The sequence below is a fragment of the Sphingobacterium sp. BIGb0165 genome (assembly GCF_024810095.1).
GTDB lineage: Bacteria > Bacteroidota > Bacteroidia > Sphingobacteriales > Sphingobacteriaceae > Sphingobacterium > Sphingobacterium detergens.
This window is the reverse complement of the sequence record NZ_JANUEB010000007.1, coordinates 115344-173014: the sequence shown is the minus strand read 5'-3', so window position 1 is coordinate 173014 and position 57671 is coordinate 115344. Positions and strand designations below refer to the sequence as shown.

The 57671-nt window shown below is 40.8% G+C and carries 50 protein-coding genes and 1 other RNA gene (1 of these 51 only partly in view); 20 read left to right on the top strand and 31 right to left on the bottom strand.

The genetic code is table 11. The features are described from left to right. On the bottom strand, positions 1-559 hold the 5' end (the start) of the coding sequence (locus tag M2408_RS17365) for an energy transducer TonB (protein ID WP_259183783.1). 710 nt of this gene lie to the left of the window's left edge; 559 of the gene's 1269 nt are visible here — the first part of the coding sequence; its start codon is at positions 557-559; the stop codon falls past the left edge of the window. Beyond that, positions 546-1136 (bottom strand): RNA polymerase sigma factor, encoded by a 591-nt coding sequence (locus tag M2408_RS17360; RefSeq protein ID WP_409049493.1) that lies wholly within the window; start codon positions 1134-1136, stop codon positions 546-548. Before M2408_RS17360 ends, M2408_RS17365 begins: the two co-directional genes overlap by 14 nt. Positions 1137-1205: 69 nt before the next feature. Between M2408_RS17360 and M2408_RS17355 the strand changes: the two genes are divergently transcribed. Further along, positions 1206-3068, top strand: a complete 1863-nt coding sequence (locus tag M2408_RS17355) for a von Willebrand factor type A domain-containing protein (RefSeq protein WP_259183781.1) — start codon at positions 1206-1208, stop codon at positions 3066-3068. 295 nt (positions 3069-3363) lie between these two features. Further along, complete coding sequence (locus M2408_RS17350; RefSeq protein WP_223580876.1) at positions 3364-3774, top strand: hypothetical protein; 411 nt, start codon at positions 3364-3366, stop codon at positions 3772-3774. A gap of 125 nt (positions 3775-3899) precedes the next feature. Here M2408_RS17350 and pstB read toward each other — a convergent pair whose 3' ends face one another. Genes pstB through M2408_RS17330 form a run of 4 tightly spaced genes read right to left on the bottom strand, consistent with a single transcriptional unit; the run spans position 3900 to position 7240 of the window. Further along, positions 3900-4646 carry a phosphate ABC transporter ATP-binding protein PstB gene (pstB, locus tag M2408_RS17345; protein WP_120262084.1) on the bottom strand — a complete coding sequence of 249 codons (747 nt, stop codon included), beginning with the start codon at positions 4644-4646 and terminating at the stop codon, positions 3900-3902. Then, a complete protein-coding gene (gene pstA, locus M2408_RS17340) occupies positions 4636-5493 on the bottom strand; it encodes a phosphate ABC transporter permease PstA (RefSeq protein ID WP_259183769.1) in 858 nt (285 codons plus the stop codon). The genes pstB and pstA overlap by 11 nt, the downstream gene beginning before the upstream one ends. Then, entirely contained in the window at positions 5483-6373 is an 891-nt protein-coding gene (gene pstC / locus M2408_RS17335) for a phosphate ABC transporter permease subunit PstC (protein WP_120262082.1), read from the bottom strand. The genes pstA and pstC overlap by 11 nt, the downstream gene beginning before the upstream one ends. 6 nt (positions 6374-6379) lie before the next feature. Next, a complete protein-coding gene (locus M2408_RS17330; protein ID WP_259183767.1) occupies positions 6380-7240 on the bottom strand; it encodes a PstS family phosphate ABC transporter substrate-binding protein in 861 nt (286 codons plus the stop codon). 258 nt (positions 7241-7498) lie between these two features. Between M2408_RS17330 and M2408_RS17325 the strand changes: the two genes are divergently transcribed. Continuing rightward, positions 7499-7717, top strand: coding sequence for a hypothetical protein (locus M2408_RS17325; protein WP_259183765.1), 219 nt, complete (start codon positions 7499-7501; stop codon positions 7715-7717). A 42-nt stretch (positions 7718-7759) separates the two neighbouring features. Here the strand turns inward: M2408_RS17325 and M2408_RS17320 are convergent, their stop codons facing one another. Both M2408_RS17320 and M2408_RS17315 read right to left on the bottom strand, forming a co-directional pair. After that, positions 7760-8422 carry a DUF6266 family protein gene (locus M2408_RS17320; RefSeq protein ID WP_259183763.1) on the bottom strand — a complete coding sequence of 221 codons (663 nt, stop codon included), beginning with the start codon at positions 8420-8422 and terminating at the stop codon, positions 7760-7762. A gap of 331 nt (positions 8423-8753) precedes the next feature. Beyond that, complete coding sequence (locus tag M2408_RS17315) at positions 8754-9248, bottom strand: hypothetical protein (protein WP_259183761.1); 495 nt, start codon at positions 9246-9248, stop codon at positions 8754-8756. Positions 9249-9420: 172 nt separating this feature from the next. On the opposite strand from M2408_RS17315, the gene M2408_RS17310 reads away from it, so the two are divergent. Next, positions 9421-10467, top strand: coding sequence for a fatty acid desaturase (locus tag M2408_RS17310; RefSeq protein WP_259183759.1), 1047 nt, complete (start codon positions 9421-9423; stop codon positions 10465-10467). Here the strand turns inward: M2408_RS17310 and M2408_RS17305 are convergent. The 4 genes from M2408_RS17305 to M2408_RS17290 all read right to left on the bottom strand — a co-directional run bounded on the left by M2408_RS17305 (position 10439) and on the right by M2408_RS17290 (position 13118). After that, the gene (locus M2408_RS17305) at positions 10439-10942 is read right to left on the bottom strand and encodes a helix-turn-helix domain-containing protein (protein WP_259183758.1); all 504 of its coding nucleotides are present in this window, start codon (positions 10940-10942) and stop codon (positions 10439-10441) included. The two genes, M2408_RS17310 and M2408_RS17305, sit on opposite strands and share 29 nt — an antisense overlap. Before the next feature lie 651 nt (positions 10943-11593). Beyond that, positions 11594-12208, bottom strand: coding sequence for a YkgB family protein (locus M2408_RS17300; RefSeq protein WP_259183756.1), 615 nt, complete (start codon positions 12206-12208; stop codon positions 11594-11596). 70 nt (positions 12209-12278) lie between these two features. Continuing rightward, entirely contained in the window at positions 12279-12662 is a 384-nt protein-coding gene (locus tag M2408_RS17295; protein WP_259183754.1) for an AraC family transcriptional regulator, read from the bottom strand. Positions 12663-12737: 75 nt separating this feature from the next. Further along, positions 12738-13118 carry a hypothetical protein gene (locus tag M2408_RS17290; protein WP_259183753.1) on the bottom strand — a complete coding sequence of 127 codons (381 nt, stop codon included), beginning with the start codon at positions 13116-13118 and terminating at the stop codon, positions 12738-12740. 302 nt (positions 13119-13420) lie between these two features. On the opposite strand from M2408_RS17290, the gene M2408_RS17285 reads away from it, so the two are divergent. The 3 genes from M2408_RS17285 (at position 13421) to M2408_RS17275 (ending at position 17800) form a co-directional block, all read left to right on the top strand. Next, entirely contained in the window at positions 13421-14161 is a 741-nt protein-coding gene (locus M2408_RS17285; protein ID WP_259183751.1) for a hypothetical protein, read from the top strand. Positions 14162-15875: 1714 nt separating this feature from the next. Next, entirely contained in the window at positions 15876-16688 is an 813-nt protein-coding gene (locus M2408_RS17280; protein ID WP_259183749.1) for an RNA polymerase sigma factor, read from the top strand. Between the two features lie 17 nt (positions 16689-16705). After that, entirely contained in the window at positions 16706-17800 is a 1095-nt protein-coding gene (locus tag M2408_RS17275) for a hypothetical protein (protein WP_259183747.1), read from the top strand. 91 nt (positions 17801-17891) lie between these two features. On the opposite strand, the gene M2408_RS17270 is transcribed toward M2408_RS17275, so the two are convergent. Continuing rightward, positions 17892-18074: a hypothetical protein gene (locus M2408_RS17270; RefSeq protein ID WP_147420488.1), complete on the bottom strand. Its 183-nt coding sequence runs from the start codon at positions 18072-18074 to the stop codon at positions 17892-17894. A 258-nt stretch (positions 18075-18332) separates the two neighbouring features. Between M2408_RS17270 and M2408_RS17265 the strand changes: the two genes are divergently transcribed. After that, complete coding sequence (locus tag M2408_RS17265; protein WP_120262071.1) at positions 18333-19220, top strand: sugar phosphate isomerase/epimerase; 888 nt, start codon at positions 18333-18335, stop codon at positions 19218-19220. 119 nt (positions 19221-19339) lie between these two features. Beyond that, a complete protein-coding gene (locus M2408_RS17260; RefSeq protein ID WP_223580857.1) occupies positions 19340-20158 on the top strand; it encodes a universal stress protein in 819 nt (272 codons plus the stop codon). 15 nt (positions 20159-20173) lie between these two features. On the opposite strand, the gene M2408_RS17255 is transcribed toward M2408_RS17260, so the two are convergent. Further along, entirely contained in the window at positions 20174-21655 is a 1482-nt protein-coding gene (locus M2408_RS17255) for an FAD-binding oxidoreductase (RefSeq protein ID WP_259183742.1), read from the bottom strand. A gap of 200 nt (positions 21656-21855) precedes the next feature. Here M2408_RS17255 and M2408_RS17250 point away from each other — a divergent pair, with 200 nt between their 5' ends. Beyond that, positions 21856-24561, top strand: coding sequence for a hypothetical protein (locus M2408_RS17250; RefSeq protein ID WP_259183740.1), 2706 nt, complete (start codon positions 21856-21858; stop codon positions 24559-24561). A 10-nt stretch (positions 24562-24571) separates the two neighbouring features. After that, positions 24572-29281: a TonB-dependent receptor plug domain-containing protein gene (locus M2408_RS17245; protein ID WP_259183738.1), complete on the top strand. Its 4710-nt coding sequence runs from the start codon at positions 24572-24574 to the stop codon at positions 29279-29281. Between the two features lie 85 nt (positions 29282-29366). On the opposite strand, the gene M2408_RS17240 is transcribed toward M2408_RS17245, so the two are convergent. Continuing rightward, on the bottom strand, positions 29367-29807 hold the full coding sequence (locus M2408_RS17240; protein ID WP_259183735.1) for a hypothetical protein: 441 nt from the start codon (positions 29805-29807) through the stop codon (positions 29367-29369). Between the two features lie 71 nt (positions 29808-29878). Further along, positions 29879-30379 (bottom strand): GNAT family N-acetyltransferase, encoded by a 501-nt coding sequence (locus M2408_RS17235; RefSeq protein WP_259183733.1) that lies wholly within the window; start codon positions 30377-30379, stop codon positions 29879-29881. 521 nt (positions 30380-30900) lie between these two features. Here M2408_RS17235 and M2408_RS17230 point away from each other — a divergent pair. Both M2408_RS17230 and M2408_RS17225 read left to right on the top strand, forming a co-directional pair. Then, positions 30901-32094 (top strand): DUF5009 domain-containing protein, encoded by a 1194-nt coding sequence (locus M2408_RS17230; protein ID WP_259183732.1) that lies wholly within the window; start codon positions 30901-30903, stop codon positions 32092-32094. A 110-nt stretch (positions 32095-32204) separates the two neighbouring features. Next, positions 32205-33251, top strand: a complete 1047-nt coding sequence (locus M2408_RS17225; RefSeq protein WP_259183729.1) for a glycoside hydrolase family 18 protein — start codon at positions 32205-32207, stop codon at positions 33249-33251. A 143-nt stretch (positions 33252-33394) separates the two neighbouring features. On the opposite strand, the gene M2408_RS17220 is transcribed toward M2408_RS17225, so the two are convergent. The 4 genes from M2408_RS17220 to M2408_RS17205 form a co-directional block, all read right to left on the bottom strand. Beyond that, entirely contained in the window at positions 33395-34546 is a 1152-nt protein-coding gene (locus M2408_RS17220; protein WP_259183727.1) for a Gfo/Idh/MocA family protein, read from the bottom strand. A gap of 20 nt (positions 34547-34566) precedes the next feature. After that, a complete protein-coding gene (locus M2408_RS17215; RefSeq protein WP_259183725.1) occupies positions 34567-35625 on the bottom strand; it encodes a sugar phosphate isomerase/epimerase in 1059 nt (352 codons plus the stop codon). A 64-nt stretch (positions 35626-35689) separates the two neighbouring features. After that, on the bottom strand, positions 35690-36262 hold the full coding sequence (locus M2408_RS17210) for a gluconate 2-dehydrogenase subunit 3 family protein (protein ID WP_259183724.1): 573 nt from the start codon (positions 36260-36262) through the stop codon (positions 35690-35692). 4 nt (positions 36263-36266) lie between these two features. Beyond that, positions 36267-37946 (bottom strand): GMC oxidoreductase, encoded by a 1680-nt coding sequence (locus M2408_RS17205; RefSeq protein WP_259183722.1) that lies wholly within the window; start codon positions 37944-37946, stop codon positions 36267-36269. 229 nt (positions 37947-38175) lie between these two features. On the opposite strand from M2408_RS17205, the gene M2408_RS17200 reads away from it, so the two are divergent. Next, the gene (locus tag M2408_RS17200) at positions 38176-39024 is read left to right on the top strand and encodes an AraC family transcriptional regulator (protein WP_259183720.1); all 849 of its coding nucleotides are present in this window, start codon (positions 38176-38178) and stop codon (positions 39022-39024) included. A gap of 45 nt (positions 39025-39069) precedes the next feature. Here the strand turns inward: M2408_RS17200 and ssrA are convergent. The 3 genes from ssrA to M2408_RS17185 form a co-directional block, all read right to left on the bottom strand. Then, positions 39070-39437: a transfer-messenger RNA gene (gene ssrA, locus M2408_RS17195) on the bottom strand. A gap of 198 nt (positions 39438-39635) precedes the next feature. Next, the gene (locus M2408_RS17190) at positions 39636-40118 is read right to left on the bottom strand and encodes a hypothetical protein (RefSeq protein WP_259183718.1); all 483 of its coding nucleotides are present in this window, start codon (positions 40116-40118) and stop codon (positions 39636-39638) included. A 434-nt stretch (positions 40119-40552) separates the two neighbouring features. Then, positions 40553-42583, bottom strand: a complete 2031-nt coding sequence (locus tag M2408_RS17185) for a M3 family metallopeptidase (protein ID WP_259183713.1) — start codon at positions 42581-42583, stop codon at positions 40553-40555. Positions 42584-42678: 95 nt separating this feature from the next. On the opposite strand from M2408_RS17185, the gene M2408_RS17180 reads away from it, so the two are divergent. Next, the gene (locus tag M2408_RS17180; RefSeq protein ID WP_259183711.1) at positions 42679-43206 is read left to right on the top strand and encodes a hypothetical protein; all 528 of its coding nucleotides are present in this window, start codon (positions 42679-42681) and stop codon (positions 43204-43206) included. 118 nt (positions 43207-43324) lie between these two features. On the opposite strand, the gene M2408_RS17175 is transcribed toward M2408_RS17180, so the two are convergent. Next, positions 43325-44530 (bottom strand): pyridoxal phosphate-dependent aminotransferase, encoded by a 1206-nt coding sequence (locus M2408_RS17175; protein WP_244211858.1) that lies wholly within the window; start codon positions 44528-44530, stop codon positions 43325-43327. Positions 44531-44742: 212 nt separating this feature from the next. Between M2408_RS17175 and M2408_RS17170 the strand changes: the two genes are divergently transcribed. The 4 genes from M2408_RS17170 to M2408_RS17155 all read left to right on the top strand — a co-directional run bounded on the left by M2408_RS17170 (position 44743) and on the right by M2408_RS17155 (position 49300). Continuing rightward, the gene (locus tag M2408_RS17170) at positions 44743-45732 is read left to right on the top strand and encodes a cation diffusion facilitator family transporter (RefSeq protein WP_259183704.1); all 990 of its coding nucleotides are present in this window, start codon (positions 44743-44745) and stop codon (positions 45730-45732) included. Between the two features lie 148 nt (positions 45733-45880). Beyond that, a complete protein-coding gene (gene lepA / locus M2408_RS17165) occupies positions 45881-47671 on the top strand; it encodes a translation elongation factor 4 (protein ID WP_259183700.1) in 1791 nt (596 codons plus the stop codon). A 69-nt stretch (positions 47672-47740) separates the two neighbouring features. Then, positions 47741-48628 (top strand): bifunctional 5,10-methylenetetrahydrofolate dehydrogenase/5,10-methenyltetrahydrofolate cyclohydrolase, encoded by an 888-nt coding sequence (locus M2408_RS17160; RefSeq protein WP_120262020.1) that lies wholly within the window; start codon positions 47741-47743, stop codon positions 48626-48628. Between the two features lie 150 nt (positions 48629-48778). Beyond that, on the top strand, positions 48779-49300 hold the full coding sequence (locus M2408_RS17155; protein WP_259183698.1) for a hypothetical protein: 522 nt from the start codon (positions 48779-48781) through the stop codon (positions 49298-49300). A 319-nt stretch (positions 49301-49619) separates the two neighbouring features. On the opposite strand, the gene M2408_RS17150 is transcribed toward M2408_RS17155, so the two are convergent. Beyond that, a complete protein-coding gene (locus M2408_RS17150; RefSeq protein ID WP_259183695.1) occupies positions 49620-50492 on the bottom strand; it encodes a serine hydrolase in 873 nt (290 codons plus the stop codon). A 155-nt stretch (positions 50493-50647) separates the two neighbouring features. Here M2408_RS17150 and M2408_RS17145 point away from each other — a divergent pair, with 155 nt between their 5' ends. Next, positions 50648-51190: a DUF1543 domain-containing protein gene (locus tag M2408_RS17145; protein ID WP_259183692.1), complete on the top strand. Its 543-nt coding sequence runs from the start codon at positions 50648-50650 to the stop codon at positions 51188-51190. Positions 51191-51311: 121 nt separating this feature from the next. Here M2408_RS17145 and M2408_RS17140 read toward each other — a convergent pair whose 3' ends face one another. The 6 genes from M2408_RS17140 to M2408_RS17115 form a co-directional block, all read right to left on the bottom strand. Next, a complete protein-coding gene (locus M2408_RS17140; protein WP_120262017.1) occupies positions 51312-52796 on the bottom strand; it encodes an amino acid permease in 1485 nt (494 codons plus the stop codon). 145 nt (positions 52797-52941) lie between these two features. Further along, complete coding sequence (locus M2408_RS17135) at positions 52942-53589, bottom strand: NAD(P)-dependent oxidoreductase (RefSeq protein ID WP_259183689.1); 648 nt, start codon at positions 53587-53589, stop codon at positions 52942-52944. 6 nt (positions 53590-53595) lie between these two features. Beyond that, entirely contained in the window at positions 53596-54009 is a 414-nt protein-coding gene (locus M2408_RS17130; protein WP_259183687.1) for an Rrf2 family transcriptional regulator, read from the bottom strand. 118 nt (positions 54010-54127) lie between these two features. Next, a complete protein-coding gene (locus M2408_RS17125) occupies positions 54128-54814 on the bottom strand; it encodes a hypothetical protein (RefSeq protein WP_259183686.1) in 687 nt (228 codons plus the stop codon). Between the two features lie 153 nt (positions 54815-54967). Next, positions 54968-56914: a M1 family metallopeptidase gene (locus tag M2408_RS17120; protein WP_259183684.1), complete on the bottom strand. Its 1947-nt coding sequence runs from the start codon at positions 56912-56914 to the stop codon at positions 54968-54970. A gap of 93 nt (positions 56915-57007) precedes the next feature. Continuing rightward, positions 57008-57355, bottom strand: coding sequence for an ArsC family reductase (locus M2408_RS17115; RefSeq protein ID WP_223580811.1), 348 nt, complete (start codon positions 57353-57355; stop codon positions 57008-57010). Between the last annotated feature and the right edge of the window lie 316 nt (positions 57356-57671).

Genomic DNA, 57671 nt, shown 5'->3' with positions numbered 1-57671 from the left:
CCCTGTGGATGCCATTATTCATTTTTTCAACCGGAGCTATGCGTGTCGATGGTTCCTGATGTGCTGGCACTGTCTCCTCCTTATATTGACCTAGATCGGAAGATCTACTGTTGTCCGCCAAGCGAGGACTGTCCTGCTCTTTTATACGAGGGTCAATGGTAGATGAGGCTGCTGTGTCATTCTGAGGAATCGATTTTGACGAGGGGACATCAGCTGGCACAGCGGCATCTGCTGTACGCTTTGCCTCAGAAGGGTTTTTCTGTTGCTGGAAATAGAGAATCCCCGCACTTAAAACCGCGACTACAGTAGCAGCGATGGCCAGTCTCTTCCAGTCGAAGACTTTTATTTTAGCTTCTTTTTTTTGCTCAATGCGTTGGGCAATACGCGCGTTGAGTTCGGAAGGAACAGCACTGTTTTGATCCATTTCTATACCCATAAGAATATCTGCCAACATGGGATCACGTTGGGCCTCACGTTCAATGGCGTACATCTCTTTGGGAGAAAGTTGGCCGTTGACGTATTTCTTTAAGTACGCTATGTCATAATTACTGTCGCTCATTCCAAGCCTCCATGCAATTTTTTAAATTCCGCTTCCCATTTTGGATGTAACTTTTAACTTCATTTAAGCTATATCCTGTCGAGTCGCTGATCTCTTTGTAACATTTTTCCTCCAGAAAAAAGAGTCTGACGGACTGTTGCTGTTTGTCCGGTAGTTTTTCCAGACAGCCTTCCATTGCAGTCAATTGTTCCTCTTTTTCATCCTGTTGTTCATACTGATGCAGATCTTCGGGATATTTCACAAATTCATCCAAAGAAATTTGTGATTTGTTCTTTTGCGACCTTAAATACATCAGGCAATGGTTTTTGCTCAATACATAGAGCCATCTTGGAAAGTCTTTGATTTCTTGCTTATTAACTTTGTAGATGAGCTCTTCAAAAATATTCATCACGGCATCTTTACTCAATTCTGGATCTTGGAGATACCGTAGGCAGACATAATAAACCATTTCGGTATGTCGCTGATAAAGGTTGCCCAATACCTTGAGATCAGATGCCTCCTGGTATTGTTGCAAGAGCTCCTGGTCTTGCGTTGAATCCTTTTTTGACGACTTGAATGCGAACATTTTATTTGCCAAAAATATTTTTTTTTTCTGGTTTATGGAAATTTAATATTAGCTGCATCCCTTGACAAAAAATTGAACGATATGAGAACGATACTTTTTTTAATGAGCATGCTGCTATCCATTGGTGGATATGCAAGCCAACAATACGAAGTGAAAGGAAAGGTGACGGATGCAACGAGCAAATTAGCGTTAAGCGGAGTGGTGGTAACAAATGTGCAGACCAACGAACGCAAATCCACTGACCGTGATGGAAATTATCAGATTCAGGTCACTACAGGTAAGACTACTTTGGAATTCAGCTACCTCGGTTATATTACACAGCGTGTCGAGGTAAAAAGAAAGGGTAAAGTCGATGTCGCAATGGTACAGGATAACCCTACACTGGATGAAGTTGTCGTTATGGGTTATGGTAGAGTTGCGAAAAAAAATACGGCAAATATGATGACTGCCTCTACGGCCTTAGCAGGTCAGACACAAGGGATCTATATTCGTGGAGGGTATACAGCAGACCAAAATCAAGAGTCGTATCAGAAAATCAAGGAAAATAAGTTTATCAATCCAATGAAGGAGCCGTTGTCAACATTTGCTGCAGATGTGGATGCAGCTTCATACAGTAATGTCCGTCGATTTATCAATGCGGGCAGTTTACCCGATAAGGATGCTGTACGTGTTGAGGAGATGATCAATTATTTTCAGTATCAGGTAGCGGGGCCAAAGAATGGCGAACCGGTGAATATTGTTACTGAATTGACCAAAGCACCTTGGAACAATGCACATCAGTTGATGCGGGTGACGTTAAAAGCCAAAGATATCCCGACGGATAAACTCAAAGCCTCCAATTTGGTTTTTTTGATCGATGTCTCAGGATCGATGATGGGACCGGGACGATTGCCTTTGGTGAAATCTTCCTTGAAAATGTTGGTGGATCAACTGCGTGATATTGACCGTGTCGCTATTGTGACCTATGCAGGTTCGGCCGGAGTGAAATTAGAGAGTACAAGCGGTAGTCAGAAAATGAAAATCAAAACAGCCATAGATGAACTTGAGGCTGGAGGAAGTACTGCCGGTGCTGCAGGGATCAAAAAAGCCTATGAGATTGCTCGCCAAAATTTGGTCAAGGGTGGAAATAATCGGATTATCTTGGCTTCTGATGGTGATTTTAATGTGGGCGAGAGCAGTGATGAGTCTATGGAGGAACTGATCAGTAAAGAGAGTAAATCTGGTGTTTTTCTGACTGTGCTTGGCTATGGTATGGGAAATTTGAAAGATAGTAAGATGGAGATCTTAGCAGATAAGGGGCATGGTAATTACGCTTATATCGACAATATTTCCGAAGCTCGGAAAGCCATGGTCACCGAATTTGGAGGAACATTATTTACGGTGGCTAAAGATGTGAAGATTCAGGTAGAGTTCAATCCGAATTATGTACAGGCCTACCGTCTGGTCGGCTATGAAAATCGTTTACTTGAAGCGGAAGATTTCAACAACGACCAAAAGATGGGGGGCGATATGGGCGTAGGTCATGTGGTTACCGCCCTGTATGAGATCGTTCCTGTCGGTGTCAACTCGACAATGGTCGGAACAGTTGATCCGTTGAAATACCAGCAGAACTCAACCAAAAATATCGCCGTCAAAGGAAATGGGGAATTGGCAACAGTCAAATTTCGTTACAAAGAGCCTGATGGTGATAAAAGCAAATTACAGCAACAGGTGGTACAGGCTAAAGTAACCGAGTTGAATAAAGTCAGTGAAGATTTGCGCTTTGCAACTGCTGTGGCCGAACTAGGGATGTTACTCCGTGATTCGGACTTTAAACAACAGGCTAATTTTGATAGTTTGATCGCACGTGCGAAGACTGCAAAGGGAGCAGATGATGAGGGTTATCGTGCCGAATTTATCCGAATGGCAGAAAATGCACGGGATTTAGCGAAAACGAAAATGTAGGGGGGTACAGAGTTAGTGTATTAACAATTAAGTGTTGGGGAAAGGTGGAGAAACAGCTTGGGGTAGTTGATAAACAAAATCGCTGTTCCAGGTTGTTTTATTTTTATGGCTTATTTCGAAATAACACTTGTCGTTTGGTTGGTATTAAATTTGGATAAATAGATTTTGGAAAATAGACAACTGAAAATCGTAAATAAATAGATATTTTTAGGGACAAATAATTGCTTATTTCGCTGTGTGCCGGAATTGATGCTGGTGCAGGCTAATAAAGAATAGACAAATAACACAATTTTGAATGAAAAATTTCCTTTTATGTTGCTTTCTCTTAATAGGGATGGGGATACAATCACAAGGTCAAAATACAGCGCTCAACAAACAGCAGACCATAGCTTACATCAATAAGCTGTACAAGATTGCCTATCGCTATAAAGAAACCAAAATTGACACGGTTACGGTGGACGGAAAAGTCCTGACCGTTTTTCTGTCCACTGGTCAGCATTATAGAAGCGATCTGTCAAAGTCCGAACCACTTGTCATTGCACGGGTAAAATCAGGTTATCAAATCCGTTATAAATCTGCTGCAAATACCGAGGAGATCTTGTGGGCCATTCAAACCGAAGATGATGCCAAACGTTTACAGAAAGCTTTACAGCATTTGATCGGGATACTAAAGACAGAAAAGAAGACTGATCCTTTTGGAAGCTAACGTCGCGTTGTCGTACTGTAGCTAAACTTTTTTTCTAGTATGTCCGGCAAGACACGAACTCGCCGAACATAAGAGAAAGTCTGGGGGCATGCACACAGAAGGTGTGTTTCGGATTGCTGAAGGGGTTAACCAAAATGCCCGCTGATATAATTACGAGTGGTTTCGTGTTGTGGATTGTTAAAAATCTGATGCGTATCTCCTTGCTCTATAATCTCCCCAAGATACATAAAGACGGTTTTGTCGGCGACACGTTGCGCTTGCTGCATATTGTGCGTGACGATGACAATGGTATATTTTTTTTTCAAATGGTGAATAAGTTCCTCGATCTTTAGGGTACTCACCGGGTCTAATGCCGAGCAAGGTTCATCCATCAAAATAATTTCGGGACGGAGGGCTACCGCACGGGCGATACAGAGTCTTTGTTGTTGCCCTCCGGAAAGCCGAGTAGCTGGCTTTTTCAGATCATCTTTTACCTCCTCCCAGATATACGCTTCTTCCAATGCCTTTTGTACGGTTGTCTTATCAGCAATCAGATTGTTGATCTTGAGACCATAGGTAATGTTTTCGTATATGCTTTTGGGAAAGGGATTGGCTTTTTGGAATACCATACCCACACGCTTGCGTAGATCCGTAACCTCTATATCTTTTTGATAGATCTCGCGACCATCCAGTTTGATATGTCCCTCTATTTTGGCTTCTGGATAGAGATCATGCATACGGTTAAAACTCCGCAAAAGGGTACTCTTACCACATCCTGAAGGTCCGATCAGAGCGGTAACTTTATTTTCCTCAAATTCGATATTGATATTTTTCAACACCTGTTTGCTCCCAAACCATAGGTTGAGATTTTCAGTGACCAATTTACTTTTCATTATTTCTAAACTTATATCGAATATAGAAAGCTGTTAAATTCATGAGGAAGACCACAATGATAAGCACCAATGCTGTTCCGTATGCAATAGGTCTGACCTCCTCAATCGACTGATGCTGCGTGGATAACATATACAGGTGATAGGGCAGTGCCATAAACTCCTGATTGAGGTTGCCAAAGGAATTGGTGATATAGAATGCGGCTCCTGTAAATAGTATGGGTGCAGTTTCACCGGCCGCGCGGGAAAGTGTCAGGACAATACCTGTGAGTATCCCCGGTAGAGAAGCTGGAAGTACCACATCTTTGATCGATTCAAATTTGGTGGCTCCTACAGCCAATGCGGCCTCCCGCATGCTTCGTGGAATACGGAGCAGGGCCTCCTCCGTTGTGGTAATGATATAGGGAAGGGACAGCAAGCCCAAGGTCAATCCGGCAGACAAAATCGAGGTGCCGAAATTCAATGCCTGAACGAAGAGTGCCAGACCAAACAGGCCATAGATGATCGATGGAACACCAGATAAATTACGGATGGAAGCCCGGATCGTTCGGGTCAGCCAGGTATTCTCTGCGTATTCGTTGAGATAAATGGCACAACAGATTCCAAAGGGAATGGAAAATAATGCGGTTATCAGGGTCAGAAATACGGTGCCTATAATCGGAGTAAGAATACCTCCCCGTGTCATACCATCGGAAGGTAGCTTGGAGACAAATTCCCAGGATAGCACATGGGAGCCTTTCGTGAAAATATCGTATAGGATCACGCACAAAAAGAAGCATACAAGTCCTGTGGACAGGAGAAGCGTACCCCATTCGACGATTGGTGCCAGTTTTTTAAATTTATGCAGCATGGTATTTTCTAAAGCGGTTGATAAAATATTCACCAATCAGATTGGCCACCAAGGTCATAAAGAATAAGACAATCGCTATGGCAAACAAAGCATAGTAATGTGTGGTCTGATAGGGGACTTCGCCCATTTCGATCGCAATAGTTGCGGTAATGGTTTTGACCGAGTCAAAAAATCCTTTAGGAAATATTGCCGCATTCCCCGTGGCCATCAATACAGTCATGGTTTCGCCGATGGCTCTTCCCAGTCCCAGCATGACGGCGGCAATGATTCCTGGTGCTGCTGCTGGGATCGTGATCTTGCGCAGTGTCTGCCAGCGAGATGCACCGAGACCATAACTCGCTTCGCGGTAAGTCTGCGGTACAGCATGGATGGCATCTTCGGAAATGGTAATGATCGTTGGAAGGGCCATAATGGCCAGTAAGATTGCTCCATTTAATGCATTCAGCCCATTGGGTAGGTTGTTTAGATCCGCTATTCCGGGACCAACCAATACGATCCCCAAAAAGCCGATCACGACCGAAGGAATTGCTGCAAGCATCTCAATGGCTGGTTTTAAGATCGTCTTGAGTTTGGGGCTTGCGTATTCGGAAATAAAAGCTGCGGTACCCACTCCCAGTGGAATGGCAATCAGCATAGCACCCAGAGAAACGATCGAGGTACTTACGATTAATGGCAGAATGCCGTAGGCAGGTTCTGCTGCCGTGGGATTCCATTGGCTTCCGGTGATAAAATCCAATGGCGAAACTTCCAGAAAGAAGGCAATTGCATTGTAAAGCAACATGAAGAAAATACCACCCAAAAGTGCAAGCACCAGATACCCGGTGGACTTGAATATGATTTTGGCGATCTTATCGATGGCGACTCGTTTTTTGTACTGCATGTTATTTTATTGAATAAGGTAATAACCTGAGTTTTCGATGATCTTGGTCCCTTCTCCTTTGGTTTCAAATTGGATAAATGACAGCACTTTGGCCCATGATTTTTCGGGAATAAACTGATAGAGGGGACGTTGAAAAAAATATAATCTATTTTTTATTGCTGTAGGATCTAAGGGTGATATAGCATTGGAATCTGCATCATTTTTGATTTTCAATACTTTGATACCTTTGTTATCCTGAATCTTTTTGGAAATATAACCGGCACCGACATAACCGATACCAGACTTGTCAATTTTGATGGCTTCCAGAATTTGTGCATTTCCGGTCATTTCTTTGGCCTTTTGGCTATAGGCTATTTTTAGCTTCTTGCGAATAAACGAATAGGTTCCCGAACTGCTCTGTCTACCGTATATATTGATCGGAACATCCTGCCCAGAAACAGATTTCCAGTTTTCGACCTGACCGCTCATGATTTTTGAAAGCGTTTTTATATCGATTTCTGTGATCGGATTGTCGCTGTGAACAACAAAAGCGGTGGCATCTTCGGCAAAGACAACGGTTTTCAGGGGCATGTTCTTCTTTTCGAAGAGTGCCTGTTCTTCTTCCGTCAAGGGACGCGATGAGTTGGCGATATCTGCCTGACCATTCAATAGGGAAGTAATACCAAGTCCCGACCCGCCACCGGAGATAGCCATACTGAATGTTGGATCTGTTTTATTGTAGGCCTCGGCTAGATTAACAGCAAGATTCACTTCGGTATCCGAACCTTTCATTTTGATGGTATGATCGGTATTACCGCAGGACCATAACAGGGTACTGAAACCAAGAAGGACAGTAGAAATAAGACGATTGAAAGCCATATCATTCATTCTTACTAAGTTAAACACAAGAGGAATGATTTTGTGTTAGGTTTGTGTTATCTTATTGTGAATTAATATTTTGTAAACACATTACCTGATGTTGGTCGTTGTCAACCGGGGTGATTTATACGGCAAACAGCTAAATAGTGTTAAAGCGTTTTTATAAACTGAAATGAACCACCTATCGCGCTACTGAATCCCTTTGGCGGGAAACCGATCACTTTTTTCTACGAACTTTTCAGCAAGAATGGAAAACGAGCTAGAGCAATGGAGAGGAATATCCAACTTGCGGTTAAGGAGAGCAAAATAGACAGTGTCTTTAATAGAAATGCTGTTAAAATGAGTATCACCATAAAAGACGAGGATATTACGACTTTTATGGAAGCCTACAGGTCAACTTTTGAACAGGTGCAATCCTGGAATACGTATGATCTGTACCTTTATATGCAGAAGAATTATGAATCATTTACTGTGAAACGAGAATAGCAATCCTGTTTATCGTCATAAGGTATTTGGCATAAAGTTCCATCATTCTTTCTCTACTGTTACTATACCCAGATAAACGCTGTTCATACTACGATTGCTGCCATCTGTTGCTGCAAAACCGAGATAGAGATGAAAAATTGAGCTTTCACTGACCTTAGGTAGATCAATCAATTGAGATCTATATTCGATAGAATTGCCCAATGATACTCCAGTGGCATGGTTTTTCGGATCCTCAGGCAATAAGAGTATTATGCTTCTAAAGTCACTAAGCTCATGGTGCAGCAATTCTTTCGTTATGTTGAGTTCCCATTTGATATCGAGCTTGTCATTTACGATCTCGGTGGATGTGGAAACGATAATATCTTCCAGTCCTCTACTGATCGCAAATTTTTCATAATTGATTGCAGGCCCCTGTGTATCCATGAGGACAGCATGTTCAAGATGATAGGACATCGCCGCATTAAATGCGGTCATATTTTCTTTATATCGCTGAAAACCTAAGCGGAAAAATTTTGTGAATTGACCCAGGAAAGCCTGTGTAAAGGCAAATTTACTTCTATTTTTATTTTCACTGTCAGATAGTTTTCTTCTTTTCTTGACTTTAGGAAGCGAACGTACATAGGTGATATCCTTCCATTTGCAAAACACGACAGCGCCAACCTTTCCGGATGGAGCGCCGTTTGCTCCATTATTTACTCGTGCCATAAATTCATTTATAATTTGTTTGACTCTTTTAACAGACAAGTAGGGGGAAAGTTTGCTTCAAGCAGTGTACTTAATGTAAATTAACTGATATAAAACAGGGGTATAACAGGGAGATTATACGCTTTTATTCGAATGAGGTCCGGGTAAAGTCCGAATGAGGTCCGTATGAAGTCCCTATTAAATGAAAGTTAGGCCCCTAGTTGGCCCCTAGTTAAAGACAAGTATTAGTATTGAATGGGAGAGGGCTGCGGCTTGTGATTAGTACAAAAAAAAACAGGCATTTCGCCTGTTTTATATAAAATGAAATCGTAATGAATATCGTTCAGATTGATTAAAATAAGAGTATTGCGAAGATGGGGATAAGTGCGACCATTGAATACATCACCGCAACTCTTTTTTGGAGATATAGGCTAATAGATAACAATAATTCACTGTTTTCAATACTCTCTATTGTTCCGCCATTCCCCATGACAGAAGGACTTACTTCAACAATTTGTCCTTGTTCGTCTTCGATTTTCCAGGCCGACATCCACATATTCCGTGTACTCCACTTGTATTTTTTGTCAATTAGACTAATGGTTGCTCCCCCTGTCCAGTTGTTGTATTCGATGTCACCGATCAGTTCACCCTGTTTATTGCGTATTTCAGTATATGGGTTGAAAAGACCTTTATTTTTAAAACTATATTGATCTGAGCGGATAGAGACATTGGCATCTAGTGTCCAGTCATTGGATTCCAATGAGCCGATCAGGGTATCATTGTTATATAACTTTGATTTATTTCCCAATAAATTGTTTTTCCAGCTGTAAATAGATCGCTTTTCCATAATTGTCTAGTTTAATATGTTTATTTTTCAAATTAGTATAGGTGTAGGGAACTATGTTACAGATTTTTTTTTAAATGTGATAAATATCTTGTAGTCATCCACATTCTAAAGGAAAGAGCTGCAGTGATGTCCGGTAAAAAAACTGTATTTTTGTCTTTAAAATCACATTACATTGACACATCAACAAAAGTCGAGTCAGATCCGAAAGGAAATAAATCTGTCCTATCAACAGCTTAAAGGGGCTTATCCCATATTAAAACTTCAGAATAGTATCGGATTGGCTATATTTTTAATTGCTATTGTCGCTATCCTTGCCGTATCGATAGGCTGGTACAAAACGCTTGTTCCGACTTGGCTTATGATTATTGCGAACGCTTTTTTTATGAGGGTTCTTCATGAAATCGAGCATGATCTTATTCATTGGCTTTATTTTAAGAAGCAGAAGACCGTACATCATTTTATGCTTTTCACCGTTTGGATCTTGCGTCCGCTGACAGTCAACCCTTGGATCCGACGGACCCTACACCATCATCATCATAAATTTTCAGGAACATTACACGATGTGGAGGAACGTAGTGTGACCAATGGCGAACGTTGGACCATAAAACGTCTGTTGACAACGCCCGATGTTGTTTTGGGTGGACTGCTGCGTTTGCATCGTATGTTTAGTGATATGGATCGAGAAGTCAAGAATGGCAACTTGAAGGTGGAGATATCATCAAAATTGAAACAGATCATGTTCTTGAGCATTGTTCCAGTGACGATTTTTGCACATGTCATCTTATATTTCTTCTTTGCGGATGCGTTATTGGATTGGTTGAATGGATATTCTGTCTTGGATTTGAGTTTTCCACACTATGTGGATAACATGTTGATAAGTCTAAATGTGATTATTTATACGATCCTGTTGCCTAATTTACTGCGGCAGTTCTGCTTGCATTTTATCACTTCCAATATGCATTATTTCGGTGACGTGGAGGAGGGGAATGTGATCGAGCAGACACAGGTTCTCAACATCTGGTGGACTTACCCCATGCAATTATTCTGTTTCTTTTTTGGCTGGACACATAGTATTCATCACTTTGTCGTCAATGAAACTTTCTATGTACGTCATATCGGTCGTAAGAAAGCACAGGAGGTGTTGAAAAAGTACGGTGTTCGATTTAATGATTTGGGCACTTTTAAAAGAGCTAACCGTTTTCGGGAGTTTTCGAAGTAAGGTCACCTTTCTTTCGGTATTCTTTATAGTTGCCTTGTTGTTCATAAGTAAGTGCACCTTCTTCACAATAAGCGGAAAGGTATACGGAGAACTTGTTGCTTTGACTTTTATCAATCTCCAATTCATTTAGAACCTCTGCAACGCGTTTGGGACGATGAAAGAAATTGGAGTGGTAAACCAGCTGATCTAGTTTCTTATTGATCGAGATTCTTTCTTGCACATCAGGGGAGAGTGAATAGGGCGGATTGAATATAATATCGTCCTGAAAGAAAACTTTGGGTTGGATTTCTAGGCTATGACACAGTAACAGGAAGTTGGTCATGGTAAGATCTCGCCCCTTTTCTATGCCATTTAAGGTTCCTGTGGAAATGCCTGTCAGGTTTGATACATCTCTCAAAGAATAATAGAGTTCATTACGCTTTGTGCGAAAGCGTAAACCAATCCATTCCAGTCTGTGTTTGTTATCGTCCGTCATGTAACGAATTGAATAACAATTTGTGCAAAATATAGTTTATTATTTTGTTTAAAAATTTGCAATTATATTTTTTTTCTCTATATTCGCTATAACATGTCATTAAAAGAATGTGTTATATTGAAATTGATTTTTATGTATATTGTTTAATTTTTTTGTTTTAATTTGTATTATTTATAAATATTTATTCTTTTATTGATATTTTGTTGAGGTTGTGTTTTCTTTTTATCAATGTGTTTAAAAAATTGCAAAATAGCCCTATATCCATGTTCTAGCGATGATCTAGCGCATACCAATGAAAAATAAATTAAGATAAAAGTCGACTTACCCAGCTTCGGTTTTCAAAAGAATCCGTCAAGTTCCGCCGAGGCTGCGGTAAGTTGCGTGAAAAAGTAAAAATTGCAATGCTTGGTTGCATACTGACTTACCTAGCTTCAGAACCCAGGTAATCCGTCAATTTCTATCGGAGCCGAGGTAAGTAGCTTGAAAAGTAAAAAAAGTAGCACTCGCAGCGGCTTACCCAGTCTCGGGTCCCATAAGAATCTATCGAAGTTCTTCCAAGGCTGAGGTAAGTTACTTTTTTCTCTTTTGATGATTCTTGTAATCACCCTATTTTTGGTATCCAAGTGTTCCTTTTACGCCAGAACCATCAAGTTAGAAGGTGGATTTATTGGCCAGTATGCGCTTTGCGCTATCGGAAGCAATGAGCATCCCTGTTGCTAGCATAATAACATCTTTTATTACCAAACGGCCTGCTGCGGATAGGTAAGGAAAGCCAACATTTGGCGAAGGGAAATCACCATCTAGTTTTGGTACAAAGGTCTCAGGTGTGGTTATGAGAAATGTTAGTGTCACGATGGACATCCCTATCGTAAAAATGGCGCCCCATAAACCTATTTTTGGAAACCAGATTCCCAATAAAGTCATCGAACCGATGACAACAATCACAAAACCCAACAGATAAGCAAAGGTATATGTCCCGTTTTGCTGATGCCAGCTCATGTTTTTCTTCACCATCAGGCCTTCTGGATTTTTGAATAGCTGATATTCGGGAACTAGTTTTCCATTTTTATCCTCGGCATATTTTCCGGTGTTGTGGTAAAAGAAATTCATAAAGGGACTATTGATGACAAATGGTACAACACCATCTGCTTCGTATTGATACACTTTTAAACCACCTATCCAGGCCATGACGATAAATATCGCGATGCGGGCAAAATTGATAAAGCTGTTTTGGCTTGTGGCGAGCATGTTTACTATTTTTTCCATCTTACTTTATTGATTTAAGGATAAAGCAAAATTAGATAGGATTAGGTAGTCAAAACATGGACAAATAAGTTTATAACATAGACTTTTTAGCAACAATAGAGAGTCCAACCTCTTCGCGAAAGACCTTAGGGGATACACCAGTCATCTTTTTGAAAAACCTACTGAAATAAAATTCATCCAGATACTGTAGTTCAGCCGCAATTTCTTTGATGCTCTTTGGGGTCAAGTGGAGAAGCCTTTTGCTTTCGAGCACAATACGTTCTTGAATAAGTGTGGAGGGGGATTTACCCCATTTCTGTTTCACTTTTTTTGTGAAAGCGGTTGAACTCAGATTGTAATATTCTGCATAAAAAGATACACTTTTATGTGTTTTGTACTCATTCTCCAAAAGTTGTTCAAAACCATCGATAGGATCTTTGCGTGATGTGATTGGCAAGGATAGTTTATTGGTCAATATTTTCTGCTTGCTTGCAATGGCAAGGATGAGCTGCAGATAGGTCTTTGTAATTGCCTGATCAAAGGAAGCGTGTTAATATTTTAAATGATCTATTTTGTCTATGATCTCAGCAATCTCCTGAAAAGCATCTTGCGTCAATGCGACATGTGGTTGCTGGTAGATGTTGTTGAATAATAAGCCATTACAAGCTACCTCATCCTTATGATACTCGATGCAATAGAAATCGCCATGAAATTTTAAAACCATCGTATGGTCAGGCAATTTTTCTTGAACTGAAAACAGTTGAAAAGGGGATAGAAATAAAATGCTTTTCGCAACAGATCGATAAGGCACCAGGTCTATCGAAAAATAAAGTTCATGTTCCATCAAAATAATGAAGTAGAATGGTTCTGTCAATTCCAACTGTGTGGACAGGATCTCCGGGATTCCAACTTGAATAAGTGAAGACGTCATAGCAGTAAAATACAAAATTTTTATTTAGGGGCTTTATGTTATATAGTCGTCATCATGTAATATTCATAAATTCGATGCCTCCATTTGTTTATAAATAGCTGAGCTGTTAAAGGTATTTCAATATATCGAATGAATATTCCTTTAAAACGAATTATAAAAAGGGGTTGTCGAATATAAAATGAAACATCATACAAGCTAGGAAAAATACTAGATTTAAGATGGATTTATGCTTTGAATACAAAAAAATAAGAAATATTGATGAGTTGATATACGATTTAATAAACTATCCAATAGAAGAAAGAATGAAAAACATACGCCTATTGCTGTTCCTGGTTTTTATCGTACAGTCCTGTGAAAACAGCGTGCAAAAAATAACCACGAACGGAGCGCAAAAAACGCTGGAAGCCGGAAAAAGACAAGTTCAAGAGGATAGCGGTTACGTAAAAATAGAAACGGATGAAGAAAGAATAAAGGGTGAGGAAATCGCAGGCAGCTTATCATCGAAGTTTGATGATGATACTATTCCTGATCATTTCAAAATCGTAAAAAATGAAGATGAAATCGTCCAATCTTTTCTTTCAGCTAACCTATCCGCGATAAAAAAAGAAGTCAATATAAATATTCTGAATAATAGTATTTTATATAATAGGGAGGGCGTCGATTATTGGACGTTTTTTAAATTCATAAACAATAAGATCCTTGAAATAAGAGTTGAATATCCGGATCAGAAATCGGTACCGAATATATCTGGAGAGAGGAAAGATTTGGTTGAAAGAATAAAATATCGATTTAATGTCGAGAACCGCAGGATTCAAATTATAGGCTATGATCTGAGTTATCGGAAAGACGCAGTCTTCATGACAAAATCTATCAATTTCATTACCGGAAAATATATCGTTATCCGGAAAGAAAAAGGGAACAAAGATGTTGTTACTGATGGCTGGTCTGCAGAATTTGAAAATGCGATCTATATCGAAGACTGGAATTTACCATTTTTGCGGGATAAGATCTTTTGGGTAGGGAACGACATGGAACCGAGTTAAAACCAATTTATTGAATACTAATAGGTCTCAATTTTATAGGTTCTGAGAACTATTCTCTTGTATTTTCAAAACTTGATTGGCGGTAATTTGGCTATTTGGGATCTGTTTTTGGATAGGATCTCGTCCTATTTGTATCCTATTATAAATATTAGTGATAATATATTTGCGCAAAAAATGTATTTAATTTAATAAATATATTTGTGTATATAATTTTAAAAAATTATATTTGTATTAACGATAGCCGATAACTAAATATGAATAACAGCGATGTTCTATTAAATAGGGATAATTGTTGTTGAGTGATTAAAATCTAATACATGAGAAAACTAAATCATAAAAATATTGTAAAGTCTCCAGAATAAAATTGAATTCGATTTTATAGACTTGTATCTAATGTCCTATGTTGATAAACTCTATTATTGGCTTGTAGCTGCCGCTTAAAGCATAGGATGAATAAAAAAAGTAAATTATTCGAAAGATTGAAATGGACTCTGTTTTTGAGTTTGTTTAGATTTTATTTTGCGCAAAATAATGTATTATTTTACGATATTGTTTTGTGTAAATGATGTGAACGTTCTTTGACTTATTGGTATTGAAATAAGGAGGATTAAAAATATAGACTGATCAGATTCTTGATGATCGGTTCGATTATGAAATGAGGCTTCTTGTTAAGCCGTAGGGTGAGCGCAAAAGGCGACTCACTAAATACCCTTTTTAATAAAGATATTATGTGTCCTAACAACTGGATTTTTTGTTGGCCATTGATGCTGTGCTTTGGTTTATAGGAAGATATGGTGCAGTAGGTTGTAAGATACTATAAAATGTAGGCTATCTGCAGCTCTTTGTAATGTCATTCATTGGGAACAGATTGTTAGACGCTATGAAATGTCGGGTATTTACAACAAATTAGTATTTAATTGTTCGAAACGCTCCTCTCTTTGTTGTAAGACTATGAAATGCAGTTCATTTACAATCACCCAGAGCCGAGTTGTTTAAGATCATAGTTGTAAAAGACAATAAAACTAGGGTATAAACGACTAAAGGCACTTTTTCGATTCTTTTGATCTGGGCTGTTACAGCCAGTAAATCTACTACGATTTGACCCGATCTATACCAACGATATTTTCCAAAATCAATAATAAAATTATATTGAGGCATCTTGTTATGCCATAGGGTGAGCGTAAATGAGACTCACTAAATACCCTTTTTAATAAAGATATTATGTATCCTAATAGCTGGATTTTTTAGAATAGAAGCTGATTTATGTTTTGGTTTGCAAGGAAATAGGGTTAGGTAGGTTGTTAGATGCTATGAAATGTAGGGTATCTGCAACATACATTACGTTGGTCAAATGGAAAGTTTTGTTGTTAGAGACTTTGAAATGTAGGGTATCTACAACCTCCGGCTCCAGAGTAATAAAATAGTTAAGGGTGTTAGGTATTATGAAATGTTGGGTATCTACAACTCGGTGTCTTCATACCAAATGAAAAATTGAGGTGTTAGGTACTATAAAACCTAAGGTATCCACAACAGTATCACCTGTAATAAAGTTTTTTGTTGTGATACAAAGACATTTCCCTAGCAATCTTCCCATTCTCAATACCAATAAGCTTTTACCATACCATGCTATAAACTTACCTCGCTCCAGTTCCCACAAAATCCGCCAGAATTACTGGGGCGCTGGTAAGTAATTTTACTAACTATATAAACAATTATGAAACTTCTTGTACGTAATGAGGACGCAAAAAATGCGCTCCAATGCCTTCATAATGGCAATGAAAATGGACTGAAATTCTTCTACCAAAGATTCTACGACTACTTCCGCTTTCGTGCCCACCGTGCAACAGATGACGAATGTACCGGAGAAAGTATTGCACAGGAAGCCTTTCTCAGACTCTGGCTATTCCGTGAAAATGTGAATTCCGAAACCGAACTGTTCGAATTCCTTAAATCTCAGGTCAAATCCGCCATCAACGCCTTCTTCCAAAAATCACGCAATAGGTTTCACCGTAGCCTCCTCCGATTGGATGGTATCGAAGATTATCAGGAGTTTCTGCTGGGATATGAACTCGAAGAAGAGCCCGAAGTGGATATCCTCTATCTCGAACAACTGGAACAGGAGAAAAAAGAGAAACTAAAACAACTCAACCAAATCCTGCCCAACCTCAACAACGATCAACAGCTCTTCATTCGACTCTGTCTTAAATATAGTTTTAACTATGAACGTATCTCTTACCACATGGGGGGAATATCGGATTATGAAGTCAGCCTCCGTGTAGAGAAAACCATCGAATTTCTCCGCTCCATCTTTAATAACCAAGAGAAAATGCAATTGATAGCCAAACCCGCTGAATTTAAATTAAACAACGAAATGACAGCCGAAGAAGCGGAGATATTCCGCATGCGCTATGAACTGCAGTATTCATTTGATCAGATTTCCGAAGCACTGCAATTGGATGGGGGACAGGTGCGGAAATTATTTATCAATGCACATGCAAAAATTAAGGCTCCAAAGAAAACAGCATAACTAAATAAACGAAAGATATGGCTACCGATACAATGGTATTAACCCGCAAAATCCAGGTATTCGTGGACTGCGATGACAAGGAAAAACGATCTGAATATTTTAAACAACTTTTTGAATGGCAGGATGTCGTTTTCCGTGGTGCCAATATGGTCATCACGCATCAATATGTGCAGGAAAATCTGAAAGATCTGATTTACCTGAAAGAGGATGTCAAAGTGAAATTGGCAGATCATGCCAAAGATGAAGCGGGGATACTCAATACTTCCCGCATGAATACCACCTATCGCCTGCTATCCGCTTACTTCAAAGGACAGATTCCAACGGATATCTTGTCGCATATAAATACTGCCTTAATAAAATATTTTCAGGCAGATCGCCTGGCCTATTGGAAAGGAGAGAAATCGCTCCGCAACTATAAAAAAGATATGCCGATCCCTTTTTCTGGTAAACAGGTTAATTTCAGCAAAGATGAGAATAATAGAGATTTTAGATTCACACTATTCAAAATACCGTTTCGAACTTACCTCGGCAAAGACCGATCGGATAAAAGGGTGCTGCTGCAACGGGCATTGGTGGGGCAGATTAAAGTCTGTAGCAGCGCAATTAAGATTGTTAAAGGCAAAATATTACTACTGCTGGCGCTCGAACTTCCAAAGAAAATCCAAGAACTGAAAGGACATGTAATCGCGGAGGCTTCACTGGCAATTGAACACCCCATCTCGGTTATCGTAGGTAAAGAGTCCTTTCAGATCGGTAACAAAGAAGAGTTCCTCTACCGACGGATGGCCATTCAGGCCGCCCGCCATAGATTGCAAAAGGCCTCAGCTTTCAATAAAGGTGGACGCGGAAGGAAGCGGAAAATGAAAAGCCTGGAACATTATAACGATAAAGAGAAAAATTATGTGGACAGTAAACTCCACTTATATAGCCGGCGATTGATTGAACTATGTGTCAAAACGCAAGCCGGAACACTTTTATTAGTCAATCAATCGAATAAAGAGGAACTGGCCAAAGATGATGAATTTTTATTGCGCAACTGGAGCTATTATGGCCTCATCGAAAAGATTAAATACAAAGCTAAAATGGTGGGAATTAACGTTATTGTTGAATAATTGTTTCAGTTTTATCAGCCCGTAGACTGATAAAACTGAAATATTCTGATTGGATAGCTGTTTATTTCATGACCAATGGACTGCTCCATATTTAATGTGAACTCATAAAATAATAGATCAAATAAAATACAATCAGCACACAAACGGCAATAATAATCGTTCGTTTGATATTGCGACCGGCAGGTGCATCATCTTTTTCTTCAACGGCTATCGGAGGTAATTTTTCCTCCTGCTTCTCATTGCTATGTTCTGGGGTGTTGAATTGATTTTCCATCTTTTTTTTGTTGTCTCTGCCAATAGAACAAGTTTGAGCTGCAAATCGTTTAAAATGTTCGATTTTCGAGTTGAAAGAAGACTGCTGCTAACCTTCAAAAACGTGAGGATGTGAATAAATAAAAAACCAAAACGTTGTGTTTTTTAACGGATTTGCATACATTGCAGCTGCACTTAACACGAATAAACCTAAACAACCCGTAAACTGATGTTTACAATAGCTTTCGTGTTGGATAGGTCTATAGAATAAATAAAACTCATGAAAAGAAGAACACTCATCGGATCTTTAATGGCTGGCTGTATGCTATTGGCCATCAATCCGACTTTTGCGCAACAAAAAGCCGCAAAAAAAGAAATTGGTCTACAGTTATACTCTGTACGTGAAGAAATCAGCAAGAACCCGAATTTCGATCAAATTCTACAAAAGATCGCTGCGCTTGGTTATACTGGAGTGGAAGCTGCTGGTTATAAAGATGGTAAACTGTACAACCTGAGCCCACAGGAATTTAAAGCCAAAGTGGAAAAAACAGGAATGAAGGTATTGTCGTCCCATGCGACAAAAACATTGTCTGCACAGGAACTTGCATCTGGAGATTTCTCCGAATCCCTAAAATGGTGGGACGAATGTATCGCTGCCCACAAAGCTGCCGGTATGAAATACATTGTAACTCCTTGGATGGATGTGCCTAAGACGCTCAAAGATCTTGAAACGCAATGCCGCTATTTGGATGCTGTAGGTGCAAAATGCCGCCAACAGGGAATATTGTATGGATACCACAACCATGCACACGAATTTAAAAAGGTAGAGGATAAAGTGATGTTCGATTACATGTTGGAGCATACCAATCCTGAAAATGTGTTTTTTGAAATGGATGTTTACTGGGCAGTAATCGGAGATGTAAGCCCTGTGGATTATTTCAACAAGTACGCAGGCAGATTTAAAGCTTTACATATCAAAGACCACCGTGAAATCGGTCAAAGTGGAATGGTTGGGTTTGATGCGATCTTTAACAATGCTAAAACAGGTGGACTGAAATATCTTTTCGTTGAATTGGAAGATACACGCAATGATATTTACACAGGCCTTGAGCAAAGTATCGACTACCTGAAAAAGGCTTCTTTTGTAAAAGATAGCTATTCAAAATAGCTGTAAAATCGGGAGAAAATTGACGATGCTGAGACAATTGTCCGGTTGACAGATTTATTATTTTTCGGTAACTTGATCGTATTAATAAGGAATTGTTTAATCGTATTAAATCGGATCATATGAAACGGATTATTGTTGCTACAGACTATGCTGAAGAGGCAGAACATGCCTTGAATTTTATACTGGAAGTTTTTGCAGGTAAAGAATATGAGATTGTCTTATTTTCTCTCCAGAACCCTTCCATCCATGCGATGAATGCACGTCTTTCTCCCGATTCTATGTTCAAAATTTTTGAACATCAAAACAAGATTTTAAAACATAAAGCGGAGGCTATTACCCAGCAGAGTGGGGTGCCCGCTGTCCCTTATCTGGCTACTGGTTTGTTCTACGATCAGATTACAAAATGTATTCAGGAAACCGGTGCCGATCTACTGGTCATGGGTATGGCCAAACGGTCGTTTGACCAGGATATGTTGGGCAATACAACGACCGCAGCCATCAGTAGGCTAAAAATTCCTATTCTCTCTGTACCATTGGGAGCACAATTCACCGGCCTAAAACATATTCTCTTTGCCTGCGACATCGTTCGTGGTGTCCAAAAAGAGATCCTAGAAAAAGTTAAAGATTTTGCAACTGACTTTAATGCTGTCTTAGAGGTGCTCAATATCCGTAAAACCGTCGAACAGCTAAACGAGGAAAAAGGTAGTGCTACCCGCGAAGCCATCAACGATGTGATGGGGATCGTCAGCTATTACTATAAAAATGTAACTTCAAATGAAGTGGTGAAAGCTATTCGTGATGAGGTCAAGGAAAGCCATACGGACCTATTGGTTATGATTCCTTATAAATATGGTTTCTGGAGCTCGTTGACACATCGCAGCAAAACACGGATGATGGCCTCTGGCCTCGATGTTCCATTGCTGACAATATCAATATAGCTCAATATCTGGCGGTTATTTATAGTGCCTATAAAATTTGTTGTTGAAGAGTTCCGACGGGTCGTATTTTGTTTTGGTCCTGAAAAAACTGTCTGCTTTTGGATAGACTTTCCTCATTTTGTCTTTTGTGATGTGTAAACGATAAGGAAGATAATAGGTTCCTTCATTTTTAATAGTTGCATCAACCAAAAGATCTGTGAGTGTCTGCATCTCGGCTTCTTGCTGTGCTGTTTTTTTCTGATTAAACAGTAGTACGAAACCGAAAACATCTTCCTGGGCATAGTTTAGGTAAGCATCATCGTCCCGATTGACCGCACGGATTGTAATATTTAGTAGATCTAGCTTTGATTTTAATAAAATAGGTTTTATATCCTGAATGAATTTCATGAAATTTCGTTCAGGAATAAAATATTCGTGGAGCAGATCTGTCGATGTGGTATCTTTATTTTCAATCAAAGAGACTTGGCTATCCATGATCTCATTTCTGGTGAAGGTAAGATGCCTTGCCGGAATAGCAGAGGATGTCTCAAGGTCCCAGCGGAGCCGCTTTCCATATTCGCTATTGACGCTACCCCGAAATATCAGTCTCTTGGTTTCTTCCGTTTTCTTGCTCTGTTGAGACAGCTGTATCGGTTGTTCTGCCGTCTGCTCAAAATAGTTGAGCGTAGCCTCCGCTAGAAAATTCTTGTTGGATACGCGTAACCGACCAAAAACTAGATCGACCTTCGGGTTGTCAAGAATATATTTTTTATAGTATTTCGTGTAATTTTCGGGCGCTAAATTGATGTAATGAAATTTTAAAGATTGATTATTGACGACTTTAAGTTTCACGTCGAGTATAATACCAAATAAGCCATATCCACCAATCACATGATGAAAAAGTTCGCTATTTTCTTTCCTACTGCAAAGGAGCACCTGACCTTTGGCATTCATTAATGTAAAGGAATGTACACTGGACGCTAAAGGTGGCGAATTTTTTTGCCATCCATGTCCATTTACACTGAGCGAGCCTCCAATAGAAAAAGAACTAAATGCTTGCATCACCGCAATTGATTTGCCATAATGATCTAAATAGTGAATAGCATCTGACCAAAGTGCTCCCGAACCGACTGTCAGTATATTTTCAACAGTATCCAGATCCATGTGGTTGTAAGGGAGCATATTGACTACAATTCCATCGGGATACATCGTATGCCCACCCATACTGTGACGCGCCCCTGCGACGGAGATTTTTAAGCCCTTGGCATTTGCATACTGCAGAATTTGCCGCAATTGATTTTCGATCGCTGACCTGTCTTTTGGAATGGCAATGATGGTGTCGACTTTGGTTGGGTTTAAGGTACTGGCATCATCCACATAATGAGGCGGAAGTGTCCTGTGAATGTCTGTTTCTCCCCATTTTGTTCTAAGAATATGGACAATTGGAAATGCAATAATGCCAAGAACAATAACTATAATAACGAATGAAAAAAGTTTGTTTTTTTTAGTTACACGCATTGGCTTTGATCAATTAGATATCGCGCTATATTGCAAAAATATTTCACCACCAAAATAATATAAATTTATTGTTTTTTAGTTCTATTTTTATGGAGAAAGTTATTTAACCGGATTTTATCAAAGTCTCTCAAAAAAAAAACAATATGTTTTATGGAATTCTGCCGCCCGCCGCATCCCTGTTCAAATTATTGCTTAAAAAGATGATAAAGTATACCTGTTTGTTCCTATTTGTTTGTACTACACAGGCGCTTTTTGGCCAGGTGAGCCACTACGAAGGCAAGATTACAGATGCCAGTGGAAAGCCTCTTAAAGATGCTGCCGTGATCAGAGTGTCCGATAAGGTGCTGCTCAGTTTTGATGAACCGATTAATAGTAGAGGTCGGACTGTAGTACACTCCGATGCCAAGGGCGTATTTGGGATTAACCTCAATGACCGGGATAAAATACAGGTGTGGAAATATCCAGTTCAGCTACCAACGACTTACCTATTATATGAGTTTCGGTCGGATCCATTTGATAAGTCTGGAGGTTATCTTGTCGAACTCGTAGCAGCGAAAGAACAGCATACTGATGTGAATTTGTTTCCAATAGATAGCTCAATCACAACAGGTTCCCCTAGACCGGTCGTCTTTAGAAATAATGGTGGTTCTTATTACAGCCTCGAGGAGAAGAAAAATCGAGTGTATATTCATCAGAACCCGACGCCGGGATATGGACTCCTAGATATTAATCTGACACTTGGTGGACTAATTAGTAAAGCGGATGATCGTGTAAAGCTGCAAACTGATTATGTACAGGGGCATGCTGTCGGAGGGAAATTGGTTGCTTCGAATGATGTGCCTTATAGTTGGGGTCCCTCGGCTACCCAAACGGGCCTACCTACAGTTTACAACAACAAAAATATCTATCGGAATGGTTACCAAACGTCCACGACCTTGGATATGACCTACAAACAGGATGGGCTGGGAAAATTTTATGGTGAAATCGAATATACCAAGAAACAGGGGGTATTTTACCCAAACAAAACTAATTCATGGGGGGCGCAGCTGAATTACTCTCCTCAATTGAGAGCTGGACATCGCCTCCAGGTATTGAATAAGTTTAATCAATCCGATGAAAAGATGCCTATGATAGGTAATAACTACGCCAATGTCCTTATGGGAGCCTATCTATCACCAATCAATTTTGATGCTAAATCACAACCGAATGTTATTATTTCAGATGTATATGCCAATCCCTGGTTTCTATTACAAAATAATCGCGATAATCAATTTAATCAGAAATACCTTGGCACATTGAAATATGATTGGGATCATAGCCGATTTTTCTTGGGCGCACAACTCAACTATCAATACCAACAAAATGCACTAGACTATGGTCTTGTTGGGAACATAGCCAGAGGGAACCAAGATATATTTGTCAACCGTAAATTAAAGACAAGACTTTTTGATACGAATGTACAGGGTAAGTATTATTTGGCTAAAGGCAAAAAGTTGTATCTACAGGGAAATTTTTGGTACAAAAACCAATGGATGTCTTTAGATCGTTCTGTGGCGGGTGTTGCGCCAGTATCCTTGTTGCACCAATCCTCAGAATTTCAGGCTGGCTTGGTAGCGAAGGAATTCGATGGAGATAATGGCAACTGGGCCTTTGATCTGCTGCCAAGTATCCTGGTAAGCAACAAAAGTAAAAATAAGACTGCCTTCAATTTTGTTGGCCAATTGGAAAGAAGATTTAATTTTGATTTGTTTGATTGGGGAAATATGATCACCAATGTATGGGGGCAATTCAATCTTTCACATCTTGAACCCAACCAAATCAATAATGATATACAATTTAGCCTGATGCGATATTCCATCAAGGATTTTCAATCCTTCCTACCCGTGGACGAATTGCTATTGCGGGATCCTGTGGATAAATTGCAGCGGAAAATCAATTATGAGTTTGGTGCCTCACTCAAACGACAGCTATTGACCCTTGAGGGAAATTTTTATCAGTTTTATGTGAAGAATGGCTATGTCCCACTTTGGCAAGGTAATCAATATCGCTTGAACAATGCTGTCGATTATCAACAAAAGGGATTCACGATTGCCATTTCTTCTCATTTTGGAGCCTTCAATAGCCCGTTGAGATGGTCTCCAAGACTAGACTTTCATCGTTATGTCAATAAGGTCGATAAAATCAATGTGGAGTCTGATCGAATCCAAATAGCTGGTATGCAGGAAATCAGTAAAAACTATGTCGTTGGTCAACCGATCGGAGTGATTATGGGAACTGCATATGAACGTACTGCTGATGGGCAGCTAAAGGTTGATAAGGATGGCTATCCCATTGTAGCTCCTGAGCAAAAGATTCTGGGAAACCCAAATCCTGATTTTGCCTTGATCTTTGGTAATGCATTACAATATAGAGGGATCCGTTTTGATTTTGATCTCGAATGGAGCAAGGGTGGCAAAGTGTGGAATGGAACACGACAAATGCTCAATTACATGGGGCGTTCAATGGAAGCCTCTACAGAACGATTGCTTAAAGATCAATTGTTTACAGGGATTGACCCGCAGGGAAATAGAAACCACAAATTGGTTGACTATTATGATCCAGCATTGGGCACCGAAAATAATAGATGGGTACGTTATGGCCTATCGGGTGTGGCTGAAGATGTCATCGAAGATGCAAGTTACTTACGTCTTTCTAGCGTAAATCTTTCACGTAGTTTTGATCTATCCTGGCGATACCTCAAAAAAATTGATTTGACCCTCTATGCCGAGAACCTGATGTATTGGAGTAAATATAAAGGGAATTACCCTGGAGCATCCCTGCTAGGACAGCGTAATGCCGTTGGCTTGGATTACTTTAACTCGCCATTGATGAAGACTTTTGGTTTTAACGTAGTACTGAATTTTTAACCTACATGCCATGAATAACGACAACCTAATTACAAAGGGAAAAAAGCTGGATAAACGATCTGTATTTGAAACTATATCGCGTCTAAGCAAAAAGGAAAAGCTCTTTAACCAAAAAAGACATGGCCGGTCTTTTCTAAATTCTTTTTTTACAATAATATATGTGTTATGTACAACTTTGGCTTTTGGTCAGGTTGAGGTAATCCGTGATAAAATAAATGAGTACGCGGATCTTCTACCGTTGGAGCGTGTATATGCACATACAAATAAGACTATTTTCGCACCAGGAGAAACAATTTATTTTACGACTTATCTATGTAATACTGCTTTCGGTGTATCCAATCAGAGCGATATTGTTCTTGTTGATTTGATTGCACCAAATGGACAGGTCATTCAGCATAGGCAATTTGCTGCAAATACAATTTATGCCAAGGGAAGTCTCCAATTAGGGGGACAGCTTGCAGGTGGGATTTATAAATTGAAAGTGCAAACTCCTTGGATGATCAATTTTCCAAATCTCGCTTATGAGAAAGATATCACCATCATGAGGACCAATCCACCACGACTCATCATGCAGTTGGAATTGGAAAAGGAATCTTACGGGAAGGGAGAAACCGTCGCAGCAGATTTTGTAGTCAAAGATATGGGAAATCATCCGCTTTCAAACCAGTCTTTTGTTTATGAGGTAAGTATTGGTGGCGAGTTGTATCTTTCGCAGGATAGCAAAACTGACCATTTGGGTAAATCCCAAGTAACATTTGCACTGCCAGCAATTTTGAAAGATCAACACGTGAGCCTGAATGTCCGCTTTGTACATCAGCAGCAGATAGAGTCGATATCTAAGAGCGTCCCTATTATTCTTGACGATATCGATGTTCAATTTATGCCTGAGGGTGGTTATCTGCTAGGAAATTTTTCAAATGTGGTGGCCTTTAAAGCGTTGAATGCGGAGGGATTTCCAGCTGATATCGAGGGAACCATCTACGACGACCGAGGGAATGAGATCAGCAAGTTTTCCTCCTTTCATCAAGGTATGGGCAAGTTTTCATTCATCCCCAAACAAGGAAGAGCCTATTATGCTCAATTGGAAAAGCCTTATCGAGCAAATAAGCAGATCACATTGCCGACAATGAAACCTGATGGTATAAAGGTACAGCTGGACGAGCAATCAAAAAATGAATTGAGCTTGCAGGTCATCAGTAGTATGGATAGCCGAGTAAGTTATCTTATCCGTAAGGAGGACAAAATCTTTCATACAGGTGAGCTTGCGGTAACTAAGGGTATAAATTCGCTAAAGGTATCAAAAGAAGCTTTACCACAGGGGGTGCTAAGCATATCGATCTTGCAGGGTAGACAAATTCTGAGCGAGCGGTTATTCTTTAATGCAATAAACGATGGATTACAGATTCATGTAACGAGCGATAAAGCGATCTATAAGACTCGGGAGGATGTGAAGCTGACGATTGAGACTCGCGATGCGCGGGGCGAGGCTCTCCCAGCAGCGATATCACTGAGTGTCGTTGATGATAAGATTTTAAGTTACCTAAACGATAAACAGCATGATATACTCTCCTGGATGTGGCTGGGAACTGCTGTCCAAGGTGACATCTATCAACCCGCATTCTATTTTGATCCAACCAAAGACAAACGTACTCAAGCCCTAGATATGCTTATGCTGACACAGGGTTGGCGAAATTATAAGTGGGATAAGGTGTTGAGCAACGACGAGCTTACAGTGGTCAAGACCCCTCCAAATAATTTGCTTAGAGGTGTAGTCTATAGACAGGGCAAAGGACGAAATACAGTATATTCTTCAAAAATGTACGTTGTTGCAGATAGCTTGTTGTATACGGTAACACCGGATAAACAAGGGCGTTTTTCGGTTCGGACAATTCCATGTGCCTTGTGGCGAATCTATATTCCGACACATCGTAAAAATGAATTTTATTATGTTACTGCATCTCGAAATGAAGACCTCGCCTCAGTAAGGGAGAAGCGACGGGCGACTGATCCTGTTTTAGTGAAGTTTGAGACAACTCCATTAATCCAACGCGTCAATGACGAAACGCCACTTCCACCAAAAATAGAAATGGAGCCACAGGCATCTAATCGAGATGGGGTCCTAGAGGAGGTGGTTGTTCTTGGCTACGACGTAGATCGCAAGCGATCATTAACTGGATCGGTGGTGACAATTAGTGGTAACGATCTCTATGCACAAGCGGATTTAATTTCGACCTTATCAGGCAAGCTCGCTGGAGTGAGTGTCAGCCCTTCTGTTGAAAGGTCAAATGCACCAGTGGTAATTCGTGGGATGAACTCCATTGGCGGTACCGGTGGCCCTCTTTTTGTTGTGGATGGAGTGCCCTATAATGAAGCCAATATGGCAAACTTTACTGGATTTCCGCCTGAATTGATCCAAAGTATTTCGATACTAAAAGATGCCTCGGCGACAGCAATTTACGGTGTCCGCGGAGCCAATGGTGTGATTCTAATCACAACGAAAGGTGGAAAAGGAATGGAGGGAGATGCAGCTAGCTTTTTAGGTAATAGCCATCTGGTAGGGCCTCAAGAATACCTGACCTTGAACACTGTATCACCAAAGGTTCGTTTTGATCAAGCGCAGGAGTTTTATGTGCCCAAGTATCAAAATAAACAGGCCTTGATCAAAGATGATTTTAGAGATAACATCTATTGGAACTACCATATTGAGACCGATGCCCAGGGCCGTGCCCAGGTAACTTTTCCCAATGCCGATGAGAATACTTCTTATCGAGTTATAGTGGAAGGAATAGGTAAAAATGGTATGATAGGACGTAGTCAACAAACAACTTATCAAGTAAGAGATGAAATTGGCCTGGACGTCAAATTGCCTTTGTATGCTTCTCAAGGCGATCTGATCAACGCACAATTACTGGTTGATAATACAAGACGGCAACCTGTATCAATCCATAGTCAGGTCGACCTGGTAGGGGACAACCTTGAATGGAAATCTGAGAGGAATATCCTGAAAATTGGCGCACAGGAGCAAAGTCAGTTGCGTGTACCACTGGAAGTAAAGCGCCCTTCAATTGATCGCGATAAAATACGTTTTTCGATCCGGACGGATTCCTCAGCCCAGGGGATTATAAAGGATATCAAATTATTCAATAAAGGCTTTCCTGTAGCGTTCGGACATTCAACATCTAAATACGTGGAACATGAATTTGAACTAAAAAATGCAGTTAAAGGCTCTCAACAGCTTTCTGTGGAGCTATACCTTAATCCATTGAAGCAAATTACGCAGGGACTGGAGCGTATTGTCCGCGAACCACACGGCTGTTTTGAACAGGTATCTTCTTCGGTTTATCCCAATATTTACGCACTTTCTCTTATGCGCCAAATTAGGGCGGATGAATCCTTGCAACGCAAGACAAAAGAGTTTTTGGAAAACGGTTATAAAAAATTGGCGGCCTACGAAATTAAAGGTGGGGGCTTTGATTGGTACGGCAAACCACCCGCGCATGAGGTCCTTTCAGCTTTTGGTTTAATTGAATTTATAGAAATGAAGCCGTTTATTGCTGTGGATCAAAAGATGATCGAACGAACCAAAAATTGGCTTTTATCGAAAAAGGATGGTCGAGGTGGATACCATCAGGCTAAAGGACGGTATGCTTTTTCCGGGAATCGTGAGTTGATAAATAATGCTTATATCACTTATGCTTTGAGCGTTGCGGGGCTGAGGGAGGAAATTGAGAACGAATTTCAAAAGGCTTATCAGGAGGTCTTGCGGTCAAAAGATCCTTATCGTATGGCCCTCGTTGCGCTTACAGCAAGTAACCTCAATAAATTGGAGCAATTGGAGAGCCTGAAATTGCAATTAAAAGAGCTGCTCCCATTGGTCGTTGAAGGCAAAAAGGAGCTAGTAGAAGGGAGTATTACAAATTCGGATGGACGGTCATTGCGCAATGAAACGCTGGCCTGGATCGCACTTGTTTTCCAATTGGATAAAAAGCCATCCAACGAGTTGTCCTTATGTATGGAGGCACTTGTTAAATTTGCGGACAAAGGTTATTATGGCTCAACGCAAGCAACAGGGCTCGCCCTGAAAGCTGCAACAGGATATTATCAACTGTTTGATCAGGATATGAAGACGAAAAAGGGGAAGAAAATTGAATTGTGGGTGGACGGTGAAATCCTGCTCCGCGATACTACACCCCAAGCGGACTCCCTGAGCAAATTGTTTTCGCTGGAGCTGCCTGCCGGAAAGCATAAAATCTCCCTGCGCCTGGAAAATTTAGATTATGCGGTGGCTTCCTACCGATTTAATTATTTGACACTGGAACCGCCAAGTGCAAAAGATAGGACACTGGATCTGTCAACATCTTTATCCAGCAATCGTGTTCGTCTGGGTGACAATACGGTACTCAAGGTGCGGTTAAACAATAAGCGGGGTGGGGCACAGGCAATGCCTTTAGCGAAGGTCGGTATCCCAGGAGGATTAACTCCCGAGCCTCAACAATTAAGGGATTTAATGGAGAAAGGCTTCGTAGACTACTACGAAATTTTTGAAAATTACCTGGTTTTTTATTGGCGTGGGATTGATGCAAATGAAACGAAAGAACTGTCTATAGATTTAAAAGCCCAAGTACCAGGGAGATACCAAGGTGCCGCATCTTCGGGCTATTTATATTATACCGAAGAGCTAAAAGATTGGCAAGAAGGATTGAAGGTCGAGATTGAATAGTCTACTAAATTATTAATACAATCGGAATAAAACAAAGCCTGTCAATATACTTTTGACAGGCTTTGTTTGTATCCTATAGCTGTTTTTATTGGATAAGGGGCAAAATTTTATCCCAGATCTGCTGATAGATTTTATCATCCTGGACAAGGCCTTTGTCATCGTAGTAATAATTTCCGGAATTACCGCTTCCGGCTTGAAGGCGTTCGAACAGAAAGATATTGAGAATGATTTTGGACCTTCGATCTGGGAGCGGAACAACTAGAAAATTGAAGATTCTTTTATCACCATCACGACCAAATATTGATTTGCTTTTAAGCGATACACTGGTTTGAATAAAACCTGAAGAACGGTCTAATTGAGCAATATAGTAACCGCTTTCTTGAAGTGCTTGTACGACTTTTGTATAGGTGGAATCTGCGGAAATTGTGATGGTCTTTATCCGTTCTGGATCTTGTGCAGTGGCAACATTGATCCAAAACAACATAGAAAGGGTGAATATTAGCATTAATTGTAGTCGTTGACTCATAGTTGTGAATTAAGAGTGTAAAATAATTACTTAAAGCTAATGATTTTTCTCTTGGAAGCCAATTGTGTGACTTAACTTACCCTTTTTCCTAATATCTTTAAACTTCGTTCTACCCCATCTAGCGTAGCGATATTGGGAAGGTTGGCCCATTCCTGGAATCCCATTTTTTCAAATAAGGTGATGCTAGGTGCATTGTGCGCAAAGATGAAACCCAATAAGGTATGTACGCCAAGGTTAGGGGCTTTGTCTATGCAGTATTGGAGAATTTGCTTGCCCAGTCCCCGGCCTCGCTGCTGTTCATCCAGGTAGATGCTTATCTCTACTGTCGCATCGTATGCTGGTCGACCGTAAAAAGACTGGAAGCTGACCCAGCCGAGGATATTATTTTCTTCCTCAACCAGCCATAATGGTCTCGTTGACGGGCTGTGTTCATCAAACCATTTTTGCCTGCTTTCTACGCTTACGGGACTGGTATCTGCAGTGACCATTCTCGATGCAATGGTGGTATTGTATATGGCTACGATACGAGGTAAATCTTCTTGTTTGGCGTCACGAAATACTAACTGGCTCATGTTATATGTTGTTTTAGAACTAAGGCCAAAAATATTAGTTTTATACTATAGTTGATGCTTTTTGATCAATTTTTTCCATTGTTTATTCGGCTGCAGCTTTTGCGATGAGGTGATAGTTTTTATATAACAGCGGATATATCACATCGGACTCCTGGCCATTTCTTATCCGCTGGCAAAAAGGGGCTAAATGGAATGTACAGCAAGCAATGTACTTTTCAATAGGTATCAGATAAAGCCATAATTCCAAGAAACCTGTATGATAAAAGCAAAAATTACACTAATTTGAACAATTATTTCTCTTGAATATGATATAATATGCTCATCTTAGGGTAAGCAAATAGTTGTTCTGTTTGCTAAAAATTATAAACCTGAATGCAAACGGAATCGTGTACGCGTATTTTAAGCGACCGAGCCCTGCATTTTACAATTCCTTAAAGTAGCTGAGTCGTGTGTGGCAGAATTGAGTAAACGGGACGTTTTGGGCTGTGACAGCTGATTTTCTTTGGATTTATCGTATCATTATGGATCAACAACAACCTAAACAATCAATTCGAATCCGCTCAATGGATGTCATGCGGGGTATGACTCTGTTTCTCATGTTATTTGTCAACGATTTATTTGCACCCGGTGTTCCGGAATGGCTGCTGCATACCAAAGCGGAAGTCGATGGCATGGGGCTGGCGGACTGGGTTTTTCCGGGATTTCTTTTTATGGTTGGTATGGCTGTACCCTATGCGGTGGCTGCCAGGGAGAAACTGGGAGAATCATCTCGTCTGATTTTTGCGCATATTGTTACCCGTACCGCGAGTTTAATCCTGATTGGTGTCTTGATTCTGAACGGTGGGCGTGTGGATGCTTCATTGACGGGGATGTCTGGTTTTTGGTGGTTAGGATTGTTGTATCTCTACGTATTTCTGATCTGGAATAGGTATCCTACTACATCCGGGAATCAGACCCTATTTAAAGGGATGCGTCTGCTTGGGGGCCTGGGGATCTGTTATTTGGTTTACTGTTTTAAAGCTGCAGAGGGTAAAGGCTTGGAGATCGGTTGGTGGGGAATCTTGGGCTTGATCGGTTGGGGTTATTTTGCTGCTGCTACTACTTTTGTGTTAAGTCGGGGAAGGCTCCCCATTGTAGTATGCTTTTGGCTGCTGTTTCTTGTCCTAAATATTCTGTCTCAAACAGCATTCAAATTGCATATTCCGATCATCGGGAACTACCTGAATGTGCTGTTATCGGGTAATGTACCTTGCATTGTATTGGCCGGGACAATCATTGGTATATTGATCAAACGGTATGCTGCTACACCGAAGCTACTTTTACGTTGGATGCTGATTATTGGCATACTTTGGTTAGTGGGCGGGTTTGCGCTGCGCCCCTGGTTTATATTATCCAAAATTCACGGCACGCCAAGTTGGGCATTGCTCTGTTGTGGTATCAGCCTGCTCTTACTGCTTGTTATCTACTATGTAATAGATATTCGGAAATACCATAAAGGAATATTCGTCTTCGAGGAAGCCGGAAAGAATTCTTTGACAACCTATCTCGCACCGGATTTAATTTATTTCATCTGTTGGGGATTGCAGATTCCTTTGTTTTTCTATAAGCAATCGGGTAACATGCTCCTTGCTGTTGGTGGTTCACTGCTATGGGCTTTCGCCATGCTGTGGTATGCTATTTTACTGAAAAAGATAAATATCTATTTAAAACTTTAATAGAAGACGGATCGTTGTACGCTTATTATATGGCTAAATAGAGAACGAAATTTAGTCAAGCGACTCAGGATCGGTTCAGTTTAATTTGAATCTTTAATATTATGATGTGTATGAAATCTAAAAATAGTATAAATCCCCTCAAGCTAATAACCCTTGGCTTTACAGCAATAGTCTTATTGTTAATGACGCTTAGTCCACAATGGAGTTGTGCACATGGGAAAAATAAAAAAGTGGTGATTGCTTATGTTACATCCTGGTCAACAGTTGTGCCGGATCCGACTTATCTGACCCATATCAATTATGCATTTGGGCATGTAAATGACAGTTTTGACGGAGTGCGTATCGACAATGAAGCCAGATTAAAAAGTATTATAGCGCTGAAGAAAAAGCATCCACACTTGAAAGTATTGTTATCCATTGGTGGCTGGGGAAGTGGTCGCTTTAGTGAGATGGCTGCTGATGTCGTTAATCGGGGGAAATTTGCCAAGGATTGTGAACGGCTTGTAAAAGAGTTTAAACTCGACGGTATCGATATTGATTGGGAATACCCAACCAATTCTTCCGCCGGTATTTCTGCGACGAAATCAGATACCGAGAATTTTACCTTATTGATGCGGGATATCCGGAAGGCTATTGGTAAGAAAAAACTATTGACACTCGCTTCGGTATCAAGTGGTCAATATATTGCTTTTGATCAGATTAAAAACGATGTAGATTTTGTGAACATCATGACTTACGACTCGGGTAATCCACCATATCATCATGCGAGCTTGCATCGTTCTCCCTTATCGGGGCGCACAACCTGTGCTGAAGCCGTTAAGGCGCATATTGCCGCTGGAATGCCTGCCGAAAAATTGGTGCTCGGTATTCCGTTTTACGGACGGGGAAATAAAACAGACATTAAGGGGTTTATAGATTATAAGGATCTTCTGAATTTACAGGGCTTTGAACAGAAATGGGATGATGAAGCGAAGGCCCACTATCTGGTCAATGCACAGGGAGAATTGGTGCTGACTTTTGAAACTCCAGAATCCATTGCATTGAAATGCGATTATGTGCATGGACAGGGCTTACTGGGAGCAATGTATTGGGAATATGCCGGTGATACCGAAGGTGGGGTATTACGGGATGCGGTGTATAAGGGAATTATACGTTGATATAGGGCACTCCAATATTAAAGCCTTCCAAAATAGAACCTAAAATACCGAAATTACTGAGCTGTCGCAAGACTCCATACTTGCTGATGCAGTAATTTCGGTTATGGAATTGACTTCTAGCGTCTACGTTATTGTGATGACGATTAGAAGGCTGTCCATTTTTGACTGGACTGTCCAGAAGCTATTACCGTTTCGATAAATTTCATGCCCCTAGTTCCATCTGCAACGGTAGGGAAATCCAGCATGGCCTCCGAGGGACTGGTGCCGTTTATTTTTGCAAGAATTGTAGCTGAAAAATTTCGATAGATATTGGCAAATGCTTCGATGTAACCTTCCGGATGCCCTGCTGGTAAACGACTGTTGTGCTGAGCTAGAGGACTGAGATATTGTTGTCCTGCACGGAATAGTTGTGCCGGTTCGTTAAGCGGTTTCAGTAGGAGGCTATTGGGCTCTTGCTGGTTCCATTCCAAACCCGCTTTTTCTCCATATATCCTTATTTTTAAAGCATTCTCTTCGCCTGCCGCTACCTGTGAAGCAGAGAGTACGCCAGTTGCATCATTTTCAAATCCCAGTAGGACATTACCGTCATCTTCCAGTCGCCTTCCTGCTACGACTGTACGAAGATCAGCACAGACCTTGGTTATTTTTAAACCGGAAATATATTCAGCCAGATGAGCGGCATGTGTTCCGATATCTCCCATACAGCTGCTTAGTCCTCCTCTTTCAGGGTCTGTTCGCCAGGAGGCAAGCGGGGATTCGTTTTCAATCAATGTGCTGAGCCAGCCCTGTGGATATTCGACCATGATTTTACGGATATTGCCAAGCTTACCTTCGCGGACCAGCTGACGTGCCTGTTTGACCATCGGATAGGCCGAATAGGTATAGGTGACGCAGAGTAACAATCCCGATTCATTGACTTTCTGCTGTAATAATTGGGCTTCATGCAGGGAGAAGGTCATGGGTTTTTCCAGGAGCACATGAAATCCATGTTCAAGGGCAAGCATGGCGGGTTCAAAATGGGCAACATTGGGAGTGACAATACTCACAAAATGCATCCGTTTGTCAGGGGGCAACTGACTTTCGCGCAGGATCATTTCCCGAAAATTTGTATAGATTCGATCCGTCGGGAGCGAAAGCAGCTCCCCGGACTCCAGTGCTTTAACAGGGTCAGAACTTAATGCGCCGCAGCATAGTTCGATCTGTCCATCTATCCCTGCAGCCATACGGTGCACAGCGCCAATAAAAGCATTCTTGCCACCGCCTATCATGCCCATCCTGATTTTTCTGATTTCCATAATAACTGTATTTTAGGCTATTATTCTGATAAACCGATCAATTTTCTATTCAAGTCATTATCACTACCAGCAGCGGCAAAATTGTCGAATGCACGATCGCCTACCCGGATAATATACTCTTTGATATGCTGTGCACCCTCACGAGCGCCATCCTCGGAATTCTTAAATGCACATTCCCATTCGAGGACTGCCCAGCCCTGAAAATCATATTGTGTCAACTTGGTGAAAATTGCTTTGAAATTGACCTGTCCATCACCAATAGAGCGAAAGCGGCCAGCCCGTGCTTGCCAATCTTGATATCCACCATAAACACCTTGACGACCAGATGGGTTGAATTCAGCATCTTTTACATGGAACATTTTGATCCGTTCGTGGTAGATGTCGATGAATTGCAGGTAGTCGAGGCATTGCAGGACAAAATGTGATGGATCGTATAGAATATTTGCCCGTTTATGGTAATTTACTTTTTCTAAAAACAGGTCAAAAGTAACACCATCGTGCAGATCTTCACCCGGATGGAGTTCATAACAAAGATCGACATCGTACTGTTCACAGATATCCAATATGGGGAGCCACATTTTAGCGAGTTCAGTAAATCCTGTTTCGATCAGATTGGCGGGACGTTGCGGCCAGGGGTAAACATAGGGCCAGAGAAATGCGCCGCTAAAAGTTGCGAGGGCCTTTAAGCCGAGATTATGGGAGGCTTTAATCGCATAATGGAGCTGCTGTACCGCCCATTGTTGTCGCTCTTTGGGATTATTATGCAGCTCTTGTGGCGCAAATGCATCAAATAATGGATCAAAAGACGGATGCACAGCGATCAGTTGCCCTTGTAGATGGGTCGATAATTCGGTGATCTCCAGTCCATAGGATCGTACGGTAGACTGGAGCTGCTGTACATAGTCTTTGTCTTCAGCGGCTCTTTGAAGATCTATTAAGCGCGCGTCCCAAGTAGGTATCTGGATACCTTTGTAGCCGAGGGAAGCTGCCCATTGGCAGATACCTTCTAAGGTATTGTAGGGTGCATTGTCACCGGCAAATTGCGCCAAAAAAATAGCAGGTCCTTTAATTGTTGTCATAAATCTTTTTTTTTGGTGAAAAGGTTCTCCTCTCGGAGGACCTTATATCCGTATATTCGTTATTTTAAGCCCAGGAACGATCCCCTTTTTTATAGGGTACATCTCCTTCGTATCGACCTGGCGCCTGATTGTATCGTAGCGCCTGTTTATGGCCTATTTCCGAAGAGAAATAACCCAGGAGTGTCAATTGCTTAAATAGGGTATAGTAGTGATTGGGTAAATCTCCTTTTTTGGACATATATTCTTTTGCCTCTTTATCGATCGCTGTGAGTAGGCTAAGCCTTTGCTCAGCTGTGGCTTCCACGAATCCCAGCTTATGCATTTTATTACAGGCCGCATCCAAGCTGTCCATTCCTTCAAGAAAGACCTGTTGATCCGGAGCTTCATAACAATCGTTTACCATGACCTTCATAAATGAGCCGACTTTGGCTGCTTTGGCACCCGGGCTTTTGGGGGTAGTTGGAAGTATGGTGTCTGCTACTTCGTCTAGGAATGCGATTTGCTGGGGAGTTAAATTGAGGCGTTCCTTAAGGCCGCTTTCTTTGCTGGAACTGCAGCCAGTCAAAAAAGCATTGCCACCAATCACGGCTCCACCTGTAAGCAGGGCAATCATCTTTAAAAGTGTTCTTCTTTCCATGGGCTTAGCTATTATTTTTCTTGAGCTCATTGACGGCATGGTCTACAGCCCGTGCTGTCAATGCCATATAGGTCAATGATGGATTTTGGCAACCCGATGAAGTCATGCAGGCGCCATCGGTAACATATACGTTGGGACAATCCCAAACCTGATTCCACTTGTTGAGCACCGAGGTTTTGGGGTCCTGTCCCATTCTCGCGGTTCCCATTTCATGGATACCATGTCCCATGGCATGGCCACTGTCCCAGGTGTTTACATTTTTTACACCTGCGATAGTAAGCATCGCTTTCATCTCTTCCTGCATATCCTTTCGCATCTTCAACTCATTATCTTTCAGTTCAGCGTCCATCGCCAATACAGGCAACCCCCATTTGTCCTTGCGATCTTTATCCAGTGAGATTTTATTTTCGTGATAGGGGAGTATCTCTCCAAAGCCTGTTGCGCCGATAGTCCACTGGCCGGGTTCAGTAAGTGCGTCTTTAAAGTTGCCACCTATATTGAGTTCGGCAACCTCCTTGCCCCAACCTTCACGACTGGCACCACCTTGGTAACCGAAGCCACGTAGGTAATCTCTTTTGTCACTGCCAATATTGACAAATCGGGGAATATAAAACCCATTGGCCCTTTTACCGAATATATAGCGATCTTCATAGCCTTCTACTATTCCGGAAGCGCCGATGTTATAATGATGGTCCATTACATTATGACCCAACTCGCCACTGCTGCTCCCCAAACCTTCAGGCCAAATGTCCGTTGCGGAGTTAAATAAGACCCAAGTGCTGTTGAGGGCTGAGGCACATAGAAAAACTACTTTACTCTTGAATTCATAGGTTTGGTTGGTCTCGGTATCTAAGACCTCAACACCAGTGGCCTTTTTGGTGTTTTTGTCATAAAGTATATGCCGAACCAGCGAATAAGGCCGGACGGTCAAATTACCTGTTTTCATTGCGGCAGGTAGGGTAGAGGACTGGGTGCTGAAATAGCCTCCAAAAGGGCATCCTTCCCAGCATCGGTTCCGAAATTGACATTTTGATCTCCCAGGGATCAGGGCTGTAAGGTTTGCAACCCGTCCAATGATCAGGTGCCGCTTGTCCCCATATTCTTGTTTAATGCGTTTGGCTACATCTTTTTCTACGCAGTTCAACTCCATGGGGGGTAGGAACTGTCCATCCGGAAGGTGTGCAATATTTTCTAGGGATCCGCTGATTCCGGCAAATTTTTCGACATGGTCATACCAAGGGGCGATATCATTGTATCCTATGGGCCATGGCACGGCAATCCCATCCCGCTCATTGGCTTCGAAGTCCATTTGGCTCAGCCTGTAGGACTGTCTACCCCATAAGGTTGATCGTCCTCCCATGCGGTAGCTGCGCCACCATGTAAACGGTTTCAATTCGGTATAGGGACAGTCTTCTTCATTTACCCAACCATCCATGACCGCTTCTGAGGCTGCCCAGCCACGGTGGATAACGGGATATTTCTTTTTCTGTTCTACTGTTGTGCGCCCGCGGTGTGGGAGATCCCAGGGTTCCCGTAGGGCAGATTTATAATCTTTGACATGCTCGTAGGGGCTGCCGCGTTCGAGCATCAGAACTTTTAATCCCTTTTCACAAAGCTCTTTTGCGGCCCATCCGCCACTGATGCCGGAGCCAACGACGATGGCATCATAGGTGTTATTTTCCATACTTGGTTATCGTTGAAATTGAGTTCATAATTTTATTTCGGTTTATTCTTATGCGATAGCCGCATACGCTTACATGTGGTTCCCTTGTCGTAAGATAAATTTACAGCATCAGTCGAGCATCTTTCAACCGCTATTTGGGTGAAAAAATATGCTATCTTGCTATTTGTTGTGTTTATAATCGTATATTATGTGTTCAGATAGCAGATGTATTCGCTAGCAATAATTTATCATGAAAACACTGATCCAGAAAATACATGTCGAAGAACAGTATTCTTTCGCCTGTCGAACGTACAGGACGCCTACTTTTGAAACGGCTTGGCATAGGCATCCTGAGTGTGAGCTGATTGTGATCACAGAAGGTAATGGAACAGCGCTTATTGGTGATTATATCGGCGATTATAAGCAGGGAGATGTATTCTTCCTCGGCTCGGATCTGCCGCATTGGTTCCGGAAATCCAAGCAGGATGCGGTTGGTAGTGCTATTGTTGTTCATTTCCTCAAGGACTTTTGGGGGACGGGATTTCTGGCGCTGCCTGAGATGCATGTGATCGCTGGATTGTTGAAAAATGACAGTACGGGAATCCAGCTTATTGGAAATCTTGCAGCGGAAATTGATCTGATGATCCGCAAAATAGAAAATACGGACGGGCTTGAACGTATTCAGTTATTATTGAACTGTATGGATCGGATTGGATCGTCCGAAGAGCATAAGGTGATTACAATGGCTTTTGATACGATTGCAGGTAGAGAGGAAAACATCGTTATAGAAGCGATAATAGACTATTCTTTTAAGAATTTTTTAAATCCTATTTCACTCGAAGAGGTTGCTTCCAGCACCAATATGTCTGTTTCAGCATTTTGCCGATTTTTCAAAAAGAACATAAAAAAGAGTTATTTTGATTTTATCAAAGAACTCCGGATCGGTCATGCCTGCAAATTATTGCGCGATACAGACCGGCCTATTTTGGATATCTGCTATAATAGTGGCTATAACAGCTGGGCACATTTTAGCAAACAATTTAAGGTGGTGACAAAGGCATCCCCGCTAAAATATAGAAAACAGTTTCGTACGGGATAGTGGCTTAAAAAGAAAAGCCATACTCAACGTTGAATATGGCTTTTCTAGTGGAGCTGGAGAGATTCGAACTCTCGTCCAGTCATGGTACTGTATACGCTTTCTACATGTTTAGCTTCTCTTTGATTGTCGAGCGAGGGAAGGTGAGTCGCTTACCTATACCGTACGCCGTAGTTGCTGTTTCTCACAAGTGCTTAGCAACATCACACTTGCCAGTTCTATCGTTCGATGCCCCGAATGTTAAACCAAAGAACAGGATCTAACGGGACAAATAGCTATGTTAAGTCTAACTTAAGCAGCTAAGGCGTAGTTTTCTTCGCCAGTTGTAATTCTGAAAGTTCCGATTAAAGTGCTCTACTAACAACGCACTACATGCTTACATAACCGTCTCCATCCTGTCAATTCCGGTCAACCCCAATTATGTCTGACAAAGATACAGCTTTTTTGATGATAAATCAACACAGACGGCTTTTATTTGGGGAATACCCTGTTAAAATAGCCAAAAGGTTTCATGTAGTCAAACTGTTGTCGGAATAGCGAACTAGGCTGGGGCTCCAAACTTAATTGTTGTTTAATGATAAATTTCGATGTTATGGAGCCCGCTACTGCAAAATTTAAAATGAAATATTGATCTTATTTTCACCCTGGACTGGATCGTCTTCTTTCGTTGTGAATTTGCTTAAGGTTATTTTCTTTCCACCAATATCACAGACAAATGTATCTGTCCCATCATCAATTATCTTTCCTTTTTCCTGATAGAATGCTTTCACCTTTTCAAAAGAATCGGCTGTAAACAAAAATAGGTCTCCAGCTGGATTATCCGTTTGATCGGTGGAAAAGTTGTAATAGGTGATTTTACCATTGGGATACATGGGAATCAGTTTGCAAAGTACATCCGGAGCGGTTTCGGTAATGGCATCCCTAAAGTAATAGTCCATCCCACCTTTGTCGTTCGGAGTACCTTTGGCAGCAGAACTATCTTCCATATAATTGATCAATAATGCCAGGCCGATCAATACGGGGAGACCGATTAAAATGCATTTGAAGAAAAATTTGCGCCGGTTTTTATCGCGTAATAAAAAGTTGATTTCACTCATGGTATGGGCTGTTTGGATTGATCTAATTTCTATCTTTTTGAAGAATTAATAAATGGTGAATATAACAAATTCTTTATGATTTGTTGTAGTCAGTTACGTCTATCGCATTATGGAGGTGGAAAGGGACCTTTTAAAAACAAAGTAGGGACATTTAGAAACAAATTTCTGTAGTTTGTCATTTAGCTGAACTACAATTCGGAAATAGTATTCAATATTGTTTGATGTTTTTAAATTGTATAGTGATCAAAAAATGGCATGGGGAAAATCTTTGATGACAAATCAGAGTAAATTGGAAGGTACTCGATATTCCTTGTAATTAGAAAAGAATAAGGCCCAAAATTCGGAATCGAACTTGGACCTTATTTAATCATTATAGGGATTTTCAAAAAATATCATTGCCGTCAATCACAAAGATTGACTTTTGATACCGCCTTCTATTTTAGTAATCCCGCTCGTTTAAGCAGGGGTTCAACAGACGGTTCTTGTCCTCTAAATCGCTTATAGAGCACCATTGGGTGTTCTGTTCCCCCTTTGGATAAGATGTTGTTCTGAAATTTATGGGCAATATCGGCGTTGAAAATGCCATTTTGTTTGAAATAATCAAACGTATCTGCGTCCAGTACTTCGGCCCATTTGTAGCTGTAGTAACCTGATGAGTAGCCGCCATTAAAAATATGGGAAAAGGCTGTGCTCATCGCATTCTCTTTCACATCAGGGTATAACTTGGTGGATGCGAATTGTCCATCTTCGAATGCTTTCAGATCAGCAATGGCACTTGGGTCTTGTCCATGCCAGCCCATATCCAACAAGCCAAAGCTTAACTGGCGCATCGTGGCCATTCCTTCTAGAAAAGATGCACTCTCACGGATTTTTTCCACCAGCTCCATTGGGATCACTTCACCCGTTTCATAATGTTTGGTAAACAGTTCCAAGGCTTCTTTTTCGTAACACCAGTTTTCCATTACCTGACTTGGTAACTCAACAAAATCCCAATAGACAGACGTGCCGGATAAGGTTGGATAGATGGTATCTGCAAGCATGCCATGTAGGGCATGACCGAATTCGTGAAATAGGGTTGTTACTTCCTGAAAGGTTAATAGGGAAGGTTTAGTCGCTGTTGGACGGGTGAAATTGCATACGATAGATACATGCGGACGTTCTTGTTTGCCATCTTGCAAATACTGTGGCTTGAAGGATGTCATCCAGGCACCATTTCGTTTCCCTTTACGTGGAAAGAAATCGGCGTAGAAGATCGCTACCAATTCACCATTATCTTTGGTGACCTCAAAAGTCTGTACTTCTTCGTGATAGGTTTCAATGTCGTTGACTTCTTTGAAATTGATACCAAATAGTCGGTGGGCAACCTCAAATGCACCATCCAACACATTTTCGAGCTTAAAATAAGGTTTCAGCTTTTCGTCATCCAGATTAAAACGTTCTTGTTTTAGTTTTTCCGCATAGTAAGCGCCATCCCATTTTTCAAGCTGTTCGATACCGTGCAGTTTCTTGGCGAAAGCACCTAATTCAGCAAACTCATGTTGTGCTGCCGGTTTTGCTTTTCCAAGCAGATCGTTCAGGAACTCGGTTACTTTTGTTGGATTTTGTGCCATGCGCTCGGCTAACACAAAATCTGCATGGGTGGCATAACCTAATAACTTAGCGCGTTCAAAACGTAGTTTTACGATTTTCAACACATTTTGAACGTTGTTATATTCATTGTCTTGAAAAGCCTTGCGCCCCGCTGCCAAAGTGATCTCCCGACGCAATTCGCGGTTATCGGCATAGGTAACGAAGGGCAGATAACTTGGGAAATCCAACGTAAATAACCAGCCTTCTTTTTCATTGGCTTTAGCTAATGCCTGGGCTGCCTCAATGGCTCCCTCTGGAAGTCCCGCGAGATCTTTTTCTTCGCTAACCAGCAGCTGATAGGCATTGGTCTCAGCAAGAACATTCTCACCGAATTTTAATTTTAAAAGCGATAGTTCGGCATCAATCGCACGCAACTGCTCTTTCTGCTCATCGTTCAACAGTGCTCCATTGCGAACAAAATCTTTGTAGGATTTTTCCAATAACGTTGTTTGTTCTGTGGTAAGTGACAGTTGATCTTTCTGATCGTAAACCGCTTTTACGCGTTTGAACAGGTCAAAGTTTAGCGTAATGTCATTGCCTAAAGCGGATAATTTAGGGGCAACATCCTGTGCTATCTTTTCGAGTTCATCATTGGTCTCCGCAGAGTGTAGGTTGAAAAAGATACTAGACAACCTGTCTAAGGTCTGTCCGGAATAGGACATCGCTGCAATTGTATTGTCAAATGTAGCTGCTTCAGGATTGTTGACAATGGCGTCAACTTCATCTTTTGTCTTTTGAATTGCTGCATCAAATGCAGGGATATAATCTTCGTTTTTTATCTGTGAAAACGGAGCCGTATCGTGCTTCGTTTTGAATTTTTCTGTTAAAATACTCATAAAGGTAAATGTAATAAATATTTGGCTGAAGCGCCAAAATCATTGTGAATTATGTGCTATGGATGATATTTCCCAAAAATGGGTATCTTCGAAGCATGAAATTGAAATCTATTTATCTTCGGATGCTAGCAATCGGACTAGTCCTGACCATGACCATGGAGCTACATGCACAACAGAACTGTGATTCCCTGAAAAAGGAGGTACCAGCGTTCTGTAAACTTCTGGATGACGATGCAAGGATGGAGTTCCCAAAAGATTATGCTAAAATCGCTGCCTGTATGGAGATTGATTCGGTCACGGAGATGCTATTGGGTTATGATATAGTCAAGATGCAAGCCTTACAATTGCAAAAGGTAAAAAGTAGGCTTTTCACTTATGGTGACTGGATGGATATGGTGGTGGAACTGAAAACGAGCAAGGAATACCGCAATGCCGTCCAGATGATGCAATTGATCCATCACAAGATCAATCGTGCGGACTGGGATCAATTGTTGAAGTTGATGAAAGAGAGTGTGTTACCTATTCATCTCGAGGCTCTTGAGCTAGATAAGGTAGAAAAAATGCTTTTTGACCCGAAGAATAAGGGTAAGAAATTCATCGAGGTGATGGAGCATATCAAATAAAAGGACGTATTTGAATATACCGTTGTGGAAAATACAGGAGGGATTGGTACAACCGGGATTGAAAAAAAATGGGTTATCCAATTTTCTTGGATAACCCATTCAGTATAGGGTGTATTGATTATGCTAATTTGCCTAATGCTTCTTTGATTCGCTTTAATGCTTCGATCAGACTTTCGTCAGAAGCAGCATACGATAAACGAATGTAGTTGTCATTACCAAAAGAGTCACCGCCTACGGTTGCAACGTGACCAACATTCAATAAATATAAAGCTAGATCAGATGAATTTTTAATGATATTGCCATCTTGGTCTTTTTTGCCGAAGAAGGATGAAATTTCAGGGAAGAAATAGAAAGCACCTTCTGGAAGATTGGTGCGTACCCCCGGGATATCGCTCAATAGATCAAATACCAATTGACGACGACGTGCAAAGGCTTCTTTCATCTTGTTGACAGACTCTAATCCTTGTTCGTATGCAACAATACCTGCACGTTGTGAAATCGAGCAAGTCCCTGATGTTGTCTGGCCCTGCAATTTATCATTTGCCGCCGCGATAGTTTTGTTGGCTGCAATATAACCCAAACGCCAACCAGTCATCGCAAAGGCTTTTGAGAAACCATTGATGATAATAACACGGTCTTTGATGCTGTCAAACTGTGCAATGGATTCGTGTTTGTCCACAAAGTTGATGTGCTCATAGATCTCATCAGATAGAATGAATATCTGTGGATGCTTCTCGAAAACTTGGGCCAATGCAGCTAGTTCATCTTTACTATAAACTGTTCCAGTTGGATTGTTTGGTGAAGAGAACATAAACAGTTTGGTTTTTGGCGTAATAGCCGCTTCCAATTGTGCTGGTGTAATCTTAAAGTTATTTTCGATCTCGGTATTGATAAATACTGATTTTCCTTCTGCTAAAACAACCATCTCTGAGTAGGATACCCAATATGGTGTAGGAATAACTACTTCATCACCTGGATTGATCAATGTTAAGATCACATTAGACAGGGATTGTTTTGCTCCTGTTGAAACAACGATCTGCGAAATATCATAGTCCAGATTATTCTCTGTCTTCAATTTATTCACAATCGCCTGACGCAATTCAGGGTATCCGGGTACTGGCGAATAACGTGTCCAGTTTTCATCCAGGGCCTTCTTTGCTGCATCTTTTACATGTTCAGGCGTGTTAAAATCAGGTTCACCTACGCTAAGGCTAATTACATTAACGCCTTTTGCTGCTAATTCGCGGCCCAACTTGGTCATTTTAAGTGTAGCCGATTCGGACAAATTATTTATCCTGTCTGATAAGTATGATGATGTGCTCATGGTAAGACAAAGATATTATATACGTCGCAAATAATTGTCTTTATTTTTGAAAATTTACAAAGAAAAGGGCTGTTTTTATTGGTGCTTTGGTAACAAAAAGCGCTTGAAGCGATTTAGCCTACAAATATTGACATCTTTGTGCTGTTGATGTGTAAAACTAATCAATTTGATTTGGCGTTATATCTTTACCTTTGCCCTACAAAATACAGGTCATGTCGAGACAAACAAGATTGGTTTTATTATCGCTGTTTACGGGAATAGGCTTAATGATCATTAAGTTTGTTGCCTATTTTTTAACAGATTCCAGCGCCATCTTTACAGATGCTGCCGAGAGTATCGTCAATGTTGTGGCCTCAGGTTTCGCATTTTATAGCATCTACCTTGCTGCACAACCTAAAGATGAAAACCATCCTTATGGACATGGTAAAGTTGAGTTTTTCTCTGTTTTCCTTGAGGGCGGGCTGATCTTTATCGCTGGTGCGATTATTTTGGCAAAAGCCTGTTACAATATCTTTTTCCCGGCAGAAATTACGCATCTCGAACAAGGGATCTATTTGATCGGAATTACTTCGCTGATCAATTTTGCTGTGGGACTTTATATCATGAAAAGAGGGCGTGCCTTGGGGTCTATTACCTTGGTGGCAGATGGCAAACACCTGCAGGTGGATGCTTACAGTACAATCGGCTTGATATTGGGCTTGCTCCTGATGAAGCTGACGGGATTCCAATGGATCGACGTGGTAATCTCCATTATATTGGGACTTTTTATCTTATTCAATGGCTACAAATTGCTTCGGCAGTCAATCGGCGGCCTGATGGATGAATCGGATACCGAACTTGTGCAGGATGTGGTGGCTATTTTGGAACGTAACCGTAAAGCGGAGTGGATTGATGTGCATAATCTTCGGGTGCAGCGCTATGGAAACGAACTGCATGTGGATTGCCACCTTACTTTGCCCAGTTACCTTGATTTAGTGAAGGTACACGATGAAATTTCGGCTGTCGATAAGATTGTCAATAAGGAAATGTCTGTGCGTACCGAGTTTTTTGTGCATGCAGATCCTTGTCTCCCACAATGTTGCCGTTATTGCCAGGTGACGGACTGTCCGATACGTTCGGAACAATTTAAAGGTAAGATCGCTTGGGATATGGATAAAGTGACCCGCAACCAGAAACATTTTTCCTACGCGGTAGCGGACTAAAAATGAAAATGCTTTTTGCTTGTGGCTCATGTCTATAGCAAATCTTTTCGTCCTACCTTATCCCACAAACGAAAAATATACTTGATTCTATAAATATGTATAAAAAAAGGTATCTTTGCCTTTTAGCAAAAGAGTTTAAAAATCCTATATGAAGCACATTCGTAATTTCTGTATTATTGCGCATATTGACCATGGCAAAAGTACTTTGGCAGATCGCCTTTTAGAGTATACCAATACCATCAGTCAACGCGAAGCACAGGCACAATTACTTGATAATATGGATTTGGAACGTGAACGTGGTATTACGATCAAGAGTCACGCCATCCAAATGAATTATAAAAAAGATGGTCAGGAATATATCTTGAACCTGATTGATACTCCCGGACACGTTGACTTTTCATATGAAGTATCCCGTTCTATCGCTGCCTGTGAAGGGGCCTTGTTAATTGTGGATGCATCACAGGGGATTCAGGCACAAACAATTTCAAACTTATATTTGGCTTTAGAGCATGACTTGGAAATTATCCCGATCTTAAATAAGATGGATCTTCCGGGGGCGATGCCTGAAGAGGTAAAAGATCAAATCGTCGATTTGATCGGTGGTGAGCGTGATGCAATTATTCCTGCTTCTGGAAAGACCGGCCTCGGGGTTCCAGATATCCTGGAAGCGATCGTTGCACGGATTCCACATCCTGTAGGTGATGCTGATGGACCACTACAGGCCTTGATCTTTGACTCTGTATTCAACTCATTCCGCGGTATCATGGCCTATTTCAAAGTTGAAAATGGCGAGATCCGCAAAGGGGATAGAGTAAAATTCGTTGCGACTGGTAAAGAGTATTTTGCAGATGAGATCGGTACCTTGAAGCTCAATCAAGTGCCAAAAGAAGTCATCAAGACCGGAGATGTTGGTTATATTATTTCTGGTATCAAGGAAGCTCGTGAAGTGAAAGTAGGGGATACCATTACCCATAAAGACCGCCCTTGCGGTGCGGCAATCCAAGGATTTGAAGAGGTGAAACCAATGGTCTTTGCTGGTATCTATCCTGTGGATACAGAAGATTACGAGGAATTGCGTGAATCGATGCACCGTCTGCAATTGAATGATGCTTCTTTGGTATTCGAACCGGAGTCTTCAGCGGCCCTAGGTTTTGGTTTCCGTTGTGGTTTCTTGGGTATGCTCCACATGGAGATTATTCAGGAACGCTTGGAAAGAGAGTTTGATATGACGGTAATTACTACCGTGCCCAACGTATCTTATAAAGCCTATATGACAAAGGATAAGGAAGAAGTGATTGTACACAATCCTTCAGACTTGCCTGATCCAAGTAAATTGGATTCGATTGAAGAACCTTATATCAAAGCTAATATTATTACGAAATCGGATTTCGTGGGACCGATCATGTCTTTGTGTATTCAAAAACGCGGTACAATCATGAATCAGCATTACCTGACTTCGGATCGTGTGGAGTTGGTTTTTGAGATGCCAATGGGTGAGATTGTATTTGACTTCTATGACAAGTTGAAAACTATTTCCAAAGGTTACGCTTCATTTGACTATCATCAGATCGGTTACCGTACTTCGGATTTGGTTAAATTGGATATCCGATTGAACGATGAACCTGTGGATGCCTTGTCTTCTTTGATTCACCGAAGCAATGCCTACGATTTTGGCAAGAAAATCTGTGAGAAACTGAAAGAACTTCTACCTCGCCAGCAATTTGAGATCCGTATCCAGGCTTCTATCGGGGCGAAGATCATCGCACGTGAAACGATCTCCGCTTTGCGTAAGGATGTAACCGCAAAATGTTATGGTGGTGATATCTCGCGTAAACGTAAATTGTTAGAAAAACAGAAAAAAGGTAAAAAACGCATGCGTCAGGTTGGGAACGTAGAAATTCCGCAATCAGCATTTATGGCGGTATTGAAATTGGATTAATAACATTTTAAATTATATAAAATAAAGGAGCTCTTGGGCTCCTTTTAAATACAATCAAATCTCCTAAACATGAATCTATTAGATGGTAAACTAGTTTCCGAAAAAATCAAAGAACAAATTGCGCTGGACGCGGCTGAATTTACAACGCAAACTGGCCGTAAACCGCATTTGGTAGCTATCCTTGTTGGTAATGATGGTGGTAGTGAGACCTATGTAGCCAGCAAAATGCGCAATTGTCAATTGGTCGGCTTTGAATCTACAAATATCCGTTACGATGAAAGTATCAGCGAAGAGGAATTGATCGCTAAGGTCAAAGAAATCAACAAAGATGATACGATCGACGGTCTGATCGTTCAATTGCCTTTACCAAAACATATTGACCCGGACAAAGTTACCGAAGCAATTGATTATCGCAAAGACGTGGATGGATTTCACCCGATCAACTTGGGGCGTATGCAACGTAATCTTCCTTGTTTTATCCCAGCGACACCTTATGGTATTATGTTGATGCTTGATTATTACAAGATCGAGACAGCGGGTAAACATGCAGTGGTGGTAGGCCGAAGCAATATTGTTGGTTCGCCGATGAGCATCTTATTGGCTCGCAATGCCAATCCTGGAAACTGTACTGTTACGTTAACGCATAGTCGTACTAAAGATCTTAAAACTGAGGTCTTGCGTGGTGATATCGTCGTGGCTGCTATCGGTAGAAAGAATTTTGTTACTGCAGATATGGTCAAAGAGGGGGCTGTGGTAATTGATGTGGGTATCAATAGAGAAACATCTACTGAAACTAAATCTGGGTTTAAATTATATGGTGACGTGGACTTTGAGCATGTGGCACCTAAAGCTTCCTGGATTACTCCGGTACCGGGCGGTGTAGGGTTGATGACCATCGTTGGATTATTGAAAAATACATTGGAAGCGGCGAAGGGAACAATTTACCCAAAACAATAAGTTTTTCTATTTGGCATAGAAGTTGTAAATTGAAGACTAGTTAATCATATAATTACAAACTTACATGAAAACATCATGCAGTTGATAGGCTCCAAAAAGGATAAATATAAGCTCTTGATGACTTCTTGCCATTAAAAAACAAATATTCTAATGAAAAAAATTGCACTTTTAGCAGTAGTAGCGGGAGCATTGGTAATGTCTTCTTGCAATAATTCGGAGAAGAAAGCGTCAGACGCTACAGATACTGCACAAACAGTAGGTGAACATGTAGATGCTGCAATAGCCGATTTAAAGAACACCGAAGAAACTGCGCGTTTGAAAGCTGAGGAAGCTAAGAAAGCTTTAGATGAAGCAATCGCCAAAGGTGATAAGGCTGCAGAAGAGAAAGCTCGTGCGGCGTCGGAAGAGGCTAATACAGCTTGGGAGAAAACTAAAACTGCATTGCGTGATGCTGGTCAGGACGTAAAAGAAGGTTTGAAAGACGCGAAAGATGCTACGGTAGATGCAGCGAATAAAGCCGCCGATAAAACTAAGGATGTAGCAAAAGATGTAGCGGATGGTACTAAAAAAGTGGCTGGTGATGTTGCTGATGGTACTAAAAAGGTAGCTAAGGATGTTGCTTCCGGCACAAAAGAGGCTGCAAAAGATGTGAAAGATGCTTTTAAAAAGTAAATGACAATAGTGGCCGCAAAGCCAAAAATGTTAGTGATGCGTTGAAAAACTAATTCGCTTATTTAAAAAGATAAAAAAACGGAGACTGCTTCAGCCTCCGTTTTTTTATGTTCTTTTATTTGTAGTGGCAGTCATTAATGATCAGCTTTTGGAGCGGATATCATCTTGAAATGGTTTAGATAGTGAAAGCAATAATCTGCATGGAAATCACAGTAACTATCAGCCTACAACTATGCTGTCATTTGGATCAAATTTAGCGCTACCGAAGGACCATATATCGATGTGCTACAGGCAGGCTTAATCAATCGAAGCAAACAAATTATTTGTTGTAGTAATCCCACAGTAATTTGGAGAGATTGCGTGTCAATACTTCTGCAGCATTGGTTTTACCCCAGCTCTTATCCTGATTGTTTTTGGTGAATATACTGAATACATAGTCTCCCTTAGGTGCATTGACCAAAATCACCTCGTTACGTACATCATCCAAGGAACCAGTTTTAGAGGCTGCCTTGACTGTAGCTGGAATCTGGGAAAGTGCTCTTTCATCATAGAACATATTGCCCAGAAAACGATACATCCGATCCGAAGATTTTACTGAGACTACTTTTCCCTGACGGATCAAAGTTAGGAGATCTGCCATCTCCTTGGCTGTGGTCTGTCCCCAACCGTATTTTTCCCAATCAGCTTTTCTTCCTTCGGTTTGTGAATTGACACGGGTATGCTGTAATTGAAGGTCGCTCATCAACTTGTTGATTGCTATTCCACCACCAGCAAGCTTTTGATTCCAGATGCTTGTTACATTGTCACTATAGGACAGCATGAGAGCGACAAGTGTTTTGAGATCAACTTTGCTGCTGTCCTTAAAAAATTGCATCAGACCCGAGCCTCCATACTTTTGACTTTCACGATAGACATACTCTTGGTCCAATTGCAGCTGTCCTTTTTCAATTTTATCAAAGACGCCCACTAAAATTGGGATCTTGACAACGCTTGCTGTAGGAAAGATACTATCGGCTCCGATGTTGACTTCCTTGTGTTTCTTGAGATCATGCACATAGATACCTACTTCTCCCTGAAAACCCTGAATAAGCTGTTTTATCTCTTTTTCCAGTTTTTTATCTGTACTTCGTTTTTGCGCGAAAGAATACAAAGACAGGAATAGTAACGTAAATGATAGGAAAATTTTACTCATAGTCAGGTCTTTATCTGTATTAAATGTGGTGGATAATCGTTATTTTTATTGTTTAATGGGCTTAAGTTATGAAATATCCATGATTGGAAAGCACAAACACTGATGAAAATAACCTGGATATTCCATATAGCCTTTCAAAGATAGATTATTTGCATATGAAATTATTTATGATTTTGATCGGTTGTAAACCGAAAAATAGACGTACAGAACAGCATGATATCTTTTTTGGAATCGGTAATGAACTGAAGGATTTTATAGACCCAATTAAAGATTTCTGGCCTGATGCTGATGGTAAAATTCATATTGATGCTTACCGTGTGGTTAATAAAATCGGAGAGTATGAAATTAAGGTGGTAGAAAAAAATAATTCTACAGTGTCGGATACAGAATTGAAATTATTTTTTGTCAACCTGGGGGGCTATAAGCCAAATGAGTTTGATGAATTTCATTACAAGGAACTGATTGTTGCCCCCAATTTGGCTAAAGCAACAGAGAAGGCCAAGCGCACCGTTTTTTGGAAGCACCATAGCACAGCTCATATTGATGATAAATATGGGTTGGATGTCGATGATATTTATGAAATAGAAGATCTGTTGCTTGATGCGGATAAAGTAAAATATCATATTCAGATTGTTCCCAAAACCGGGTTGAAAGAGGATGTAATTGCAAATGGCTATTTTAAGTTGAGCGCATTATAGCTTATTTGGCGGGCGAACTCAAAAACACATAATACTTAGACATAAACAAATCGGGCTTCTTTTTTAGGAAGTCCGATTTGTTTATATGGAGAGAAGTATGAATAGATCGTGTTTGTCTCTATTATTCTATACCTTGTTGATCTCGGTGTTGTTTGCGGATAACACTATGCTTTTTGCCGTAAACGAAGTAAATCAATAGACCTAAGGCCAACCAGATTGCCAGACGTTCCCAGCTTTCAATAGGTAGTGAGGCCATCATCAGTACACAGACAATGATACCCATAACTGGAACAAAAGGAACTAAAGGCGTTTTGAATGGACGTTCTAGATTGGGATCGGTTTTGCGGAGTACCAATATACCTACACAAACCAATGTAAAGGCAAATAAGGTACCTATACTCACCATGTGACCAAGGTCGGAAACAGGAACAAATCCAGCGAAGATACTTACGAATACCATAAAGATTGCATTTGTTTTCCAAGGAGTCTGTCTTTTGGAAAGATCAGAAAATATTTTTGGAAGCAAGCCATCTTTACTCATGGAATAGAATACCCGGCTTTGTCCGAGTAACATGACAAGAATAACAGATGTATAACCAGCAATAATCGTAATAATTAATGCCGTATTCAGAAAATGATATCCTGTTTTTGCAAATGCCGTGGCTACTGGTTTGGCATCGCCTTTAAACATGGTATAATTTTCAATACCTGTCATTACATAAGAGAACAATACATAAAGAAGGGTACAGATAATTAATGATCCGATGATACCAATTGGCATTCCTTTTTTCGGATTTTTCGCCTCTTGAGCAGCCGTACTTACAGCATCAAAACCAATAAAAGCAAAGAATACAACACCTGCTGCACGCAATACACCGCTGATTCCGAAATGACCGAAGTCATCGCTCTTTAGAAAAGCCCAAAAGCCTTGCTGTCCATTTTTGACCATTTCCTCACCAGCATTTACCGGGATAAAAGGATCGTGGTTTGCAGGGTTGATAAAGCTCCATCCCAACGCAATGAAAATCAATACAACGCCTACTTTTAGGATCACTAGGATATTGTTTACGCGTGATGATTCCTGTGTTCCACGCATTAATAGCAGCGAAAGCAAACATACGATAATGATGGCTGGTAAATTAACCATACCACCTTCCCAGGGGCCTTTCAGCAGTGCGTCGGGTAGATGGATGTGGAAAATCATCAGGAGCTGATTAAAGTATTGCGACCAACTGACGGCTACAGTAGCACCCGCTAGTGCGTACTCCAATACAAGGTCCCATCCGATAATCCAGGCAACGAACTCACCCATAGTTGCGTAAGAATAGGTGTAGGCGCTCCCAGCGACCGGAATCATGGATGCAAATTCGGCGTAACAGAGACCTGCAAAAGCACAACCAACGGCAGCGATAATAAAAGATAGGATAACGGCGGGACCAGCATTCTCTGCAGCTGCAATTCCGGTTAAGGAAAATAGTCCTGCGCCAATGATAGCTCCAACACCTAGCGCAATTAATCCGCCACTTGTTAATGTTCGTTTCAGTGTATGTTCACCATTTTCATTTGCCTCAGCAATCAGTTTAGGAATCGATTTTTTAAATAGCATAGGATTAATTCTTTTTCGATTATTTAGCTTTTTAATTGTTTAATTAATGTCAAATATAAATGATATCAACGACAAAAGGGAAGATTGCGCTTCCCTTTTGTAATAAAATTTTGTATAAAATCTAAATCAAACGATTGTAGTGCTATTAGTATGCAGCTGTAAAACGTTTGTTTGTAAACTGTTTGTTCTCGATCTCGTCCACGATGGCAACGGCAAGATCTTCAACTGATAATCTCGAACGCCCTTCTTGATCAAATACTGGCGCATCCAAGCCCGTGCGATAATTGCCCGTGCGTGTACCGACAGCATGCGGATTCATCTCTATGGCTGGGCTGATCATCGTCCAGTTCAGTTGTTCTTCCTTGCGAATGGTATCAAGATAATCTGCTGCTGCCAAAGCTCCAGGTTTGATTTCCTGAGGGAAATCTGGTGAATCGACCAGACGATTGCCATCAATTAATAAGCTTCCAGCTCCACCAACAACAATAAATCGTCTAACGCCCGCATCTTTAACGGCTTGTTGAATTGCTAAAGCACCTTGGGTAAAATCTTCGTAAAGGTTAGGGTTAGTCCAGCCCGCATTAAATGCTGAAATAACTACATCAACGCCTGTTAAAGCGTTTACCAACTGTTCATGATTGTTGATGTCAACCTGTACTTTCGTTATTTTGTCGTTCGATGGAATGCTATCTGTATGACGAGCTAGTGCTACGACCTGGTAGTTGCGGTCAACCAATTCTTTGACAAGATGTGTTCCTACGTATCCTGTGGATCCAATTACTGCTACTTTCATGTGTTTTTAATTAAATGTTTTACTGAAATCAACCAGCGTCATTTTTTCCAAACGCGTTACAATATCAGTGTCGACTTCCTGATAAAGATCCTGCAATTTGGCATTGATGTTTTTACCTACAATACAAGCTGGATTGGGATTGTTGAATTTACCCGATAGCTCATTTTGTTTTGTACTTTGATAGATGTCTGCAAGACTGATGCGCTCTTTTTCCTTGTTTATGCGAATCCCTCCACCTTTGCCCTCTTTACTGACTAATAAAGCTGCTGCTTTCAGCGAAGCGATCTCCTTGCGGACTACAACGGCATTTACCTGGATGCTTGACGCGATGTATTCGGAAGAGAGCCACTGTTCGGACTCTTCCAATTGTGCTAGGACCATAATATGTAAAGCTGTTGCAAATCTCAAGTTGTGTAACATCCTGTTGCTGATTTTTTAATTTTGATAACACAAAGGTAATGCAAAAGGTTTTAAACTGAAATAAAAAATATTACAGTTTAAAACCTTCTGACAATCACATGATAAAAAGTATCGTTTTTTATTTTTTCTCGTTAAATTTCTTGTAACTATCCATGATATAGACCCGTAGTGTTTCTATGCTGCTGTTTTGGATAAACTGATATGAAGGTCTAAATCTTTCTTTAAATAATGCTAGTTCGGAAGCATTAAGAGGCGTCAGCTCTTTGATAAGATTATCAGTAAACTTCCGGTCAACGGCTCTTTTTTCCATTTCCGCTACGAGAAGTTTGTAGTTTGAGCGTGCCTGCTTACCTTCCTTGCCAAATATGCGACTGGGAGAGATACGGATCCCGCCGCGGTTTTTGCTAGCATCCGAATATTTTCCGGCTTCTTTTTCCCGTTGAATTTCAGCTGCAAGTCTACTGTCAGTCATCCGTTCGACGACAACCTGGCTCAATTCAATAGGGGTATTTATTCTGTTCAAATAGATTCTCCGTAGACTTGTATCATAAATAAATACAGTATCTTGTTCATATCCGTTGGCTTTGATCAATAGGAGATCATTGATATTGGCATCGATGGCAAATGATCCATCCCTGTTGGTCTGAACTTCTACTTTGCTCCGTAAATTCTGGATCTGCGCAGCTTCTATCTTTTCTCCGCTGACAAGCTCCATAATAATACCTTTGGTTTTTTCCTGTGCAAATAGTTGTCCGGAGACCAACGTAATCAATAAGCAGCTTAGAATCGTTTGTATTACTTTCATGGGGATATATATATTATACATAAATGAGCTTGTTACCTTCCGTTTTTATTCGTTTATCGCAATGAAACCATTATGAATAATTTTTTGATCATAATGGTTTCATTGCAGAAAATTTCCTTATCAAAAATAACGAATAGATTTTGAATTATCGCGCTAATTTGCCTTCCATGTATTATTGTCCGGATTCTTGTCTGGCATCACGTCATCGGGATCTAGCTGAACAGACTGTAAAGCTTCGTTTGTCGCAATTTTAAATTGCCATACATTGTTTCTTTCCCAGATTTCCACGGGTAGTTTTTTTCTTATTTTTTTGCCCGATACGGTGGTTGCCTCCACGATAATAGGCATTGGCAATTTTTCCAGATTTTCTACAGTAACCAGTGCGCCGAGCATAGGCTGATTGTTGACATAGGAAACAGCCTTGATCGCCTGATCCATTTGCCAGTTGTTGACAAACCATCCCCGCCAAAACCAATTGAGGTTTTCACCGGTTCCGTTTTCGATCGCTTTAAAGAAATCTTCTGGTGTCGGGTGTTTAAAAGCCCAGTCCTGGATGTATTTTTTAAAGGCGTAATCGAAGCGCTCTTTGCCGATAATCTCATTGCGCAATAATTTTAGTCCATAGGCTGGTTTGTAATATACAAGGGCACCGATATTACGCTCTTTCATATTTTGCGGTGTACTCATAATCGGCTCGAGATTCTGTGATGTGAAAATATACGAGCGACTAGCCTGAGGACGATGATATTCACCTTTATTAAATTCTTGTGTCGCTAACTCATTGATAAAAGTATTGAAGCCTTCATCCATCCAGCCATGTTCACGTTCGTTGGACGCGACAATCATTGGGAACCAGTTGTGGCCAAACTCGTGATTGGTCACCCCCCAGAGTGAGCCTGCCTTGGCTTGATTGCCACAGAATGACAGGGCAGGATATTCCATACCACCTACGTTGGATGCAACATTTACGGCTACAGGATAGGGGTATTCAAACCAGTTTTTGGAATAAATTTCGATGGCAGCTTTGGTGTATTCTGTTGAACGCTCCCAAGCATTGTTGCTGTTACTTTCTACAGGATAAGCTGACAGCGCAAGAGCTTTTTTGCCACTTGGTAGATTGATCTTAGCGCCATCTAATATAAAGGCAGTAGAGGATGCCCATGCGATATCCTGTGCATTGTTGAGTTGATATTTCCAGGTCAACGCTTTTTTGTTTGGTCTGGAACTTTTTGCGGTCACTTCTTCCGCTGAGCGAATCAATACCGTTTCATCACTGCGTAATGCCAGTTGATATCTTTTGAATTGGTCTGCTGTAAACACCTCCTGTGGATTTAAGAGCTCGCCTCCTAGAACAACGATATGATTAGCAGGTGCTGTGATTTCTACCTGATAATTGCCAAATTCGCGATAAAATTCTCCGGGTCCTGTATAAGGCAATGTATTCCATCCTCTAATGTCATCATATACACAAAGCCTGGGAAACCACTGCGCAATAGCATAGATTTTTCCATTTTTGGTGTCAAGGATACCCGTACGGTCAGCACCATATTGTGGCACGGTATATTGGTAAGTAATCTTGAATGTAATTTTTCCACCTTTACTTTTCAGCGCGGCCGGTAGTCGCAGCTGCATACGTGTATCATCAATAATATGCTCTATGGTTTCTCCGTTGGCGTCGGTGACAGACTGGATCTGGTAACCGCCATCAAATTTCGAGTTTCCATCACCATATCGGCTATTGGTCAACGGAGAAATCAACTGACCACGGCCATGTTGTGAAAACATGTTTTGGTCTAATTGAAGCCAAAGGTAATCCATATTGTCGGGACTGTTGTTACTATAGGTAATCTCCACTGCACCAGTCACCTGATCATTCTGGTCGTTTAGTGATGCCTGTATCTTGTAGTCTGCAGCATTTTGCCAATATCCGGGGCCCGGCTTACCGGCTGCAGAACGATAATCATTTCCATTGTTCTTGAAAAACAAGGGTGCAAAAGCTTCGGTATAACTATAGTTGGATGTTTTTTCCTGGGAAAAGGACGGAAAAGCATAGCTCAAAGCAACAAGGCTCAAAGAAGCCAATGCAAGTCTTTTCATCATATCTGTTCGTATTAAATTATGTTTATTGGTCACAATATACAATGAAAAGTACATAAGGCAAAAAAAAGCTCCTTTTTAAGGAGCTTGTAACAATTATTTTAAGTTGCTGTTATAATCGTCTTCACTGAATCCGAGTAGGATACCCTTACCATGTTCGATCACAGGGCGTTTGATCATACTGGTATGTACCTTTAATACGTTATTGGCACTATTTGCATCAACGACCCCTGCTTGTTCCTCTGCAGTCAGTTTCTTCCAGGTAGTACCCTTTTTGTTGACCAGTGATTGCCAGTCAACCTTTTTCTCCCATTCTTGTAGTTTTTCATCACTGACACCTTCTTTTTTGAAGTCATGAAATTGATAGGCAATCTGATTGTCTTCTAACCATGTCAAGGCTTTTTTTACTGTGTTACAATTTTTGATACCGTATACCTGTAGCATAATGATTACAATATTAGTGAGCCCAAATTTAAATAATCCATGATGCATTTCATGCCTTATCAGACCTGTTTTTTTGTTGAATAGTTAGACAGTGCCGGGAGTCTGTGAGCGTTTGCATGTCAATCTATCTGATTTGGCTTGAATTGGCCTTGCTGGATAAACTACATCTCGGATGACGAACAACTGTCTGCTTTATCACTGTACAAGGATATGGTAACAAATAATTGATAGTGTATTTAGTACACTTTAAAAATTAGGAAGTGATAATTATTTTTAATAATTTAGTAGCTTCAAGAGTTAATAAAGATTAAAATAA

Coding starts and splice junctions, on each gene's coding strand:
- M2408_RS17355 (WP_259183781.1), top strand. CDS start 1,206: ATGAGAACGATACTTTTTTTAATGAGCATGCTGCTATCCATTGGTGGA.
- M2408_RS17350 (WP_223580876.1), top strand. CDS start 3,364: ATGAAAAATTTCCTTTTATGTTGCTTTCTCTTAATAGGGATGGGGATA.
- pstB (WP_120262084.1), bottom strand. CDS start 4,646: ATGAAAAGTAAATTGGTCACTGAAAATCTCAACCTATGGTTTGGGAGC.
- pstA (WP_259183769.1), bottom strand. CDS start 5,493: ATGCTGCATAAATTTAAAAAACTGGCACCAATCGTCGAATGGGGTACG.
- pstC (WP_120262082.1), bottom strand. CDS start 6,373: ATGCAGTACAAAAAACGAGTCGCCATCGATAAGATCGCCAAAATCATA.
- M2408_RS17330 (WP_259183767.1), bottom strand. CDS start 7,240: ATGAATGATATGGCTTTCAATCGTCTTATTTCTACTGTCCTTCTTGGT.
- M2408_RS17325 (WP_259183765.1), top strand. CDS start 7,499: ATGGAGAGGAATATCCAACTTGCGGTTAAGGAGAGCAAAATAGACAGT.
- M2408_RS17320 (WP_259183763.1), bottom strand. CDS start 8,422: ATGGCACGAGTAAATAATGGAGCAAACGGCGCTCCATCCGGAAAGGTT.
- M2408_RS17315 (WP_259183761.1), bottom strand. CDS start 9,248: ATGGAAAAGCGATCTATTTACAGCTGGAAAAACAATTTATTGGGAAAT.
- M2408_RS17305 (WP_259183758.1), bottom strand. CDS start 10,942: ATGACGGACGATAACAAACACAGACTGGAATGGATTGGTTTACGCTTT.
- M2408_RS17300 (WP_259183756.1), bottom strand. CDS start 12,208: ATGGAAAAAATAGTAAACATGCTCGCCACAAGCCAAAACAGCTTTATC.
- M2408_RS17290 (WP_259183753.1), bottom strand. CDS start 13,118: ATGACGTCTTCACTTATTCAAGTTGGAATCCCGGAGATCCTGTCCACA.
- M2408_RS17285 (WP_259183751.1), top strand. CDS start 13,421: ATGAAAAACATACGCCTATTGCTGTTCCTGGTTTTTATCGTACAGTCC.
- M2408_RS17280 (WP_259183749.1), top strand. CDS start 15,876: ATGAAACTTCTTGTACGTAATGAGGACGCAAAAAATGCGCTCCAATGC.
- M2408_RS17275 (WP_259183747.1), top strand. CDS start 16,706: ATGGCTACCGATACAATGGTATTAACCCGCAAAATCCAGGTATTCGTG.
- M2408_RS17270 (WP_147420488.1), bottom strand. CDS start 18,074: ATGGAAAATCAATTCAACACCCCAGAACATAGCAATGAGAAGCAGGAG.
- M2408_RS17265 (WP_120262071.1), top strand. CDS start 18,333: ATGAAAAGAAGAACACTCATCGGATCTTTAATGGCTGGCTGTATGCTA.
- M2408_RS17260 (WP_223580857.1), top strand. CDS start 19,340: ATGAAACGGATTATTGTTGCTACAGACTATGCTGAAGAGGCAGAACAT.
- M2408_RS17255 (WP_259183742.1), bottom strand. CDS start 21,655: ATGCGTGTAACTAAAAAAAACAAACTTTTTTCATTCGTTATTATAGTT.
- M2408_RS17250 (WP_259183740.1), top strand. CDS start 21,856: ATGATAAAGTATACCTGTTTGTTCCTATTTGTTTGTACTACACAGGCG.
- M2408_RS17245 (WP_259183738.1), top strand. CDS start 24,572: ATGAATAACGACAACCTAATTACAAAGGGAAAAAAGCTGGATAAACGA.
- M2408_RS17240 (WP_259183735.1), bottom strand. CDS start 29,807: ATGAGTCAACGACTACAATTAATGCTAATATTCACCCTTTCTATGTTG.
- M2408_RS17235 (WP_259183733.1), bottom strand. CDS start 30,379: ATGAGCCAGTTAGTATTTCGTGACGCCAAACAAGAAGATTTACCTCGT.
- M2408_RS17230 (WP_259183732.1), top strand. CDS start 30,901: ATGGATCAACAACAACCTAAACAATCAATTCGAATCCGCTCAATGGAT.
- M2408_RS17225 (WP_259183729.1), top strand. CDS start 32,205: ATGAAATCTAAAAATAGTATAAATCCCCTCAAGCTAATAACCCTTGGC.
- M2408_RS17220 (WP_259183727.1), bottom strand. CDS start 34,546: ATGGAAATCAGAAAAATCAGGATGGGCATGATAGGCGGTGGCAAGAAT.
- M2408_RS17215 (WP_259183725.1), bottom strand. CDS start 35,625: ATGACAACAATTAAAGGACCTGCTATTTTTTTGGCGCAATTTGCCGGT.
- M2408_RS17210 (WP_259183724.1), bottom strand. CDS start 36,262: ATGGAAAGAAGAACACTTTTAAAGATGATTGCCCTGCTTACAGGTGGA.
- M2408_RS17205 (WP_259183722.1), bottom strand. CDS start 37,946: ATGGAAAATAACACCTATGATGCCATCGTCGTTGGCTCCGGCATCAGT.
- M2408_RS17200 (WP_259183720.1), top strand. CDS start 38,176: ATGAAAACACTGATCCAGAAAATACATGTCGAAGAACAGTATTCTTTC.
- M2408_RS17190 (WP_259183718.1), bottom strand. CDS start 40,118: ATGAGTGAAATCAACTTTTTATTACGCGATAAAAACCGGCGCAAATTT.
- M2408_RS17185 (WP_259183713.1), bottom strand. CDS start 42,583: ATGAGTATTTTAACAGAAAAATTCAAAACGAAGCACGATACGGCTCCG.
- M2408_RS17180 (WP_259183711.1), top strand. CDS start 42,679: ATGAAATTGAAATCTATTTATCTTCGGATGCTAGCAATCGGACTAGTC.
- M2408_RS17175 (WP_244211858.1), bottom strand. CDS start 44,530: ATGAGCACATCATCATACTTATCAGACAGGATAAATAATTTGTCCGAA.
- M2408_RS17170 (WP_259183704.1), top strand. CDS start 44,743: ATGTCGAGACAAACAAGATTGGTTTTATTATCGCTGTTTACGGGAATA.
- lepA (WP_259183700.1), top strand. CDS start 45,881: ATGAAGCACATTCGTAATTTCTGTATTATTGCGCATATTGACCATGGC.
- M2408_RS17160 (WP_120262020.1), top strand. CDS start 47,741: ATGAATCTATTAGATGGTAAACTAGTTTCCGAAAAAATCAAAGAACAA.
- M2408_RS17155 (WP_259183698.1), top strand. CDS start 48,779: ATGAAAAAAATTGCACTTTTAGCAGTAGTAGCGGGAGCATTGGTAATG.
- M2408_RS17150 (WP_259183695.1), bottom strand. CDS start 50,492: ATGAGTAAAATTTTCCTATCATTTACGTTACTATTCCTGTCTTTGTAT.
- M2408_RS17145 (WP_259183692.1), top strand. CDS start 50,648: ATGAAATTATTTATGATTTTGATCGGTTGTAAACCGAAAAATAGACGT.
- M2408_RS17140 (WP_120262017.1), bottom strand. CDS start 52,796: ATGCTATTTAAAAAATCGATTCCTAAACTGATTGCTGAGGCAAATGAA.
- M2408_RS17135 (WP_259183689.1), bottom strand. CDS start 53,589: ATGAAAGTAGCAGTAATTGGATCCACAGGATACGTAGGAACACATCTT.
- M2408_RS17130 (WP_259183687.1), bottom strand. CDS start 54,009: ATGTTACACAACTTGAGATTTGCAACAGCTTTACATATTATGGTCCTA.
- M2408_RS17125 (WP_259183686.1), bottom strand. CDS start 54,814: ATGAAAGTAATACAAACGATTCTAAGCTGCTTATTGATTACGTTGGTC.
- M2408_RS17120 (WP_259183684.1), bottom strand. CDS start 56,914: ATGATGAAAAGACTTGCATTGGCTTCTTTGAGCCTTGTTGCTTTGAGC.
- M2408_RS17115 (WP_223580811.1), bottom strand. CDS start 57,355: ATGCTACAGGTATACGGTATCAAAAATTGTAACACAGTAAAAAAAGCC.